Raw genomic sequence first — 57,444 nt, 5'->3', positions numbered from 1 at the left:
CTTGCAGCTTCGAACCCGTGGCTCCCAGCCCCGAGATATGCGCGGTTCATATAGATCGTCATGATCTCGTCTTTGGTGTATTTGATCTCCATCGCCAGCGACATGGGAACTTCCTTGATCTTGCGCTCGATCGAGTTCATGTCCGAGAAGAATACCCGTTTGGCCACCTGCTGCGTAATTGTAGATCCGCCATGTCCTTTCAAAGGATGCCGGCCTTCGCGCATATTGGTGCGGATCGCCCCCAGAATACCCCGCGGCGATAATCCGAAATGGCGATAGAACCGTTTGTCCTCTGTTGCGATGACAGCATTGCGCAACTGTGGCGCGACAGATTTCGCATGTACCAGCCCGCCGAACTGATCCCCGCGCCATGCGAACACTTGTCCGGTGTCATCCTCCAGGGTCACCGATCCTTTTTGCCGGTCGTCCATCAGCGCGGTCGCATCAGGCAGTTTGGCATAGTAGTACATCGTGGTCGTGCCGATGATAATCCCGAGCACAACGGCCACGCGGAAGGTAATCCACCAGATTATCCGCAGAATCCCGCCAACGACCCACTTGATGGCCCGAACGAATATATTCCCCGTCGGCTTTTTGCGCGGAGCCTTGGCTTTGGGTTTCGATTTCCGGAAGGACGGCAGCAAACCTTTCAGCATTCCGGTCTTTGAACCGGATGCTTTTGCAGACTTAGCCTTTGCAGGTTTCGCCTTCGCAGCTTTGTAGTCCCTTTTGGGCGCCACCAAGGGGCCCCGTTTACCATTATCCGCCATAACCGCCCGTGCCTGTTTTAGGTCATTCCCTGCAAGATAGTGCGGTTGGTCCTGTTTGTGGAGGGCTTAGAGCCCTGCCAGTCCAGATTCTTTTTCGCCTATATTTAGGTCAGACGCTAGTGCGTGATTAAATTTTAGGCATTTATCATTTTTTCTGCGCTGCAGAAATTGCCTAAACTTGTATCAACCCGCCGGAAACGGCTTGTCTGAGCCAACGGCCGGGCGATCCGGTTGATTAAACCTACGAGGGACAGATGAAGCTTATTATAGCGACAATTAAACCTTTCAAACTGGAAGAAGTCCGCACAGCGCTGACGGACATCGGCGTGAAAGGGATGATGGTCACGGAGATCAAAGGCTACGGCGTTCAATCCGGCCACACCGAAATCTATCGCGGGGCAGAATACGCAATTAACTACGTGCCCAAGATGAAACTGGAAATCGTTGTCACGGCCGACATGGCCGAGCAAGCCGTAAGCGCGATCGAAGAAAGCGCCAAAACCGGCAAGATCGGTGACGGCAAGATTTTTGTACTGGATGTGGAGCAAGCAGTCCGCGTTCGCACCGGCGAAATCGGCGACGACGCGATCTAAACGCTGCAAAATGATGATGAACGAGGATAAAGTCATGACCTATTCCCTGAAAACCCCGCTTCTGGCGCTGGCGGCTACCGCCCTGCCGGTCGTCGCGATGGCACAGGATGCCACGCCGACCGCCGTACCAACCGAAGTCAATTTCATTCTGACCACGCTGCTGTTTCTGGTCGGCGGCTTTCTGGTGTTCTTTATGGCCGCCGGTTTTGCCATGCTGGAAGCCGGTTTGGTCCGCTCCAAGAACGTAACCATGCAGCTGACCAAAAACATGGCGCTGTTTGGTCTGGCCTGTATCTTTTACTACCTGATCGGCTTTAACCTGATGTACCCGGGCGACGCCTGGATCGTGCCGAACGTTATTGGCGCCCTGAGCCCGACAAGCCTTGAGCCGGTTGGCCTTGCTGCAGCAGACGCCGATCTGTCCTATGCTTCTGTTGGTTCGGATTTCTTCTTCCAGCTGATGTTCTGTGCCGCAACAGCATCCATCGTGTCCGGTGCTCTGGCCGAACGGATCAAACTCTGGCCGTTCCTGATCTTTGTCGTTGTCCTGACAGCGGTTATCTACCCGATCCAGGCATCCTGGAAATGGGGCGCAGGCTTCCTTGATCAAGCCGGTTTCCTTGACTTCGCAGGTTCCACAGTTGTGCACTCTGTAGGCGGCTGGGCTGCTCTGACAGGCGCGATCATTCTTGGGCCACGGATCGGTAAATACCGTGAAGGCCGCGTCACACCTATGCTGGGTTCCAACCTGACACTGGCCACTTTGGGTACATTCATCCTGTGGCTCGGCTGGTTCGGCTTCAACGGCGGTTCGCAGCTGGCAATGGGTACTGTAGGCGATATTGCTGATGTTTCCCGTATCTTCGTAAACACCAATGCTGCCGCTGCCGGTGGTGTGGTTGCCGCGCTGGTCCTGACACAGATGCTCTACAAAAAGCCTGACCTGACCATGATCCTGAACGGTGCGCTTGCCGGTCTCGTCTCTATCACAGCCGAGCCGCTGACACCTTCCATCGGTGCAGCAACCCTGATCGGTGCCGTTGGTGGTGTGATCGTTGTCTTCTCTGTTCCGCTTCTGGACAAGTTCCGCATCGACGACGTGGTTGGCGCCATTCCGGTACACCTTATTGCAGGTATCTGGGGCACAATCGCCGTGATCTTCACCAACAGCGACGCATCCCTTGGCGCACAGCTCTACGGTATCATCACAGTAGCAGTCTTTGTGATCGTCACCTCCGCTGTTGTCTGGTTCATCCTGAAAGCGATCATGGGCATCCGTGTACCGCAAGAAGCCGAAGTAACCGGCCTCGACATGAGCGAGCTGGGCATGGAAGCCTACCCTGAATTCGCGCAAAACTAAAAACCGCGCAATTCCGTAAAGACAGAAAGCCGGGCCTTCGGGTCCGGCTTTTTCTTTGCGCTTGGGGCTGGTCAGCGACGAATTTTACCGTCACCTTGCAGCCAAACCGATGAAAGGATCAGACATGAACGCCCCACAGCCGAACGCAACCAACATGGATCACTGGGACGCCCGCGTGGATCTCGCCGCAGCTTTTCGCTGGACCGAAAGGCTGAACTTCCACGAGGCCGTAGCCAATCATTTTTCCTATGCCGTGAATGACGACGGAACCCAGTTCCTGATGAACCCCAATCAGATGCATTTCGCGCGAATCAAGGCGAGCGACCTTCTGCTGCTGGATGCCAATGATCCCGATGTCCTGTCCCGCCCCGGCGCACCGGACCCGACAGCATGGGGTCTGCACGGTGCGCTGCACCGCCACTGCCCTCACGCCCGCTGCGCCATGCACGTCCATTCGGTCCATGCAACGGTTCTGGCCAGCCTGAAAGACAGCCGCCTGTTGCCGATTGACCAGAACACCGCCACATTCTTCAACCGCTATGTGATTGACGACAATTACGGCGGACTGGCCTTTGAAGAGGAAGGCGAACGTTGCGCCCAACTGTTCAGCGATCCCAAAGTCAAGGTAATGATCATGGGCAACCATGGCGTAATGATTATTGGCGACACCGTCGCTGATACGTTCAACCGGCTCTATTACTTCGAACGCTCCGCCGAAACCTACATCCGCGCGTTGCAAACCGGACAGGAACTGCGGGTGCTTTCCGACGAAATCGCTGAAAAGACGGCGCGGGAACTGGAAGACTATCCCGAACAGGCAGATCGCCATCTGGCCGAACTGAAACTGATCCTCGACGAAGAAGGCTCCACCTACGCGAGCTAGGCCGTCGCGCCCCGCGCCTCTGCCCCGCGCATCGCACGGGGCGAGGTCGCGAATTCGGCGCGAAAGGCCCGCGTCATCGCCGTGGCATCACGATACCCGCAACGCACCGCGATCTCGGCAATGCCAAGCTCCGTGTCATGCACAAGATTGCGTGCCACCACCATACGCTGGCGCCGGTAAACCTGTCGTGGTGTCGCGCCAAGCGCGGCTTTCACACGCGCCTCCAGCGTTTTTTGCGACACGCCCAGACGCCGCGCCAGTTCCTTCACGGACAGCGGGCTTTCCACATGAGCCTGCATCAGGTCAAGCGCCCGCCCCACCAGACGATCCCGCGCCCGACCAAATCCCCCATCCACCCGCGCATCCGACATAAAGAGTGTGGCCACATCCTGTCGCAACGCCTCTCCGTGCTGGGAGGCAATCAGGTGCATCGCCAGATCAAACGCCGCAATGGCCCCCGTGCAGGTGATCCGGTTCCCGTCAATGACATAGCGTTCCCGCAGCACCTCTACTTCGGGGAAGGTTTCGGCAAATGCATCCAGTTCCTCCCAATGGATTGTAGCCCGCCGTCCCCGCAACAGCCCCGCCACGGCCATCAGCCAAGCGCCTGTATCAAACCCCGCGATGATGCCAAAGCGCTTGGCCGCCGCCCGCAGGCCGAGCTGGGTCGGTGCGCCTGTGTGGCTGTGATGGGCATAACTCGGCATGACGAAGAGCATTTCGCCCGACATCCCGTCAAGCCGCCCGTCCGGCGTGATTTCCAACCCACTGGAACTGGTTACGCTGTTTCCATCGAGCGACAGGAAGTGCCAGTCGAACAGATCGACTCCCGCCAGATCATTGGCAGCCCGCAGCGGCTCAATAGCATTGGCCAGGCAGTGGTTCGAAAAGTGATCGAACAACAAAACCCCGACTCGTAACTCGCCCGAAGATGATTTTTTCCAGATCGGCATGATCAAGGGATACTTGTGCAAGGTTGTCCTTTGCAAGAGGCATAGGCTCGGGGCAACATCAAAAGGATTCCGACATGCAATACGGCCTGACCGAAGAACAGGAAATGATCGCCTCTACTGTGCGGTCCTTTGTTGAGAAAGAAATCTATCCTCACGAGGAACTGGTCGAACGGACGGGTGAAGTGCCCAAGGAAATCGCGGACGAAATCAAACGCAAGACACTCGAGCTGGGGTTTTACGGCTGCAACTTTCCGGAAGAAGTGGGCGGGGCCGGCCTGAACCACCGCGAATTTGCGCTGGTGGAACGAGAACTGGGACGTGGTTCTATGGCACTGAACCATTTCTTTGGCCGCCCTCAGAATATCCTGATGGCCTGTAACGCCGAACAGCGCGAGCGCTATCTGATGCCAGCCATGCGCGGCGAGCGGATGGACGCATTGGCAATGACAGAACCGGGGGCCGGTTCGGATGTGCGCGGCATGAAGTGCTCCGCCGTGCGCGATGGTGGAGACTGGGTGGTAAACGGCACCAAGCACTTTATTTCCGGTGCGGATCATGCAGATTTCATCATCGTCTTTATCGCCACAGGCGAAGACGATACGCCCAAAGGCCCGAAGAAGCGGATCACCACATTTCTGGTGGATCGTGGCACACCGGGCTTTACCATCCGCGACGGTTACAAATCCGTATCCCACCGCGGCTACAAGAATATGATCCTTGAATTCGACGACTGTCGCCTGCCAGACGCACAGGTTCTGGGAGAGGTAGACGGCGGCTTTGCGGTGATGAACGAATGGCTCTACGCCACGCGGATTACCGTCGCGACCATGTCTGTGGGCCGTGCGCGCCGCGTATTCGACTACGCACTGTCCTACGCCGCCGAGCGGGAACAGTTCGGCCAGCCCATCGGCAAGTTTCAGGGTGTCAGCTTTCAGATCGCTGACATGATTACCGAAATCGACGCGGCAGACCTGCTGACCCTTGCGGCAGCGGACCGGCTGGACAAGGGCCTGCCCGCAAACCGCGAAATTGCCAGTGCAAAGCTCTACGCCTCTGAGATGCTTTCCCGCGTCACAGATGCGGCCATCCAGATCCACGGTGGCATGGGCCTGATGGACGATTATCCGCTGGAACGCTTCTGGCGCGATGCGCGCGTGGAACGGATCTGGGACGGTACATCTGAAATTCAGCGTCACATCATCAGCCGCGAGCTTTTGCGCGCGTTGGGCGCGTAAGCCATGCGCTCCGCGCGGGGATATTTAAGGCCAGAAGAAAGGCGCGGCGGGGTGGAAACAGCCCTCTGCGCTTTGAACAGCGGCAGAGGGCCTTCTCCTGGCGCGGCCATCGGCTTCCCAGCCTGTACCGCACATCGGTTAAACCTGATTCCTGTTAACAAATCCTTGCTTCTTCTGGCAGAAAATATCCCCGCCGGAGGCTGGAAACCTTTTTCCCTTGGGACCTGACGCCATGACCTTGCAGAGACTCTTTTCCCCGAAGTCCATTGCCATAATCGGTGGCGGCGCCTGGTGCGAAGCGGTGGCTGAACAGGCTCAACGGGCCGGTTTTAAGGGACCGATCTTTCCGGTACACCCCAAGGGAAAGCCCCTTGGAAACCTGCCCGCTTATACCAGCCTTGGTGATCTGCCCGAACCGCCGGACGCCTGCTTCATCGGGGTAAACCGGCATGCAACGCTGGACATTGTGGCGGAACTTTCTGCCATGGGGGCCGGCGGTGCCATCTGCTTTGCCTCGGGGTTTTCCGAAGCCGATCATGAAGACGCGGCCGGTTCTGATTTGCAGGCGCAACTGGTTGCGGCGGCGGGCCAAATGCCGGTTTTGGGGCCGAACTGCTATGGCATGATCAATTACCTTGATTCCGCAATCCTGTGGCCCGACCAGCATGGCGGCACACCGGTGCAAAGCGGGGTGGCGATTGTCATGCAATCCTCCAACATGGCTGTGAACATCACCATGCAGCAACGGGGCCTGCCAGTCGCGGCCGTGGCCTGTGCGGGAAATCAGGCGCAGACCGGCATGGCGGAAATCGGCGCCCATTTTCTGGAAGATCCGCGCATTACCGCTCTTGGCCTGCATATTGAAGGGTTTAACGACATCCGCGCCTATGAGGCGCTGGCGCAAAAAGCAGCTGAACTGGGCAAGCCGATTGTGGCCCTGAAAGTGGGGAAATCGGATCAGGCGAAGGCCGCTACCATTTCGCACACGGCATCTGTCGCGGGGGGAGACGCGGGGGCGACGGCCTTGTTGCGGCGTCTTAACATTGCGCGGGTGAACAGCCTGCCGACCTTTCTTGAAACCTTGAAACTGCTGCATTTTGCAGGCCCGCTGCCCTCTGGCGAGATTGCGTCGATCAGTTGTTCGGGCGGCGAGGCGAGCCTTGCAGCGGATACCGCACATGGCACATCTGTCACCTTTCCGCCGTTGACCGAGAGCCAGAGCCGCAACCTGCGCGACGCGCTGGGCCCAATGGTGGCATTGGCAAATCCGCTGGATTATCACACGTATATCTGGCGCAACACGGAAGCGATGGCCACGGCATGGGCCGCGATGATGGAACCCCATCTGGCGCTGACCCTACTGGTGGTTGATTTTCCCCGCGCCGACAAATGCTCGGATGCGGATTGGGATTGCGCCATTGATGCCGCCGGACTGGCCAAAGCGCGAACCGGTGCGGCGGTCGCAATGGTTGCAACCCTACCGGAAAACCTGTCTGAAGCCATCGCAGCACGTTTGATTGCAAAAGGCGTGATCCCGATGCTCGGTCTGCGCGAAACGGTTGAGGCTGTCGCCGCAGCCGCACGATGCTCCGCGCCTTCAAACCAACCGGTACTGTTACCAACAGAGAGCGGAGCTGCAGAAACAGTGAGCGAAGCCAAAGCCAAAACCGCGCTTTATGCCCACGGATTGCGTATACCCAAATCTGCTCAGGCCACCTCCCCGGCGCAGGCAGCGCAAGTGGCGGGGGAAATCGGTTTTCCTGTCGTGCTCAAAGGGGTGGGCATCGCCCATAAATCAGAGGCCGGAGCGGTGGCGCTGAACCTGCAACAGCCGGAGGCCGTGGAAGCTGCCGCAGCAACGATGCCGTGTGTGCAGTTTCTGGTTGAAGAGATGATCACAGGCACCGTGGCTGAAATGCTGGTCGGTGTGGTCAAGGATCCGGCCCACGGCTTCGTTCTGACCTTGGGTGCTGGCGGGGTGCTGACCGAACTGCTGGAGGACAGCGCGTCCCTGTTGATCCCCTCCACCCGCGCAGAAATCGCAGCCGCGCTTGGCACTCTTAAAATTAGCAAAATGCTGAACGGGTTCCGCAATGCCTCTGCTGCCCATATGCCTGCCGTTCTGGATGCCATAGAAGCGGTTCAGAACTATGTCCTTGCCAATGCTCACGGCTTGGAAGAAGTTGAAATCAATCCGTTGATCTGCACCCCCACCGATGCCATTGCAGCAGACGCCCTGCTGCGCCGGCAGACCGGTGCGCGTGCGACCAACACGTCACAGACACAAACGCACGAGAAGGCCCTGACATGACAGACCCGATAAAAACCCGCCGCGAGGGCGGCATTCTGGAAGTGACACTGGACCGCCCCAAGGCCAACGCCATTGATCTGGCCACCAGCCGCATCATGGGTAAGGTCTTTGCAGATTTCCGCGACGATCCGGAATTGCGGGTGGCTATTGTCACCGGCGGCGGCGAGAAATTCTTCTGCCCCGGCTGGGACCTGAAAGCCGCCGCTGACGGGGATGCGGTTGACGGGGATTACGGCGTCGGCGGTTTCGGCGGCTTGCAGGAATTGCGCGGGCTGAACAAACCTGTGATCGCGGCTGTGAACGGCATCTGTTGTGGCGGCGGGCTGGAACTGGCGCTGTCGGCGGATATTATTCTGGCGGCGGATCATGCCTCTTTCGCCCTGCCGGAAATCCGTTCCGGCACGGTTGCGGATGCGGCGAGCATCAAGTTGCCCAAGCGCATTCCCTATCACATCGCGATGGAAATGCTGCTGACGGGCCGCTGGCTTGATGCGGAAGAAGCACACCGCTGGGGCTTTGTGAACCAGATCCATCCCGGCGCCGACCTGCTGGAAAAGGCCTGGGACATGGCGCGGATGCTCGAAAGCGGGCCGCCACTGGTTTATGCGGCGATCAAGGAAGTCGTGCGCGATGCCGAGGACAGCAAGTTTCAGGATGCCATGAACCGGATCACCCAGCGCCAGCTTGAATCCGTGGACCGGCTCTATTCCTCCGAAGACCAGCTGGAAGGCGCCCGCGCCTTTGCCGAAGGCCGCGATCCGGTCTGGAAGGGCCGTTAGCCGCCTTATCGTTTTCACATCAGGACAGGACAGACCAACCGGAATTCATTTCAGAGATCAAAGGAAACACCATGCTTACCGATAAAGGCCAGAACGATGCAGAAGCCCATTTGCGCGCACTGGATCAGCGCCATACTCTTCACCCGTGGACCCATTTCGACAGTTTCGAAAAAGAAGGTGCCATGGTCGTGGAGAGCGGTGAAGGCTGCTATCTGAAAGACGCCAACGGCAAGTCCTATCTGGATGCCGTGGGTGGCATGTGGTGCACCAATATCGGGCTGGGGCGCAAGGAAATGGCGCAAGCCATTGCCGAGCAGGTTGAAAAGCTGGCCTATTCCTCGACCTTTGTGGATATGACCAACGGGCCGAGTGCGTTGCTGGCGCAAAAGCTGGCCAGCCTGACTCCGGGTGACCTGAACAGGATGCATTTCACCACTGGCGGTTCCACGGCAGTGGACTCGGCCTATCGTCTGGTGGGGTTCTACAACTACTGTCGTGGCAAGCCGGAAAAGACCCATATCATCGCGCGGGATCAGGCCTATCACGGGTCCACTTTCGTCACCATGTCCATAGGCAACAAGGCGGCCGACAAAGTGACAGAGTTCCAGTACCTGCGGGATGGCATCCACCATATCTCCGCGCCTCATTTCTATCGCGCTGAAGGCAACCCTACCGAAGACGAATTTACCGACCAGTTGATCGCCGAGTTTGAAGCCAAGATCGCAGAGATCGGCGCAGATAAGGTCGCCGCCTTTTTTGCAGAGCCTATTCAGGCGTCTGGCGGGGTGCTTGTACCCCCGAAAGGCTATCTGAAACGGATGTGGGAGGTTTGCCAGAAGCACGACATCCTGTTCCTTGCCGATGAGGTCGTGACCGCTTTCGGACGGTTGGGCCATTTCTTTGCGATTGAGGATGAATTCGGCGTTGTGCCGGACATCATCACCACGGCCAAGGGGCTGTCTTCGGGGTATCTGCCGATGGGCGCGATGATCTATTCGGATCGCATCCACGAAGTGATTTCCCAAGGCGATGAAAACCGCTGGTTCACCAGTGGTTACACCTATAGCGGGCATCCCGTCTGCTGTGCTGCCGCGCTGAAGAATATCGAGATCATGGAGCGCGAAAACCTGATGCAGAACGCGGCCGAGGTAGGCAGCTATTTTGAAGAGCAGCTTCACACGCTGAACGACCTTGAAATCGTTGGCAACGTGCGCGGTCGCAAGCTGATGATGTGTGTAGAGAACGTGAAGGACAAGGCCAGTAAAGAACTGTTCCCCGACGAGGTGGATATTGGCAAACGGATCGCAACCACCGCAGAAAGCATGGGATTGCTGGTGCGTCCGATCGGCCATCTGAACGTGATGTCTCCGCCTCTGACCCTGACCCGCAAGGATGTGGACTTTTTGGTAAAAACTTTGCGGGCCTCTATCGTAGAAGTCACAAAAGAACTGCGTAAAGAAGGGCATTTGTAACGTTTTCGCTTGCTCTGAAACGATTTCCGAAGTTCCAATGGAAGGAAGTCAAAGACACAAAATGCGAAGTGATTACAAACTGATGATCCTAGGCTCTATCGTATGAGCGGGTTTACCAAATGGCGCCGCTCGGAAGAAGCTTCGGGCTGGCTGCTGGTCAGCCCTACGCTGGTCTATTCCATTCTGTTGCTGGCAGCACCGCTTGCAATGGTTATCGCGCTCAGCTTCTGGACGCAGGACTACCTCGATCTCGATAAAACCTTCACCTTGAAGAACTATGTCGAAGCCTGGTCCGAACCGATTTACCAGACTCTGATGGGGCGGTCCCTGAAGATTTCCGCGCTCGTGACGGCGCTGACGATCCTGCTGGCTTTTCCGGTCGCCTATTACGTCAGCTTTTACGTCCCGCAAAAGCGCAAACCACTGTGGATTTTCCTGATCACCATTCCGTTCTGGACCAGTTACCTGATGCGGATTTTCCTGTGGAAAGTGATCCTTGGGTACAACGGGGTTGTGAACGGCTCGTTGCTGGGGCTCGGTGTGATCGAACAGCCGCTGTCCTTTATTCTTTATAACCAGAATGCCGTGGTAGTGACGCTAGCCCATGCTTGGGTGCCTTTCGCCATTCTGCCGATCTTCGTCGCGCTGGAAAAAATCGACCGTTCCCTGCTGGAAGCCGCAGAGGATCTGGGCGACGGTCCCCTGCGCCGGTTCATCCGTGTCACCCTGCCACTGGCGATGCCGGGCGTGGTGGCGGCGACCGTTATCGTCTTTATCCCGACCATCGGGGATTACGTCACACCGCGGCTGGTGGGTGGGCCGAACGGATTGATGATCTCCAACATGATCGAACTGCAGTTCAAAAAGGCCAATAACGCCCCCCTTGGCGCGGCGCTGGCGCTGTCGGCCATGTTCCTTGTGTCGGTGATTTCCCTGGTCTTCGTCTGGTTGAACCGCAAATATCTGGTGGGGCAGAAATGAAGTCCGGCAAACTTTTCAAACTATATATCGCAGTGTTTCTGGTGTTTCTTTACGCCCCTGCCCTGCTGTTGCCGGTCTTTGCCTTTAACGACAGTTCGATTGTCTCCTTTCCGCTAAAAGGCTTCACGCTGAACTGGTTCAATGTGCTTTGGGAAACCGAAGCCCTGCACACCGCCACAAAAAACAGCCTGCTAATCGCTGTCAGTACCGCGATTATCTCTACGAGCCTTGGTATTCTGGCGGCGCGGGCCTCTTCCCGCTATAAGTTTCGCGGACAAAAGGCGGTGATGGGATTCATCATGATCCCGCTGGTCCTGCCCGAGATTATCGTCGGTGTGTCCCTGCTGGTTGTGATCCTGCAAATGGGGTTTGACCTGTCGCTCTGGACCATTGTGCTGGGGCATGTGCTGATCTGCACGCCGTTTTGCGTGGCGATCCTGTCTTCGGCGTTTCTGAACCTTGATCAAAGCCTTGAAGAAGCCTCTTTCGATCTGGGGCAAACCAAACTGGCAACCTTCTGGCTGGTTACGATGCCGCTGGTGCTGCCCGGTGTGGTGTCTTCGATGCTGATCTCTTTTACCATATCACTGGATGAATTTATCATCGCCTTCTTTCTGGCCGGAACCGAACCCACACTGCCGGTCTATATCTGGGGGCAGCTGCGGTTCCCGCAAAAACTGCCCAGCCTGATGGCCCTTGGCACGATCCTGTTGATCCTGTCCCTGACCCTGCTGGCCACAGCCGAATATTTCCGCCGCCGTAGCGCAAGAAAAACAGGCATTGAAGATGCCGGAGGATTCCTATGACCGACCCGATCATCCGCCTAAGCGGCATCGATAAATTCTACGGCGACTTTCAGGCGCTTTACGATGTGAATGCGGAGATCCGCACGGGCGAATTCTTCTCCCTGCTCGGGCCGTCGGGCTGTGGCAAGACAACCCTGCTGCGCACTATCGCGGGATTTGAAGATGTCTCTGCCGGTAAGGTGGAAATTGCCGGACAGTCGATGGAAAATGTTCCCGCCAACCGCCGCCCCACCAATATGGTATTCCAGAGCTATGCCATCTTTCCCCATATGACAGTGGCTGAAAACGTCGCCTACGGGTTGAAGGCGCGCAAGATGCCCAAGGACAAAATCGCAACCGAGGTGGCCACTGCGCTGAAACAGGTCGGTCTGGAGGGATACGGCGACCGTGCCTCTCATGCCATGTCCGGCGGGCAGAGACAGCGCGTGGCGCTTGCCCGTGCGCTGGTGCTGAAACCCAAGGTGCTGCTGCTGGACGAACCGCTTTCCGCGCTCGACAAGAAGATGCGCGAACAGATGCAATCCGAACTGCGCCACCTTCAACGGGCGGTCGGGATCACGTTTATTCTGGTGACACATGATCAGGAAGAAGCGCTGACCATGTCCGACCGGATCGCGGTGATGTTCGAAGGGCGGATCGGGCAGCTTGCCTCACCGCAGGATCTCTACCGCCGCCCTGTAAACCGCAAGGTGGCTGAATTTATCGGCGTGATGAACTTCCTTGATGTTTCGCTTAGCGCAGGCACAGCCGGTACTTTTGAGTGCGAGATCGCAGGGCTTGGCAAAGCTATCATCCCGGCCGAACAAGCGCCCGGTGGCGTTGATGCCAGCGTGACAGCAGGGGTGCGCCCTGAAATGCTGACAATACTATCCGGCGAAAACGCCCGCTCCGAACGAGAGGCATCAGGGATTGTCGAAGATGTCTACTACTACGGCGATATGACTTACTACGACGTGAAGCTGGACGGCGTAGACCACCCCGTCACAATATCCATGCGCAACACCGCCGGACGTGCCGTCCTGTCCCGCCAGGACCGTGCCCGCGTCGGCTGGGGCGCGGAAAGCGTTCTGTTGCTGAAGTAGGCGCGGTATCAATCAGGACGCGCCTAATCCTCGGGATAGCTGAGTATGACTTCAAAGGTCTTGTACTTCATGCGCGCGGCATGTCGCATTGCCTGTGCAGCTGCCTGTCCGGCGACAGGGCCTGTCACACAAGATACCGCATGGTTTTAAACGTTCTGAACAGACGATCCTCAACATCAGCGACAGCTTCCGGCCAATATGCTTGGCCTGCAGAACTCCCCAAGACCAATGCTTGCGGGCGGGCTGATCTGGGCGTTCCATCTATGCTTTTCAACGCAGAAATCCGCGATTGCCGTACATTCATCTCAATTTGTTTGCAGTCCATGATCTTTCCTTCAGAGCTTGTTAACTGAAACAAATATACGGGGTTTATTTTCGAAAACCCGTTGGGAAGGGAATAGGACGCCTACTATCTTGGGCGTAGATCCTATCCGTTAGCATAGGAAAATATCAGAATTGCCGCCTCTTCCGCTCCGCCAGACACAAACCGGCAGTGTCTTCTTAGAAAAATTGGAAAACAGGTCGAATCGTCAGCACTTGCACCGCTGCCGAAGGGCAGGCTTGTCCTTGAAAAGCTGATTAGGAAGGGGCTGACCAAGCGACCTCCTTATGTTTGCAGCCGCACAAATAAAAAAGGGCGCCCGAACGAGCGCCCTTTTCCAAGACTGCTTTACCGATTTAGAAACCGGCTTTGATCTTTTCGAATTCTGCGATCATCTTCTCACGCAGTTGCTGGTCCATAGGGATTTGCGCCAGAATTGGCACGTTAATCTCGCCCAGACCGGCCCCTTCAAGCGCTTCTGTCCCAAGGGAAGCCATTTGCGCTTCGTTGCCGCTGCCATAGCCCCATTCGTTCACAATGTATTGCGTGGTTTCAGGTGACAGCCATGTGTTGAAGAAATCATAGACCAACGCTTCGTCGTTCGGACCGTCCTTCAGGTTCACATACCCGCAGAACCATGTTGAAGAACCTTCCTTTGTCTCGCGGTTGGCTTCTACGGGAATATCTTCCCCTGCAAGTGTTGTCGGGGTCTCGTTCCAAGCCCAGGCTACAATCACTTCACCGCTGGTCATCAACTGGGCCAGCTCCGCGCCATCGGCCCAATAGGCCCGCACCATCGGGTGAACCGCGCGCAGCCATTCGTTGGCTTTGGCGAAATCCTCGTCCGTTGCTTTTGACCAGTCTTGAGTACCCGTCGCCAGATAGGCCAGTGCATAAACATCGTCCACATTGTCCGGCAGCGCGATGCGGCCCGCGTATTTGGGATCCTTGAACACTTCAAGGGTGTCCATTGCGGCCGGATCAACCAGATCGCTGCGATAGGTCAGGGCTGTTGTGCCCCAGTCGGACGGGATCAGGTAATATTCGCCGTCGAACTTGAAAGCTTCCTTCATTCCGGCGTTCACTTCGTCCCAGCGTTCGATTTTGGCAGGGTCGATGGGTTCGATCAGTCCCGCATCCAGCCACTTGGAAACGGACTGGCTGCAAGGGTGCGACACATCTGCCTTGAACCCCGAACGCAACTTTTGAAAGGCTTCTTCCTCTTCGCCGAAAAACGAATAGGTTGGCGGACCGCCATGCTTGGCAATGTAACTTTGCAAAAAGCCTTCGTCTTCATAGCCCGACCAATCCAGAACGACCAGTTCTTGCGCGGTTACAGCAGAGGCGGCGAGGAATCCGGACAGGATGGTCCCTGTCATAAGCATGTTGAGCTTCATATTATCTCCCGATTGGTTAATGCGCTTTGAATCGTTGTCCAAGCGCTGTGTTGGTTCCCGAATCCTAGTGCAGCTAAATAGCATGGTCCACAGATTCCACTGTGTCAGCGACCGGTATTTCATGAAAATGAACGGGCCTGTTGTTTGCTTTCCTGTTCGCCAAAACTCGCTTTCTGCTCAGTTTGTGAAAGCTGGATTACCCCTAGGGTTGCATACCTCAACCAGATGCCGAGGAACAATTCGTATCCTGAAACAACATAGTGTGTGACACAACCGAACCTCTCAATATCCTGTAGTTGAAAGCGGCAGATGTGGATTCTCGCGCATTGCGCGCGCGGAAGTTTTACAAAATTGACGTAAAAATTTTACAAAACTTTACAAACGGAGGTTTCGTTTTTGGCAATAACTCGGTGCTTTGCCTCTGATTTTGCAAATAAAGACGCAGAAATCCCGATTCTTTCTAAAAGTGAATATTTAATTGCGAAAACCAAGCCACCGGCAATTCCGGGCGCTCCGTGATAAGTTTGCATCGTTTTTCACGCTTTTTTCTCAAGTTTTCCCTGACTCTGTACGAGTGTTAACAACAATGCGTCACAAACCCGCCACATTATTTGAGAATACTACCACAAGATGTAACCGATCCCTGACGCTTGGTAGAAACCTAGGAGCGCGTCTTGAGACCAAGAAAGACATGGTGGGGCAAATGAAAATTCTCGCGGTTGATGATGACGAAATCATCCTGGAGCTGCTGAAAGAGGTCGTAGGGGCTGCTGGCTTCCCTGACATCACTCTGGTGACGTCCGGTGCCGAGGCCTTGCATACAATCAAAAACAGCCCGACCCGCTTTGACTGTTTTCTTCTCGACATCCAGATGCCGGAAATGGATGGGATCGAATTGTGCCATCACATTCGCAAGTTCCCCGCCTACCGCTCTGCACCGATCCTTATGATCACCGCCATGGCCGACCGCCAGTACATCGACCGCGCCTTTACAGCGGGTGCGTCGGATTATGTTACAAAACCCTTCGACGTGCTGGAACTGGGCACCCGTGTAAACCTTGCCGCCCGTCTGGTACAGGAACACGCCGCAGCAGAAGACAAAAGCTTCGCTCTTGAAGCGCTGCGGGATCAAATCGAAACCAAGAACCCTGTCGCCCTTTCCGAAGAAATCCGGATCGACGGTGTGGCCGGAGTGATCGGCAAGCTCGCCTTTGAAAACTACCTTTTGCAACTGACACGCGGAGGGCTGTTCGGTTCCTGCATTGTTGCATTTCAGGTGGCGAATATTTCGACAATTCACGCGCACAGCTCGGGTAGCGACTTCTCAAATACAATCATCGATATTGCCGAAGCGATTTCCGACAACTTGCGCCGGAGTGAATTTTTCCTCAGCTATCGGGGCAACGGCCAGTTTGTAGCCATCTGCCACAAGGTTGTAATGGATACGTTCAATGACCTGCCCGGTGAGATCTCAATGTCGATCCGGGATATGGAACTTGTCTATGACAATGGCGCCAAAATGGATGTGCAGCTGGTCATGGGGCAACCTGTCAAATGTGGCTTCTTCAGCAGTAAGAACACGCTTGAGCCGCTGTATAAGGCCGTAGATTCTGCCGAAACCGCTGCGCAATCCTTGCGCCGTCTTCCAAAGAACAACGGCTGGTCCAGCAAGATAGACACCATTCGGAACCGCCTGAAACATCCGTCAGCCAAAAACGTCACCAAGATGGAAATGGGCTTCTGATGAACCCGGCACTGTCTGACAAGCTTCTGGAAATTCGGGGAAAATTCGTGAGCAGCCTGCCCGAGCGGGAAGAACGTCTTTCAGCGCTTCACGCAAAGCTGACCGAAGGTACCTGCACAGCCAATGACATGGACGAGTTGCGCTTTATCGTGCACAAGATCCACGGGCTGGCTGGTACTTTGGGCTTTAATGCACTGGGTAGCTTTGCTGCCAATCTGGAAACAGACGTTAATGCAGCTATTGAAAAAGGCGGCTACAGCAGTGCTTTGTGTGACGGTGTCACAAGCCTTATCGGCCACGTACAGGATGCGATAAATACCTGATCTATAGTTGGCTTTCCAGAAGGGGCACCTTGCCCCCTCAGGCAGGCTGTCAGGCCTCCTGCCCGTCCCAGATCGCGCGGATCTCATCCGCCAGAGTGGTCGGATCAAACGGCTTCACGATCACAGCTTTCGCCCCCTGATCCAGCAAAGCCTGCTTTTCCTTTTGATGGGCTTTAGCCGTCATGAATACGGCAGGCACCCCATCTAGCGCTGATATCTTGCGCAGCTCCCGCAGTGTATCCTCCCCCCCGATCACCGGCATCATTACATCCAGCAAAATAAGGTCCGGTGCATACTCTTCGGCCACAGCAATAGCGTCATGGCCGGAGGCACATTGGTGCACGTCAAAGCCGCCAATCATCTCCAGCGCGATTTTAGCTATTTCCCGGATATCAGCGTCATCTTCGACGTGGAGGATTTTTTCAAGTGCGGCCATAATAATGTATTCTCTATGATAGTGTGAGCCTGTTTTTCACGGTATCCATGATCTCTGCAAGGATTTTTTCGTTTGTTACGCGGGATTTCAACAGCACCGACGAGATATTTTCATCACGCAAATCTGCACTTTCGTCGCCAGAAAATACAATCACCGGCATTTTGTTGAAATTTCGTTGCTTGAGCGTCTTAATAAGCTCCAACCCGTAACCATCCGGCAGATTCAAGTCCAGCAGCATCAGATCGTAGCTATTTGCCTCCATCATCTCTCTGGCGGCTTCGATCGTCGGGGCGGCATCCACATCGGCCAGCTCGGCCATGATGTTCTTCACAACCTCGCGGGTGCCTGCGTCGTCCTCCACATGAAGGATCCGTGGCCGGGTTGTTTCCGCGTCCTCTGTCACGGTTTGCAGCAGTGTGATCAGTTCGTGGCTGTTAGGCGGCTTACGGAACAGGCCCTTGAGGTTCTCCGGCACAGGCTCCCCTATATCGAGCTGGCTGCCAGTTATAATAATAACGGGAAGATCGCTGTGTTTGTCCGTATGGCGCAATTCGTGCAGCAGGTCGATTCCATTCCCGTCTGGCAGTTGCAGGTCGAGTGTCAGGGCGTCAAACTTCATGTGATCCAGCCGGTCGCGCGCACTGGCAACATCAAGCGAGATGGTGACGTTGAACCCTTCGAACTCAAGAACATTTTTCAGGGTCAAAGCGACATCTCGGTCATCTTCACACACAAGTACATGGGGCAAGGCAGGGGCCAGTGTGCTCGCCGGCGCCAGCTTTACCGCTTCCAGAAGGTCCAGATCGAACCAGAAGTCAGTGCCTACGTCAGGCACGCTTCGGAAGTACAATTCGCCTCCGTGATGCTCCACGATCATTCTGGAAATGCTCAATCCCAGACCGGTGCCGCCTTTCTTGCGCACATCCGAAGAATCCGCCTGCGTGAACTTGTCGAAGATTGTTGGCTGGGCCTCCAGAGGGATACCGGAGCCTTGGTCAGACACCGTCACCCGCATCTTGTCCCCGACGGCTTCAAGCTTGATATCCACAGTGCTGCCGCTATCGGAGAATTTCGCCGCGTTGGACATCAGGTTGGCCATGACCTGCAACAAACGACCCGCGTCGCCGTGAGTGTATACAGGGGTGTCAGGCGCGATCACGTTGAAACTGATGCCCAGTTCCTCGCCATAGGATTTGTTGGATTCCAGCGCATCCTGAAGCAGTTGGGTCATTTCCAGCCGTTCCATCTGGAAGTCCATCTTGCCGGCTTCGATTTTCTCGATATCCAGAATGTCATTGATAAGACGGACCAGTCGTTCACAATTGTTGTAAGCGATTTCGATCATCGCTTTGGGTTTGTCAGGCAAAGCGCCCATCGCGCCGGTGCGTACCAGCCCGAGCGACCCCTTGATGGACGTCAACGGCGTGCGCAGTTCATGGCTCACGGTGGCCACAAACTCGGACTTTGCCTTGTCGGCTGCTTTGGACGTGGTCAGATCGCGGATAATCGCGAGGAAATACGGGCGGTGGTACTTCGGTTCAATGTACTGAAGATTCACTTCTACCGGCATAACCGAACCATCGGAAAGCAGGTGTTCTGTCTCGTAAACCTCGGAAGAAACCTCGCCGCGAATTAACCGGTCCAGCCTTTTCTGCAAAGCTTCCCGTGTCAGCGTCGTATTGGTATCAAGCGGCCCGTGATTGAGGAATTGCTCGAATGTGTTTCCCGAACGGCGCAAGGCTTCTTCGTTGCCGTAGAAATAGCGCAGGGTTTCCGGCCAGAACATGTGGACCGCATCGGTACTCAGATCGAGGGCAGTCTTGAAGCGGCGGATTTCCCGTTCAGCGGTTGCCCGTTCCGTGATGTCCCGCACAATCGCGACGAACTGGTCGCCCTTGTCGTTCATCCGCAGTTTCTGGATCGTCACCTCCGTAGGACGGCGGTGCAGCGAGCGGCGCTCGAATGTGACGGCATTTTTCTTACCCTCCCGCAGGGGGGCGACACGCCGCTCGAAACTCTCGCGGTCGAATTGTTCGTCATCATCGGCCGGCGACTTGCCGCGATATGTGTTGTCAGCCCAGCCCACTGTGCGCAAAGCCGCCTTGTTCAGGTAGGTATACTCCAGCGTCTGCGCATCCATGATGTAAACTTCGTATTCCGCCAGATCGAGAACGGTACGCATGTTTGCGACTTCCCGTTTTGAGCGGGCTGCCTCTGTCACGTCGCGGATAATCGCCACATAACGGGGATTTTCATTCTGCGGTGTCACATACTGGATCGTAATCTCGATCACGCGCTTGCCTGCCGGCATTTCAAAGCTGGCCTGTCCGGTGCGCGTATGCTTCAGGGTTTCCAGCAGTTTTTCGAAAGGCGCGCGCTCGATCGGGATATACACATCAAAAACAGTCTTTGTGCGATAGTCCTGTTCCGTCCAGCCGTTCTGTTCCCGTGCAGCCTTGTTCATGTAGACAAGCTGGAGAGAGTCCGGCCAGAACATCGCCACTTCGTCCTTCAGAAGGTCAAGTGACGAGGTAAGCTGCCGTTTTGCTTCGGCCATTTTATTCGCGGTCACATCGGTGCGGATAGAGGTGGTGTTAACGTAATTTCCATTCGAATCGAAGAATGGCACCATCGTTGCCTGCGCCCAAAAGAAGTTTCCGTTCTTCTTTTTGGTCGGGATTTCACCTGACCAAGGCTCCCTGCGATCCAATGCACGCAGCAGATCCTTCATGGTTTCGTCAAGCTTGCGCTCTGCCCAAAGAACCTTGACTTCCTTACCGATAATTTCCTCTTCGGTGTAGCCGGTCACCTTCTTGAAGTTGTCATTCACATAGGTGATGATCCCTTCGCTGTCCGCAATGCTGACGATAGCATGGTGATCCATAGCCTGTTTCTGGAATTCCAGTTCAGCGCCCTGCGCAATGATCTTGTGGCGTCTGTGGCGCAACAGGTGGATGTTGCGAATGGTTACCGCGACCAGTGCCAGCAGCAGCGACATAAACAGCATCGAGCCGGACATAACGAACCAGTAATACTCGGCAATGAACCGCGCCAGCAGGCTGCTTTCCGGGCCTGCGACGGTTTGCGCCAGAACGGTCTCGGGAAACACAGAAAGACAAAGAGCAGCATAAGCCGCGGTCTTACGGGCAGGCACGCCGCGCACAGCAATTGAGAATGGATTTTGGACCATGTGTTAGCCTGTCTGCTTCATGTTCGGCCACCTTGAGCCATTCGTCTTGGGGTTGAAGGGCAAGGCAACGCATTTTTTTTCGACAAACTAACATACTCCAGACTCTGCCCAAACAGGTATATACGCAAATGCGGTTTATATTTGGCAAAGCTGTGTAAATTTAGCAATTTTGCAACGATCCGGCAGATAAATTGCCCCGTTGCCGCCGCACAGAGGCTTCCCGTTCCAATCGGCAAAAGCTACGGCAGTCCGGTGCCCGGAGAGGCACCGGACTTCACAATTGTCATTTCAAATGCGTACCAGATGATTATCCCAATGCAACTTGGGATAGTCATTCGGGCTTAAGGAAAGGCCACCAATCACCTGTCCTCTGCCCGTTGTCACCATGCGCCCCCACGGCCCGTAAGCGACGCCGCAGACATCCGCATGGGTATCTATTGCAGTTTTGGGTGCAGGCCCGCCCAGTTCTGCGGTCAACACCAGCCCGCCACGGGGCGAGGTCGCGGCCACGGTCTGCCCCGCGCTATCGATGGCAATACTTCCCACATAGCCGTCCATCCGGCGATAAAGCGCTGTGCCAACGTCAAGGATAACAGCCGCTTCGCCCTGTTTATGGGTGAAGACCAGCGGCACCACCTGTCCAGCGTCACCCTGCCATTGCATACCAGCCGCAACCAGACCATCGCGGGAAACATCCAAATGCCGGATAGAGTTCTTGTGAAGCGAGTGATCAAGCTTGACCGTCTCGAGAACCTCTCCGTCCGTTGACAGATAGCAGAGGTTTGGCTCCATAGTCGGGATGTTCAACTTGGCACGCCCCGCGTCGGGATGGGTCTCGATTCCGCCATTGGCCACGACCAGATCACCGGATGGAAGGGTCTTTATCTCATGCGGGCCGACCCCGCCGGAATAATATTCTCCCACACGACGATAATCCTGCGCACTGTCCCAGATGCCGATCACACCCAGTCCGGCCTCGTAATCATTTTCTGTTGTGAACAGATACCGCCCGTCGAGACTGAAACTGCCATGCCCGTAGAAATGGCGGCCTGCCGGTGCGTCGAGTGTTGCCAGCACTGCACCGCTCACGCAGTTCAGGATAATCGCGAAACGCCCCGGCCGGCGGGCGAAAGCAACAGCTTCCGCGCGGTGCGGGTGGGCTGCCGCAGCGTGACCGCGATCCGGCAACGGTATGTCAAACAAGACCTCGCCCGCACCGGAAAGCCCGCAGAGCACATAGGCTCCTGTATCCGTCCGCGCCGCTGCCAGAAGGGCCGGCGCCCCTGCACTGGCCCATGTGGTGCGCGGCACCAGACCTGCGGCAGCCAACCCTGCCAGAAATCCCCGACGGCTTGTCATAATCAATCTCCGTCCAGTGCGTTAAACCCTTCGGCCACCCCGAGATACGGCCCGAGTCCATTCAGTGTAAACTCCAGAAGCCGGTCCACAGCCTGTTGAACAACTTCAATTTTCACACGGCTTTGCGGGTCGGATACTCCAGCGAACACAGGGCTTTCCAGCTTGGCTGTTGCCGTAGTGAAGTAATGTTCCAATTCGTCATACCGGCTCTGGATAACCTCGTCGCCCTCTCCCAACTGTCGGGCCAGATCAAGCGCCGCTTCTGTTGCAAGGACGGCATTGCGCAAAGACCGCCCCGAACGGCGGGCCTCTGCCCGTTTCGGACGCGGGTTATCAAAGCTGCCAAGGGGACGGCCGATGCGGGTGTCTTTGGTAAACTGAAATCCGGTCAGGGACGCTTTGAACAGCTCTTGTACTGCCTCTTTCTCGGTCTGATAGCGATCGTTCTGTCCCGCAGCCAACATCAGCGCAGCGTAATCCGGCTGCCAGTCGTCAAGTATAGCCTGACTAAGCGCAGCAGTATCCTGCGTCATGGCCTGAAACAGCGCGCATTGGTATTCAGGGTGGCCAAGCGCCTGAGTGGGTTCGTCAAACAGGATATACTCCATCGCATAAAACCCGCGCACCGCAATAGAGGCTTCGGCGTAGTTTTCCGGCAGCTGGATCACCGGATCTTCTTCGGTGATCATTGCACGCAGGGCTTTTGGAGTCTTGCTACGCGGGTCCGGCCAGAAGGCCAGCGCGAAGGCACGGTCTTCGATTTCGGTCGGACCGAACCGCAAATGGCTGACACCAATCCAAGCATCAAAGGCCGCATGGTAATCGGAAACCACCTGCCCGTTCGACAGATCACAGGTCTGGGCTGCGGTTTCTGCAAGCTGCGCCGTGGTTTGCGCCAGTGTCTGGAAGCGGGGAATGACGTGGTTGCTGATGACACGATCCACCAAAGCCCGATCCGCGCTGGCAGAGACAGGCAACATCAGGGCGATGAAAAAGGTGCAGAGTTTCTTCATAGGTTACAGACTTTCAAGAAAGCGGATCAGGGCAGCCCGATCGGCAGGAGGCATTTTGATAACAGTGTCACGGGATGCTTGCGCTTCGCCGCCGTGCCAAAGCACAGCTTCCAGCAGGGAGCGGGCACGACCGTCGTGCAGAAACTGGGTATGGCCGCTGACATCTTTGGTCAGCCCGATCCCCCACAGAGGCGGCGTGCGCCACTCGGTGCCGCTGGCGCGGGCTTCCGGCGCATGATCGGCCAGACCTTCCCCCATGTCGTGCAACAACATATCTGTATAGGGCCAGATCAACTGAAAGCTTTGTTCCGGCTGATCCTGCAACCGGTTGGTCACAAAGCTTGGCGTGTGACAGGCGGTGCATCCGGTTTCGTAGAACACCTGTTTGCCGCGCAAGACCTGCGGATCGTCTACATCCCGGCGTTTGGGCACCCCCAGATTACGGCTATAGAATGTGACCAGATCAAGGGTTTCGTCGTCCACTTCGAACACCCGCGCATCCTGATCCCCGTGTACAGCCGCAACACAAACATCCTGCGTCCGCGTACAGTCGCCGTACGGGGCATCGTGAAGGGAGGAAGATATACCGATATCCCCCAGAAACGCAGCAGCGGTTTGCTCCCGAACGCTCGCCTGTCCGGCTTTCAACCCGAAGCGGCCCAGCATCGGGCGCTGCAATTCAGCCGACCAAACTATATTGGCGCGGCCCGAAATACCGTCCCAGTCGGCATCATCAGGGTCTTCACCAGCAAGGATATCCGCCGCAGGGATTGCTTCAAGCAGGCCAAGACCGATCATCTGCGGTGCGACACGCGGGCTTAGAACGGCCCCTTCGGCCAGCGGGCCGTATCCCAGATCCTTCAGCGTGAATTCCGGCTTGCGCAGAGAGACAGTCTCGCCGCCCGAAAGGGCTATCTCGGACTCGGTGTAGCGCACATCAATCCGCGCTTCGGCTGTGTGACCGGCGAGACCCTCATCCTGAATCTGCCCACCGTAAACCGGATCGGGGCGGGTGCTGAGGTAACTTTCCAGATCGGATGTGACACGCTCTGGCGTTGGCACGGAAATCCGCATCAGGAAAGACACCGCATTATCGCCACCCGCTTCGGGAGGGTGGCCGCGCCCGTCCTTCAAGTGGCAGCGCTGGCAGGACCGCGCATTAAACAGCGGGCCAAGCCCGTCAGACGCCAGCGTAGAACTGGGCGAGGATACCCAAAGCTTGCGGAAGAACCCGTTGCCGACCTTGAAATCCAACTCTCGGGCGAAGGGCATATTTCCGGACATATCCGAAAATGCATCCCGCGTGTCGCGCACCCGCACACTGGCCGCACCGGCGCTGTTTTCTTCAAATTTCTGGGGCTTGCTGAAGTCGGTCGGCGGGGCTGTGACGGCTTTGATCCGCTCTATTTCCGCTTCTGTTCTTGGCACCACCTTCAGGTGGCTGTCATCCGGTTGCAATGTTTGGGCGAAGCCTGCCACTGGCAGGAGCGCGATCACAGCGGAACAGGACAGGCTGCGGAAGGTTTTGTTTATGTCCATATACTTACTCTCTGGCGAAAGGCTGGAGAACCGGTACCAGAACTATGGCGCATACCCGCCCCAGCCTGAATTCCGATGCCGCCTTGCAACCTAAGGGCACAGCCCGACGGCGGGGTGATACCAGTTTGAAAATTTTAGTCCAGCCCGCTTCGGACCGGACGGGGGCAAGGCTTTGCCGATTGCACCGGCCTCGGGCGGGATAACCGGTGGCAGACACTGGGCCTGCCACCAGCCGGGCGTTTATTCGAAAACGGCATCCGGATTGTCGAGACTGTCAGAGCCTTCGAACGCGATGCTGTTCAGGCCCAGTTCTGTAACGATCCGCTCGATCGTGCGCGTCTGGTCGATCAGACCGTTCACACCACCCATCACCAGAGCTTCGCCTGCTGCATTGCCTTGCTCCAGCATCTGGTCATAGGCAAATCCGGCCTCGGCGGCGGTCTTGATCCGGCCAAGTGCCAGCATGGTGTTCGACAGTTTGCCTTTCATCTGCGCATCCAGAGCTGTGTCTTTGGCTGCGACCAGATCCGCCAGCGAAGGACCGCTGACAACTGTACCATCGATGCGGACATATTCGCCAAGATACACGTTCTGCACCCCGAGCCCGTCATAGTAGTGGCTGTTATGGGTATTATCAGAGAAGCAGTCGTGCTCTTCCTCGGGATCGTTCAGCATAAGGCCAAGACGCATCCGCTCACCGGCCTGTTCACCGTAAGACAGCGACCCCATACCGGTCAGCATTGCGGACAGACCTGCGATTTCATCTCCGCTGACGGCTTCGCGTGCTTCACCATCGTCAGCCCACTGTGCTGTCATCCACTCAAGATCACTGACCAGCAGATCGGTTGCCGCCTGCAAGTATGCGCCGCGGCGGTCACAGTTGTCGTTTGTGCAATCTTCACCCTTTGCATAATCGGTCCACGGACGGTTGCCGCTGCCTGCCTCGTGTCCGTTCAGATCCTGCCCCCAAAGCAGGAATTCTATAGCGTGATAGCCTGTGGCCACGTTTGCCTCTACGCCATCTGCTTCCTGCAAGGTTTCTTCCAGCAGTGCGGGTGTGATGGTTGTCGCATCCACATCCGTACCGCCCAGCTTGAAGGTCGGGTTGGCTACAACGTTCAGCGCGGCTGCCGCGTTTTCATCCGTCGCACCGCCATAAGAGGCATCCACATAGTCGATCAGACCCTCGTCCAGCGGCCAAGCGTTCACCTTGCCTTCCCAATCATCCACAATCGGGTTGCCAAACCGGAAGACTTCGCTTTGCTGATAGGGAACGCGCGCCGCCAGCCATGCGGATTTGGCGGCCTCCAGGGCTTCGGCAGAAGGATCTGCCACCAGCTTTGCAACAGCCGCTTGCAAAGCCTTGGCAGCTTGCAGGCTGTCGCCGTAGGTCGCTTCTGCGATATCCGCGTATGTCGAAATTACAGCTGCCTTTTCCGGCGCTGTTTCTGCGAAGGCAGGTGCCGTCAGTGCCGTGGTTGCGGCCAACAGGCCTGCCAGTTGCGTAAGGGTCTTCATGTTAGGGTCTTTCTACTTAGTGAAGAGTGTTTGATCGGGGTTCGGGCGGTACACAAGCTGCATCGCCCATCATTCTGAGGCCTAGTCCGAAGTCTCTGGCCGTGGTGACGAGGTTCAATGCGATGTCGGGGCGGACGATGTTGGAGGCGAAAAGAAAGGCATCTTCCCGCTCGCCCTCGGTTGCGGCGGCGATGAAGTTCGCAAAACAGCTTTCGTCCCCGCCAAGACAGGTGCAATCCACGTGATGACGCATGAGCGGGCGGCGACCGTGGATAGAGCAGGCCTGACATATCTGGGCCAGAGCGGCCGCCACACGACTGCCGTTGTCCGGCCCGAGCATGGCTTCAAAGTCACTAACAGCGCGGGCTTGTGTCTGCGCACTGCTGCACCACAGACGCAGATAGATCACTGCGGCAGCTTCCAGTGGTCCAAGTTCCGATAGGAACCCCACTGGGGCGCCACCGCGCCCCGATTTCGGGCTGGAATCCTGCGGCATCATTTTGTCAGGATCAATTTGTTCGCGCGGGTGATACGCAAGGTGTAAACCTGATCGAGGTGACGGATATAGGCGGTCGGGCCTTCGCCTGTCAGCTCGGCGGCCGAATGCACCGGTGTCTGGTTGGCGGATGTGGAAAATGCGTTGGAAGCGACCTGCCCGCCCGCAGCCTGAATATCTTTATGTACTATACCCATGAGGCAATCCCTCCGCCGTTTGTGGTGAACTCTGCAATCCGGTTGTTTTGAACCGTTATCGTCCGTGCGCCAGCCGGCACGGTGTTTTCCGTGCGCGCTGTAAAGCACCGGTCATTCAGGGTGGTCGGGTCAGCCATGATCAGCCCCTCTTCTGTTTCGGTTTCACGTTCTGGCTGTCCGATGATTCCGGCATCGGGTGGCTGTGTTTTATTACCTGACAAAATAAGTCAGGGAAGTCAACACAGGCATTTCTCTCTTTTTCGTGAGCGGTGCACGACACGTGTCCGCTGCGAGGTATCCTCTCCCCGACAGTTCGAGAAAGCGAAAAAAAATGCGTGTTCACAAAACCTTCAAGAAACTGACAACCTTGTGAATCATAACCCGCCTATTCCCCGCCCTGACAGAACATCGGGTGACACATGCTACTTCAGCTTTCAGGGCTAACCAAAAAATTCGCGAATTCCACAGCAGTCGATCAGGTCGATCTTGCGGTAGAGCGCAGCCAGTTCATCGGCATCATCGGTGCATCGGGGGCGGGTAAATCTACCATGCTGCGAATGCTGAACCGGCTGAATGATCCCACCAGCGGCAAGATCCTGTTTCAGGGCCGCGAGATTTCCTCTCTCAAAGGTGCCGACAAACGGGCATGGCAATCCCAATGCGCCATGATCTTCCAGCAGTTCAATCTGGTGCCCCGTATGGATGTTGTCTCCAACGTGCTGCACGGCACTTTGAACCGGCGCAACACACTGGCCACGATGTTCAACATCTATCCCGAAAGTGACATCCATCATGCGATTGATATTCTTGAACGTCTGGGCATTTCTGAGCACGCCGCCAAACGGGCACAAGCGCTCTCGGGCGGACAGCAACAGCGTGTGGCCATTGCTCGGGCCCTGATGCAAGACCCCGAGATTGTGCTGGCGGACGAGCCGATTGCCTCGCTTGATCCGATGAACGCCCAGATCGTCATGGATAGCCTTCGGGCCATTCACGACGAGGACGGCAAGCTGGTCATCTGCAATCTGCATACACTTGATACCGCGCGGCGCTATTGCGACCGGATCATCGGGATGCGTGCCGGACGCGTGGTGTTTGATGGCACTGGCGACGAACTGACCCTGAGCGCGGCCCGCGAAATCTATGGCGCGGACAGCACCTTTAGCGAAGCAGCTACATCCACCAGCGTGGACGTGCTGACTGATCACAAGATGCCCGAACTGGCCATCGCCTGACATTTCAACCTATTCCCGCCAATACCGGCGGGTTTTTCGACTGGAGAAAGACCAATGAGAAAACTGATCGCAGCAATCCTTGCGACCTCCGCCTTTTGCGGTGCTGCACAGGCCCAAGAGATCACCGAATTCCGCATCGGCATTCTGGGTGGCGAAAACGCACAAGACCGTATGAACAGCTACCAGTGTCTGGCTGACAAAACCACCGAACTGCTGGGCGTGGAAACCAAGCTGTTCGCACCTGCCGATTACAACGGCGTTATTCAGGGCCTGCTGGGCGGCACCATCGACATGGCATGGCTTGGCGCTTCCGGCTATGCCAAGACTTACCTGTCCGATCCCGAAGCGGTTGAACCGGTACTGGTAAAATACAACGAAGACGGCGGTTACGGCTACTACTCCATTGGTTTTGCCCGAAAGGACAGCGGCATCACTTCGCTGGAAGACATGAAAGACAAAGTTTTTGGTTTCGGTGATCCGAACTCCACTTCCGGCTTCCTGATCCCGTCCATCGAAATCCCTGAAGCCACTGGCGCTTCCATGGAATCCGGCGACTACTTCGGCGAGGTGAAATTCACTGGCGGCCACGAACAAACCATCGTTGCGGTTGCCAACGGCGACATCGACGCCGGTGTGACCTGGGCCGACGGTCTGGGCAACTGGGAAGACGGCTACAACTCCGGTGCGCTGCGCAAGGCCGTTGATGCCGGTCTCGTCGACATGAACGAGATGGTTCAGATCTGGAAATCCAAAACCATCCCCGAAGGCCCGATCGTTCTGCGCAAGACCCTGCCTGCCGACGTAAAGATCAAGATGACCGGTCTGGTTGGCTCTCTGCACGCAATGGACCCGGACTGTGCCTATGGCGTGGCCAATGGTGAAGCCAAAGCCTTCGCTCCGATCACCCATGAAGCCTATGAAGTCATCATTAAAGCCCGCGAACTGAAATCCAATTAAAGAGATTTTCAAACCGCATCTGGCCGAGCTGAACGCCCCCCGTTCTGCTCGGTCAATTTTTTCGAACTCCCCAGGAAAATAATATGTCTCCGAGCGCACTGGATACCCGCGCCAGCTATCTGGCCCAAACCCACCGAAAAAGACTCTATAGCGGCATAATGCTGGTCCTTCTGGTGGCCATGCTTTGCGGCGGTTTTATAACCGCAGACGAGCGGAACGCCGGTGGGTTTTGGGACGGATTGCCCCATGTACTGGACTTCCCTGCTGAAGTTCTGGGAGAGGCCGCGCAGAAAATTACCCTGCTGCCGGCCCATCTGGTTGCCTTTTTCCCGAGCCTTGTGGAAACCATCAATATTGCGGCCGCTGCCACGCTGGCCGGTGCGATTGCAGCAGTCTTTCTGGCCCTATTGTCCACCCGCGGTCTGGCCCGCTGGCCCCGTATGATTCCGGTGTTCCGCCGCATGTCCGACATTATGCGGGCCATTCCTGAAATCGTCATCGCCCTTGTGCTGATCTTTATCCTTGGCGGCGGCCCTGTCCCTGCCATGATCGCCATTGCCTTCCACACGGTCGGCGCCCTTGGCAAACTGTTTTCCGAAGTCACCGAAAACGCCGACCTGAAACCGGTTGAAGGTCTTGGCTCTGTTGGCGCGAGCTGGATGCAGCGGATGTGGCTGGGCGTGATCCCGCAGGTTTCCCCGAACTTTATCAGCTACGCCCTGCTGCGTTTTGAAATCAACATCCGCGCTTCGGCCATCTTGGGCTTTGTCGGCGCCGGTGGCATTGGGTACGACCTGCGCAACGCGATTAGCTGGGGGCAGGGTAAATACGACGAAGCCGCCGCAATCTTCATACTGTTGTTCCTTGCCATTGTCGCAGTGGACCAACTGTCCAGCCTTCTGCGCAACAAACTGGTGGGAGACACCAAATGACCACTGCAACTTTGAAAGCCGGCGCAGTCCGTCAGGTAAACGGCAAGAAGACCCTGTCCTTTGCCCTTCTCGGTGCGGTACTGGCCTATTTTGTTTATATCTTCTTTACCTTTGACATCGCGAGCCTTGGCCAGCGGGCCAGCCTTGAAAATGCGCGAACTCTGGTGGCAGACAGCTATTCCTACAAAACGCACATCACCAAATCAAACCGTGGAGCAGGCACCCTTACAGCCTCAATTGAAGGCGAAAAGAAAGGCCGGTATCCTGAAGGCAGCTATCCCGACTGGGTCGAAATCGACGGCACAGACGCCTTCGTCACACTGGCCGATAACAGCGTGGTCGAACTTGCCGGAAAGGTTGTCTACTACGACGTTCCTGATTACGGCGCGATCAAAGTCACAACCCGTAACAGCGGCATCGACCTTGAACTGCCTACAGCCGAAGCACCTGAATTCATTTCTGCCTCGCGCAACCGCGTTGCGATCACTGTGCCGGGCGGGCGGATTAATGTGACCAAGGCCAAAACTGAAATCTTCCGTTATTTCACAGGATGGGAGATGTTCTTCTTCACGCTCGACAGTCCGTTTTACGGCAAGAGCCCTGCCCAACTGGCCTATCTTGCCAGCTCTGCCCCGCGGATCGACCCGAACACCAGCAACCTTGCGCTGATGTGGGACGGCTTCTGGAACAACGCCATGTGGCGACACTCCGATGTGGCGTGGGCGATTGTCGAAACGATCCTGATGGCCTTTCTCGGTACGATTGGCGCGGCGCTGATCGCCCTGCCGCTTGCCTTCCTCTCTGCGCAGAACTTCACAAGAAATATGGTCGCGCGGTTCTCTATGCGGCGGATCTTTGACTTCCTGCGCGGCGTGGACGGTCTGATCTGGACCATTATTCTGTCCCGTGCATTCGGACCGGGGCCACTTACCGGCGCACTGGCAATCCTGCTGACCGATACCGGCACCTTTGGCAAGATGTTCTCGGAGACGCTGGAAAATGTGGATGACAAACAGATCGAGGGCATCCGCTCCACCGGAGCAAAACCGATCCAGCGTTATCGCTTTGGTGTCATCCCGCAGATCACCCCCGTGTTCATCAGTCAGGTGCTCTATAATCTGGAATCCAATACCCGCAGTGCCACCATCATCGGCGCGATTGTCGGCGGCGGTATCGGGTTGTTGCTGACACAGGCAATCATTACCGGCAAGGACTGGGAAGAGGTTTCTTATTACATCGTCCTGATCGTTCTGATGGTAATGATGATGGACTCCCTTTCAGGCTGGTTGCGCAGCAAGCTGATCGGCAACAAAGACTCTTGAAGTCAATAAAACAAGGTCGAAAGAGTCTATAATGCCAAGACTGGATCAGAGCGAAGCTTTCGTTCACCCCGAGTGTGAAGTGTCTCACTCGACACTCGGGGCCTTTACCGAACTGGGCCGCGGCACCCGTATGCTGAACACCAGTTTCGGGGATTATTCCTATACGGACCGCTATGCGGATGTTGCCAATGCTACGGTCGGGAAGTTTGCGAATATTGCCGCCTTTGCGCGGATCGGGCCGACTGCCCATCCGATGGAACTGGCATCAATGCATCACATGCTTTACCGCTCCGACGATTACTGGAACGAGACATCCCGCTGGGATGACTTCTTTGAAAAACGTGCGTCACGGCGGGTACATCTGGGTCATGACACATGGATCGGCGCGCAGGCGATTGTCATGCCCGAAGTGACCATCGGCACCGGCGCTGTCGTGGCGGCGGGGGCCGTCGTGACCAAGGATGTTGCGCCTTACATGATCGTGGCTGGCGTGCCGGCAACCCCCTTGCGAGAGCGGTTCTGTGAACCTGTGGCCGAACGAATGATGGCGCTGGCGTGGTGGGACTGGGACCACGAGACTCTCAGAGACGCACTGGAAGACTTCCGCGCCCTGCCTGCCGAAGCATTTCTGGAGAAATACGAAGCCGCCTAACCGTCGATGGTCAACTCTATATGGTTGCCCGAGAACCACGTGCGCCCGTATTCCACGGGCTGCCCGTCCATATCCACATCCACGTTGGTGCTGCGCAACAGGGCAGCACCCGCCTGAAGGTTCAACAACGTGGCCGAGGTCGCATTGGCATTCACGGCCGCCAGCCGCGTTGCCTGACGGATGTAATCCTGCACACCAGAAGCGGCAAAGGCTGCAGTGATGGAATTTGACGTCTTCAAGTGCGCAAGCAGGTCAGGAAACCGTGCTGCGGGAAATACGGAAATGAAATGGGCCACCGGCGTTTCATCCACCCGCGCCAGCCCCTCAACCACATGAACCTGAATGCCCTTGCGCTTCCCGAGCGCGCGCGCCTCTTCTGCATCTGCTGGGCGCGTTGTCATGGACAGAAACTCTTTGGATCCCTGATGCCCCGCCTCTGCCACAGACTGGTGAAAGCGCACCCGCTTGCCTACGGAATAGCGCACCGGATCAGAGGCGACGAAGGCTCCGGCACCGCGCCGCGTGTAAATCAGCCCCTCCTCGACAAGTGCGGAAATGGCGTGTCGCACCGTGTGCCGGTTCACCCCGAAACGCGCGGCATAGGCAGCTTCCGTCGGCAGCTTTTCTCCTGCCTTATGATGCCCCTTGGCAATATCGCGGGTGATCCTCTCGGCGATTTCCTTCCAGACCGGCTGTTTTTTCATGTCACGAAACCTTCACAAAATTCATCTGGCAAGCGCGCCAGAATCGCGCTACCACTTGTCTAGTTGTATAGTGTAATAGACACATCAGGAACTTGTCTAGATGGATGACCAAACGAAACGCAAAAACTGGATGGGGTTGCTGGCAAAATCAGCCCCCCAGGCCGTGAAAAGGCTCTGTGAAACCCTATGCGAGACCTACACCTTCGAATGGCTGCGCCAGCCCGAAACAGGCGGTGTCATGGTACGCGGCCGCACAGGTGGCACCGGTTCTGCCTTTAACATGGGAGAGGTCACAGTGACCCGTTGTTCGCTCCGGCTGGACGAAGGAACCGTCGGTCACGGCTATGTGCAGGGGCGCGACAAAACCCACGCCACACAGGCCGCGCTGGTGGACGCGCTGATGCAAACACCCGCAGCAGACCAGATCGAAACAGAAATCCTGCAACCCCTGCGCGAGACCCGCGCAAGGCAGCAGGTCGCCATTCAGGCCCGCGCAAATGCCACCAAAGTAGATTTCTTCACCATGGTCAGAGGAGACGACTGATGGAGCTTTCAGCCCTGTCCGGCGGATTTGACAACGCCGCCCACCAATCCGCCACCGCCTTTCGCGCGATCATGAACGTGATGGCCCGTCCCGGCGTGATCGAAACCGTCACTGGCGCGGTGCCGCCGAAGGGTCTGTCCGTTGCGGCGAGCAGTCTGTTGCTGACCCTGTGCGATCCGGAAACCAAGCTGCATCTGGCAGGGGATTTAGACACGAAAACCATCCGCGACTGGCTGACCTTTCACACAGGTGCGCCGATTGTGCCCGCCGCGCAGGCTGATTTTGCCATAGGCGCATGGGATGACCTGATGCCCCTGACGCAATATGCCATTGGCACCGATCAATACCCAGACCGATCCGCCACGCTGATTGTCGAAATGCCGGAACTGGCGCAATCGGGTACAACCCTGACAGGTCCCGGCATCAAAGACAGCGTGCAATTATCCCTGCCCGCGCTGGAACCGTTTCAGTTGAACGCAGCGCTTTTCCCGCTCGGCTGTGATTTCTTCTTTACCGCCGGTGATCAGATCGCCGCCCTGCCGCGCACCACAAAACCGGAGTCCACCCCATGTATGTAGCAGTAAAAGGCGGCGAAAAAGCCATTGATGCCGCCCATGACTGGCTGGCCGACGTGCGTCGCGGCGACCCTGCGGTGGCTGAACTGTCGCTAGCGCAAATCCGCGAACAGATGTCTTTGGCGGTGGATCGGGTGATGTCCGAAGGGTCTTTGTTCGATCTTGATCTGGCGGCACTTGCGATCAAACAGTCCCGTGGTGATCTGATAGAGGCGATTTTTCTGATCCGCGCCTATCGCACCACGCTGCCCCGTTTCGGCGCCTCCCATCCGGTTGAAACCGACTCCATGCAATGCCAGCGCCGGATATCAGCCACGTTCAAGGATGTGCCGGGGGGGCAGATCCTCGGGCCGACCTTTGATTACACCCATCGCCTGCTGGATTTCAAACTGGCGGCCGAAGGGCTCACGCCTGCGGATACGCCAACTCAGGACACCCCTGATCTGGCCGCAGAGCGCAAACCCCACGTGATGGATTTTCTGAACAAGGACGGTTTGATTGAAACCGCCGAAGCAACAAATGACACCCCGCCGGACCTGACGCGCGAACCCTTGGAACTGCCCGCGAACCGCGCCCTGCGCCTGCAAAACCTGACCCGCGCGGATGAGGGTTTCCTGCTAGGTCTCGCCTATTCCACCCAGCGCGGATATGCGCGCAACCACGCCTTTGTGGGCGAATTGCGCATCGGGAAAGTGGCGATTGAGATGGATATCCCCGAGTTGGGATTTTCCATTGAAATCGGCGAAATGACGGTGACGGAATGTGAAACCGTGAACCAGTTCAAAGGCTCTAAAAGCGAGCCGCCGCAGTTTACACGGGGCTACGGGCTGGTGTTCGGGCAATGCGAACGCAAGGCGATTTCCATGGCGCTGGTAGACCGCGCCCTGCGCTGGAAGGAACTGGGCGAGGATTTCGCCGGTGCCCCCGCGCAGGACGAGGAATTCGTGCTTAGCCATTCCGACAATATTCAGGCCACCGGATTTCTGGAGCATATCAAACTGCCCCATTACGTGGATTTCCAGTCCGAACTGGAACTGATCCGATCCATCCGCACCGCGGCTACAGCGGCGCTGGCTGAAACCAAAATTGCGGCGGAATAACCATGAGCAGCCAAGACACAAGGACCAGTGACATGAGCGATTACAATTTCGCCTATCTGGATGAACAAACCAAACGCATGATCCGCCGCGCGATCCTGAAAGGGTTGGCGATACCGGGTTATCAGGTGCCTTTTGCCAGCCGTGAAATGCCGATGCCCTATGGCTGGGGCACTGGCGGCGTGCAGGTAACCGCCGCCTGTCTGACTCCGGATGACACGCTGAAGGTTATCGACCAAGGCGCGGATGACACCACCAACGCGGTGTCGATCCGCCGCTTCTTTGAAAAAACCGCCGCGATCAATGTGACCCAAGCCACCTCTGACGCAACTGTGATCCAGACCCGTCACCGCATTCCCGAAGAACCCCTGAACGAGGATCAGATCCTTGTCTATCAAGTACCGATCCCCGAACCGCTGCGCTTTCTCGAACCCCGCGAAACCGAAACCCGCAAGATGCACGCACTGGAAGAATACGGCTTGATGCACGTGAAACTGTTCGAGGATATTTCCCAACACGGGCAAATCGCCACCGCCTATGCCTATCCGGTCAAGGTAGAGGGGCGCTATGTGATGGACCCTTCCCCGATCCCGCGCTTTGACAACCCCAAGATGGAAATGGCCGCGATCCAACTGTTTGGCGCAGGGCGCGAACAACGGATTTATGCGATCCCGCCCTATACACAGGTGGTCAGCCTCGATTTCGACGACTACCCGTTTGAGGCCAGCAAGGCCGAAGGTGCCTGCGCCCTGTGCGCAGCGGATCATACCTATCTGGATGAAGTCATTGTGGACGACGACGGCGGGCGGATGTTTGTCTGTTCCGACACGGATTACTGCGAAAGCCGCCGGCAGGCGGGTCACATCGGGGAACAAGGCACCCCTTACGGAAAGGATGCGGCATGACCCCTTTACTGGACGTACAAAACCTGTCGAAAAACTATGGCCAACGGATCGGCTGCAAGGATGTGTCTTTCGATCTCTATCCCGGTGAAGTCATGGGCATCGTCGGGGAAAGCGGGTCGGGCAAATCCACCCTGCTGAACTGCCTTGCAGGTCATCTGGAACCGGATCACGGCAAGGTGCTGTTCGACACCAAGACGGACGGGCTGAAAGACACGGTCACCATGTCCGAACCTGAACGCCGGATGCTGGGGCGCACCGACTGGGCCTTTGTCCACCAGCACGCCCGCGACGGGCTGCGTATGGGGGTGAGTGCAGGTGGAAACGTGGGTGAACGGCTGATGGCTGTGGGCGCACGGCACTACGGTAACATTCGCGCACAGGCCGCAGACTGGCTGGGCCGCGTTGAAATCCGCGAAGACCGCATCGACGACCGCCCGACCGCTTTTTCGGGGGGGATGCAGCAACGCCTGCAAATCGCCCGCAATCTGGTGACAGGACCACGGCTGGTGTTCATGGACGAACCGACCGGCGGTCTGGATGTGTCGGTGCAGGCCCGCCTGCTGGACATGATCCGCGAACTGGTTCGCGATCTGGAACTGTCTGCGATTATCGTCACCCATGACCTCGCCGTGGTGCGTCTGCTGGCGGACCGGCTGATGGTCATGAAAGACGGGCATGTGGTGGAAACCGGCCTGACGGATCAGGTGCTGGATGATCCACAGCACAGCTACAGCCAGCTTCTCGTTTCCTCGGTTCTACAGGTGTGACCATGATTACAGTTAAAAACGCGACCAAATCCTTTGTGCTGCACAATCAGGGCGGCGCGGTAATCCCCGTCATGGCCAATGGCAACCTGACCGTAAATCCGGGCGAATGTGTCGGGCTGACAGGGGCATCGGGTGCAGGAAAATCCACCCTTATGCGGATGATCTATGGCAACTACCTGACCCAAAGCGGTGAAATCCGCGTTGGCGATCTGAACGTGGCACAGGCCGAACCGCGCGAGATTTTGCAGATGCGCAAGCATACGCTTGGCTATGTCAGCCAGTTCCTGCGGGTGGTGCCACGGGTGCCGACCCTGAACGTGGTAGCCGAGCCGCTGCTGCAACTGGGCACCCCGCGCGATGCCGCCATGGAACGGGCCAGCGAACTGCTGTCCCTGCTGCGCATTCCCGAACGGCTGTGGGATCTGTCGCCTTTGACCTTTTCGGGGGGCGAGCAACAGCGGGTAAACATTGCGCGGGGCTTTGCCTATGACTATCCCGCGCTGTTGCTGGATGAACCCACAGCGAGCCTTGACGGGCGCAATCGCGAAACGGTTCTGGGTCTGATCGAAACCGCGAAGGCACGGGGCACGGCAATCGTGGGCATCTTCCACGACGAAGCAGCCCGCAAACAGGTGTGCACCCGCGAAATCGACGTGATCGAATTCGCCCCGAAGGCCGCAGCCTGATGGCGGGGCGACTGTTCACTGTGGTCGGCCCTTCGGGGGCCGGCAAGGACACGGTTTTAAACGCCGCCCTGCAGCGCTGCCCGCGGGTTCTGCGCATGCGCCGTGTGATCACGCGGGCCAGCGATGCCGGTGGTGAAACCATCGACGGAGTCAGCGCAGCAGAGTTTCAGACCATGCTGGAGCAGGGCGAATTTGCCCTTTGGTGGGAGGCCCACAACACCCGCTACGGCATCCCAGTCGCAATAGATCAGGCGCTGGCAGAGGGGCAGGACGTCGTTTTTAACGGCTCCCGTGCGGCCATGCCCGAAATCCTGCGTCGTTACCCGCAGGTGCGGGTCTTGTCACTAAGCGTAACACCCGAAGTCCTGCGGCAGCGCTTGATTGAACGGGGCCGCGAAACCCCGGCGGAAATAGAGGCACGTCTGACACGGGCCGGACTGGCGCTCGAAACACCGGCCCACGTGATCGAGATCGACAACTCCGGCACGCTGGACCATGCGGTAGAACGCATGGTCGCGGCCTTTACCCCCGCAGCGGAACCCGTTCGATGAGCTTGAAACAACCGTTTTCCAACTGCCCGCAGAGACAGAGTTCGTTCAGCATGAAGGGTCTTTTCAGGTGCGGTTCCAGCGCCATTTCCAGCACCTCCCGCGTCTGCGCCTGCTGGTTATCGCTCAGACTTCCGGTGAGCGTCACATGAAAACGAAACTCGTCCAAGACATAGGGATAGCCCCAAAGGCGCAACAACTCGTCCTGTCGCGGCGACAGGTTCGCGCTCCTGCGGCGTTGCAGTTCTTGTGGGCCCATCGGCGCGCGGAACCGGTCCAGCGCCATTACGATATCCCCAACCAACGCTCCGAACGCCGGATCGGGATCAGCAGGACGCAGCGCGATAAACTGCTTGATACTATCAAGTTCCAGCAAGCCGATCTCTACCGGCTCCTGCTGCTTCGCATAGCCGCGCACGGTTTCGACCAGCTCCGTCGCAGAGAAATCAGGGTTCAACACGAATGGCGCTTTCAAGGTGCCGTGCAATCCGTACCGACGCGGAGTGGCCGTAATCTCTTCCACCGGCAGTGGCAGACCGTCAAGCCGCGGATGCCGAACGGGTTCCCCCGCCACAATATCCCAGCCGAGCCAACCTGCGCCGAAGGCGGCAAGGGAATGATCGCTCGGCGGTGTGAAATAGACGGCATAACGCTGGTACATGGTCACTCGGGCTCCTTTTGCTCTGGGCCGGATATAAGACATCAAGATGTTACACCCTCATGACATTACACCCTGAAATCGCAACTAAAACTGGTAGTAGAACTATGAAAGACACTGATCGCGCGGCGGAGGCCCACAACGGTGTGTCGCTGACGCTCACCAACGCGCGCATCGTATTGAAAGACGATGTGATCAACGGAACGCTTCGCGTGGAAGACGGGATCATCACCGCAATCGATACCGGAAGCAGCGCAATCAACGGGGCGGTTGATCTGGGGGGCGATTTCCTAAGTCCCGGTCTGGTCGAATTGCACACCGACAATCTGGAGCGGCATATGCAGCCCCGTCCCGGTGTGAAATGGCCGACAAAAGCAGCGGCAATCGCCCATGATGCGGAACTGGCTTCAGTTGGGATCACCACAGTGTTTGACGCCCTGCGGGTCGGCTCCTCGGTTACAGAGACCGGATCAAATTATCGTAAATATGCCCGTGAACTGGCCAATGACATTCTGGATTTGCAGAACAGTGGCGCCATGCGGATTAACCACTTCCTGCACCTGCGGGCCGAAATCTGTTCGGAAACCCTGATCGAGGAAATGGAAGAGTTCAGCCGCGCGGACCGGATTGGTATTGTCAGTCTTATGGATCACACCCCCGGCCAGCGGCAGTTCCGCGACCTGAGCAAGATGGACGAATACCTGCGGGGCAAATACGGCATGACTCCGTCCGAAATTTCCGCCCATTACGAGACCCTTTACGCTACCCGCGAAAAATACGGTGCCCTGCATGAAGAAGGCGCCGCACGGATCGGGCGAGACCTTGGCGCGGTACTGGCCAGCCACGACGATACAACGGAATCGGATGTGGAAACATCTGTGGGCAAGGGCGTGCGCGTTGCCGAGTTCCCAACGACGCTGGAGGCCGCCAGAGCCTGCCGCAATGCCGATATCCGCGTGATGATGGGCGCCCCGAACCTTTTGCGCGGTGGCAGCCACTCGGGCAATGTTGCAGCGCAGGAACTTGTACAGGACGGGGTACTGGATGTGCTCAGTTCCGACTATGCACCCTCTTCCCTGCTGATGGGCGCGGTGCGTTTGGGGCTGGAACAGGGGAATATGGCTACCGGTCTGCGGACCGTCACCCATCAACCGGCCAAGGCGGTTGCCCTGCCGGATCGCGGAGAGATCGCCGTCGGGAAACGGGCGGACCTGCTGGCATTTTCCCTGTCATACCACCTGCCCTGCATCAAAGGGGTGTGGCGTGACGGGCAGCGGATAGGCTAGGCCGGTCCGGTTTTCAGATCAGGGCAGCAGGCAATAATCAGATTGCCTGCGCCTCTTGCAACTCGGTCTTCAAACGGGCCTCTTGCGCAGCTTTAGGGGTCGAGAACCGCGCCAGCAGAAGGTAGGCGACCGGTGTCAGGAACAGGGTTGATACCGTGGCAAGCCCCAGCCCGCCGACAATCACCCAGCCCAGCGCCTCGCGGGCTTCGGCTCCGGCACCGGCTGACAGGATCAGCGGCACGCCCCCGATAACGGTTGATGTCATCGTCATCATCACAGGTCGCAGCCGCACTGTAGAGGCCTCGAGAATAGCGCTGTGAACGTCCTGCCCGCGATCCCGCAACTGATTTGCGAATTCCACGATCAAAATACCGTTCTTCGCCATGATCCCGATCAACATCACCAGACCGATCTGGCTGTAGACATTCAGGCTCAGCCCCGTCAGCACCAGCGCAAAGACTGCACAGGCCAGCCCGATAGGCACCGTGGACATGACCACCACAGCAGAAACAAAGCTTTCGAATTGGGCTGAAAGCACCAGAAACACCACCAGAATGGCAAAACCGAAGGTTACGAAAAGGCCGGAATTTGTCTGATCCAGTGTCGCAGCTTCGGCCAGCGGGACGATGAAGTTTTCCTCTGAAAGAACCTCTTCGCCTAATTGTTCCACCGCAGCCAGTGCATCTCCGAGTGACAGTTCCGGTGACAGGCCCGCAGTAATCTCGACCGAACGTTTTTGTCCTTCACGATCCAGTTCCGGCGCAACGGCCCGTTCCTCTAGCGTGACAAAGCTCGACATCGGCACCATCTGCCCGTCCCCCGCCTGTACAAAGATATTTTCCAGATCGCCCGGATCATTCACCGGATCGGTGGTAGAGAGCATCTGCACGTCGTAGCTGGTGTCATCAATGAAAACAGATCCCACCTTGCGCCCGTCCAGAACCGCCTGCAAGGCTTCGCCCAAACCGGTGATGTCGATACCCAGATCAGACGCCCGCGTGCGATCGATCTGGACGAAAAGCTGTGGCTGGGTGGTTTCATATTCCAGCTGCACCTTACCCATGCCCGGAACTTCATTCATCCGGTCGACGAGAGTCTCTGCCACGTTGGCAAGCTGCTCGTAATTATCGCCAGTGATTGCAAAAGCCAGCCCACGGCCCGCTCCGCGAATTCCCAGTGAGTTCGGCTGGATCGCAAAGGCACGCACGCCAACGATATCCCGAAGGCTCCGGTTGATTTGGGCCACGATTTCCTGTTGTGCCCTGTCCCGCTCGTCCCATTTCGCAAGGGTGAAAACCATAAACCCGCGATTGTCCGCGCCAAAGCCTGAAATTGAAAACACATTGGTGATCTCACCATTTTGGCGCAAAGGCTCTACCGCGTCCTCGATCTGCTGCATCTTGCTTTGGGTGTAAGCCAGAGACACCCCTTGGGACGCCGTCACGCGAAGCAGGGCAACGGCGCGGTCCTCACGCGGGGTTAATTCCTGCCGGATTCCCCCTGCCATGAACGCCGCAGTCGCCGTGAACAGCACAGCTACAAGTACAACCACCATAGGAACGGCCAGTACCCCGCGCAAAAGCGCGGCATAACTGTTTGCAAGCCAGTCGCCGAGCCAGACCATAGGGCCGCGGCTGCCTTCCGTCTTCGGTTTGCGTGTCAGCAGGCGGCTGGCCAGAACCGGACAGAACGTCAGCGCCACAACCGAGGACAGCATCACCGCTATTGCCAGCGTGAATCCGAACTCGCGGAACAGGCCACCCACCTGACCCGGCAGGAAAGACAATGGGACAAACACAGCCGCCAGTGTGGCGGTCGTCGTGACCACCGCAAAAAACACCTGCTGCGTGCCAAGCACAGCCGCAGCCCTTGGCCCCATACCCTGACCGCGCAGACGAACGATGTTTTCCAGAACGACGATGGCATCGTCCACAACCATCCCTGTCGCCAGTACCAGCGCCAGCAGCGTCAGGATATTGATCGAGAACCCGACCAGATAGATCGCCGCCAGCGATCCGATAAGCGCAACCGGAAGGGTCAGCGCGGGAATAAGCGTAGCGCGAAAGTCCCATAAGAAGATGAAAATCACGATCACCACAATTGTCACTGCCAGCAGAAGGGTCTTTACAACTTCAGTGATCGAGCCATCGATAAATACCGCATCATCAGAGGTTACGAAAATACTGACATCTTCGGGTAATGTCGCATCCAGCTCTGCCACCACCGCGCGCACATTCTTGGAAATCTCAAGCGTATTCGACGTGGCCTGACGGATGATCCCGATGCCAAGCCCCGATTGCCCGTTGGCCCGCAAAACGGTTTCGCCGGGCGCAGGCCCGAGCGTTACTCGGGCCACGTCGCCGAGGATCACATCGTTACGGATTTCAAGCGCCTCGAAGGCTGCTGCCGTGGCAACACTTGCTGTGGTCCGCACATTGATCGACTGGCTGTCTCCGGCAAGATCACCTGAAGGAGAGTCGTAGGCCACATCAGCAAGACTGTTGCGCACATCCGCGAGGGTCAGCCCGCGGCTAGCCAGTTCCAACTGGTCGATGTCCACACGAAAGACCGGATCGCGGTCACCGTAAATCTGCAAATCCGCTACACCGTCCACGGAAATCAGTCGGTCCTCGACCCGGTCCTGCACAATTCGTGTCAGATCCTGCGGAGAGCGGCCCGACGATGTGACCGCAATCCGCATGACAGCATCCGCATTCGCATCCGCTTTGACAATCTGCGGCTGTTCCGCCGTATCGGGCAATTGGTTGACGATCCGCGCCACAGCATCGCGCACGTCGGTTGCCGCAATGTCGATATTCACCTTGTCGTCAAACTCCAGCGTGACACGGCTCCGCCCGAAGCGGGAATTGGAAGAGATCGAGCGCACTCCAGCGACCCGCCCCACGGCCCCCTCGATGCGGCCCGTGACTTCCTGATCTACAGTTTCAGGCGCGGCGCCGGAAAACTCGGTAGTGACAGTGACAACAGGGCGGTCCACATTGGGCAGTTCGCGGATCTCGGCGCCAAAAAACCCCGCTACACCGGCCAGCACAATCAGCGCGTTGAGTACGAAAGCAAGAATAGGCCGGCGCACAAAAACTGCGGTACCAGAGGTGTGTCCGGCTGGTGCCGCTTCCTCCGTTTGCTGTGTCATGTCCGATCTCCGTTACCGTTGCGCAAGGCTGCAGCAGCCTTTTCCGAGAGAACGACCTCGGCCCCTTCGCGCAGGGTCTGAACGCCCTCGGTGACAATTTCATCGCCCGGTTTCAAAACCTTGCTCTCTACGAGTATGCTGTCACTGTTGCGCTGGCGGATTTCCAGTTCGGCACGATGCACCGTGCCGTCCCGAAGCACCCAGACAAACGGCCCGCTACTGGACCATTGCAGCGCCAGTGGTGCGATCGACAGCAGCGTTTCGCCCGGAAACGTCAGACTGACGGAAAAAGCCATGCCGGCACGCAACCTGTCGGCTTCGTTATCAAGTCGCCCCTGAACCCGCATTGTACGGCTGGTACGTTCCACAACAGTGTCGACCGCGCTGATCACTCCTGTCATTTCAACATCACGCAATCCAAGAGGCGTAGCCGTGAACGGCTGTCCGGTTTCTATTTTGCCGATTACACGTTCGGGCACACGGAAATCGATCAGGATTTGCGAACGGTCGGTGATGGTCACCAGAACATCCTGTGCGTTGACACGATCCCCAACGGCAATATCGATGATCCCAGTATAGCCAGAAACCGGCGCTTCGATCTTGCGTTGTTCCAGATTGTATTCGGCCTGCCGCAGTGCCAGTTCGGCATTGCGCAGGGACAGTTGGGTTTCCCGCAGGCGCACCTCGGTTACAGCACCGGTGGTTTCCAGCCGCGCGATACGCTCTGCTGCAGCCTGCGCATCTTCAAGCCGGACACGAGCCTGTTCCACGGCAATGGTTTCGGCTTCATCTTCCAGACGGGCGATGACCTGCCCTTTTTCGATATATCCTCCGGCCAGAATAGGCAGTTCGGTAATCAACCCGACGGCTTTGGCCCTCACCGCAATGGAATGAAGCGCTTTTCCGTCACCAATCGCATTAATCCTGTCTGCAAGGGACTGTTCACTTACCTGTGCTGTAACCACCTGTGCGGGCCCGCCCTGAAACCTTCCCCGTTGTGCAGTGTTATCTTCCGGCTGCGCGACCTCAATTCCAAGCTTCGCCAGATAGGGTGCGGAAGAAGGCACATAAGTAGCCCAGATGTAAACTGCCGCTGCAAGTGCCACCGCACAGAGGATTATCTGGCGCAAGACATTCATGGGTTCTGTCCTTGTCGGTTTCGTCTGGTTAATCCAGCCTGTTCAGTTGTGCGGAGTATTGCACAGTCTGGCGTCCGCAGGGCATGGATGACAGATGATTTCAATAAAGTTTACGTTACCCGACAAAAAAGACAAAAGCCAAGCGATTACAGGAAAGTCTCTTTCAAAGTGCGTTTCAAAACCTTCCCGTTGGCGTTACGCGGCAAAGGCGTTTCCGAGATCGAATAACTTTCGGGGACTTTGTAATCGCTCAGGTTCGCGGCACAAAGTGCGCTTAGCGCGGCCTCATCAACCTGACCGCTTTTCGGGCAGATCACCGCATGTACCCTCTCGCCCAGAACCGGACAGGGTTTGGCGATAATCGCTGCCTCTGCCACGTCCGGATGGGTCATCAGGATGCTCTCCACCTCGGAACTGAACACCTTGTAGCCGCCGCGGTTAACCACATCCTTGATCCGGTCGAATATCCGGACATAGCCGTTTTCGTCCATCGCGCCCATATCGCCGGAACGCCAGAACCCGCCCACAAACTCGGACGCTGTGGCATCGGGACGGTTCCAGTAGCCCGCCACAACCATCGGGCCACGTATCCAGATTTCACCGACAGTCCCGACCGGGCATTCGCGCATATCTTCATCCATGATCAGGATTTCCCCGCAGGCCACCGGCTTGCCGATCGTATCAAAGGCACTGCGATCCGCATCCAGCGGCATGATGGTCGAAGGGGAAGTTGTCTCGGTCGCGCCGTAGGCGTTTACCAAAGTCAGGTCCGGCACCAGTTCGGCCAGTTTTTCAATCGTTGGCACCGGCATGGGGGCACCGCCATAGGCACCGATCCGTAGAGAACTCAGATCAAACTGTGTCAGATCCTCGCGCAGCAACATCAGGTTGTACATCGCCGGAACCATGACCGAATAGCTGATCTTCTCGGCCTGTGTTACCTCCAGAACCGAACGGGTGTTGAAGGCTTCTTGCATCACCAGTTTGGCCCCGACCCCCAGACTGGTCATCACCAGAGCAATCAGCCCTGTTACATGGGTTGCAGGCACGACCAGAAGGGCGGCGTCCTCTTGGGTGAGTTCAAGATGATGGGCAAAATGCATCATGGAATGGATAATCCCGAGATGGGTCAGCATTGCACCTTTGGGCTTCCCTGTTGTCCCGGAGGTGTAAAGGATACAGGCCAGATCATCTTCATCCATCGCAGGAATGACCGGATCAAATCCGGCAGGGGCGCTTTGTTCGATGCCATCGATTTCCAGCCGCCACTTCATGTCGGGCACATCGTTCTGTAGCGGAATTGCAGTATCGTGAGCCGGATCATAGATCAGCCCCGCAGCACCACAATCATTCAGGATAAAGGCGGTTTCCGGCGCAGCCTCCCGCACGTTCATCGGAACCGGAACCGCCCCCAGCCGCCAGATCGCAAGAAGCGAAACGACAAATTCCGCACGGTTGGACAGCAGCAGACCGACCCTGTCTCCGCCAGACAGACCGAGTTTTTGTAGTTGCGCCGCGCATCCGTTTACGCGGTCAGACAACGCAGCATAACTTAACCGCACCTGTTCATCTACAAGGGCGGTGCGTTCAGGATAGCGGGCGATGATCCCGTCGATCTGCTCCATCACCAATGCTGCGCGGGGCTCGAAACAGGCTACAACACGATCACTAAAGTGCACTTCATTACGAACGGTAGGCATCTTGGTCATATCGGAACTTTCTTGAAGGGGCGTTCGGGTCGCATCGGCGGTTTGACGAAGGCTAGATGCGCGCCAAACGCGGTTCAACAACGACGTTGCTGCGCGATTACCCTACAGCCTGCTGCGCTTTGTCAGAAGAGAGCAGAGATTCGGCCAGTAATGCAAACTGGGGGGCCATTGCACCAACGGCAACCGCATCATCGTGGGCCGCCTGTCCCGCCTTGGCCCGCGCGGTGATACCGGCAAGAATGACCGACATGCGGTACAAGGCGAAGGCACGGTGGAACCGGGTCAGCGGCGCTTCACACCCGCCACTGGCGCGATAATGGTCCAGAAAGGCCACTCCGTCCGGAATCCCGAGCGTTGCGAGGTCCAGCCCTGCCAGTCCCCCCATCTGATCCGGTGAAAGCGCGTAAAACATCATCCAGTGCGCCAAATCCGAAAGTGGATCGCCCAGCGTAGAAAGTTCCCAGTCAAGCACAGCGACGATACCTGCCGGATCGGTGCCGTACATCAGATTCCCAATCCGGTAATCGCCATGCACCAGCGTTGTCGGGCTTTCGACTGGTATATTGTCTGCAAACCACCCTGCCAGTGCATCAATCCGGTCGCAAAACGTCTTTTCCATGCCCGCCGCCTTCGCAGTGTCCCACTGACGTGCCCAGCGGCGAACCTGACGGGGGTAGTAATCACTCGCTTTGCCGTAATCGGAAAGTCCCGCACGCTGCCAGTCGACCTTGTGTACCTCTGCCAAAACACGCGCCGCATCCTGAAATACCGCCCCCCTGTCGGCAGGGTCTAGCGCGGGCAGGTCACTGACTTCTGACACATGACCGTAGAGTCTTTCCATCAGATAGAAAGGCGTTCCGATCACCGTCGGATCCGCTTCGAACATTACCATCGCAGGGACCGGCACTTCGCTGTCAGCCAGAGCCGACATGACGCGATGCTCGCGGTCAACCGCGTGGGCGCTTGACGCTGTTGCACCTGCAGGTTTCTTCCGCAGAACCAATTCCCGAGTGGCAGTGCTGAGGAACCATGTCGGATTGGACTGCCCGCTTGTGACCGGAGCAAGCTTCACAGGCTCTCCCAGAACACTCTCCAGTTCGCGGGGATCAAAGTCGGGTTGAATGGCCATGTGTCTTCAGTCTCGCAGTTGCGGTTTCAGAAAAATTAGTGTATGACATTAGGACATAAATAGCGGACTTCGCGCGGTCAACGGTTTTTGCTAAATCGCAAAATAACCTTACGGCGCAATGGCGAGAACGGGCTGGGCACGCTGGTCAGCTTAAACTAGCATCCGCTTCTGTCAGCGCCGGTCCCACCCTCCGTAGCGTCAAACGACAATAATATTGACAGGGACGGCGATTCTAATCAGTGTACTACTGTCAGACACTAATTGAGATTTCTCGGTATGCGCCCAACGGCCTGTTTCCAATGTTGCAGAACTCCCGCCTACCCCTTGCAAGCGCGCGTTGCAGGAGGCAGGGAATGAGCTTTGACACCATTCTGACCGATGTTGCCGACAACATCATGACATTGACCTTGAACCGGCCCGAAAAGCTGAACGCGTTCAACAACACCATGATGGAAGAAATGATTGCGGCACTCGACATGGCCGATGCGGACGACGACGTGCGCGCCATTGTGGTGACAGGTGCAGGGCGCGGATTTTGTGCCGGTGCCGATCTTGATGACTTGAACGCGTTTTCCTCGGCAGATCTTGACCCGAAATCCACGGATCCCACCGCATGGAACAACCCCCAGAACCGTGATTCCGGCGGGATGCTGGCATTGCGCCTGTTTCGATGTCTCAAGCCGGTAATCGCTGCAGTGAACGGCCCGTCCGTCGGGATCGGCAGCACCATGCAGCTGCCGATGGATATTCGCATCGCCTCGGACAATGCCAAGTTCGGCTTTGTTTTTGCCCGTCGCGGCATCGTGCCTGAAGCGGCGTCAAGCTGGTTCCTGTCCCGCGCTGTCGGCCTGTCCACCGCGCTGGAGTGGTGTTATTCGGGCCGCGTTTTTGGCGCCGAAGAAGCGCTGGAAGCCGGATTGATACGTTCTGTTCACGCACCCGACGACCTGTTGCCCGCAGCTTACGAAATCGCACGCGATATTGCGGATAACGCAGCACCTGTGTCTGTGGCAATGACCCGCCAGATGCTATGGCAGATGTCCGGCGCACCCCATCCGATGATGGCGCACCAGATCGACAGCCGCGCTGTGGCTGCCCGCAGCGTACAGGCCGATTCTGCCGAAGGCGTCGCCAGTTTCTTTGAAAAACGACCAGCGGAATTTCCTGATCGTGTCAGCACGGACATGCCCGGATTTTTCCCCTGGTGGAACGAGCCCCCCTGGGCCTGATCCATTAATGTGTTGGGAGGACACGCAATGACAGACAAGATTTTGGTAGAGCGCAAGGACGGGGTCACGACCCTGCGTCTGAACGATCCCAAAGCCATGAACGCCATGACAGCGGATATGGCCAGCGCCTTGCGTGACCTGCTTTTGAGCGAGGCGAAAACCGCGCGGGCCATCGTCCTTGCGGGCAGCGAGCGGGCATTTTCTGCCGGGGCCAACCTGAACGCTGCGATGCCCGATGACACCACCGGTTTTGACGTCGGGGAGACACTGGAAAAAGAATACAACCCGCTGATGCTGACCATCCGCGATCTGGAAGTACCGGTCATCAGCGCCGTGCGTGGTGCAGCAGCGGGTGTCGGTGCGTCTATTGCGCTGGCTTGTGACATCATCGTGGCTGGCAAAAACGCCTATTTTCTGGAGGCATTCGCCCGCATCGGCCTGATCCCCGATGGCGGTGCGACGTGGCTGCTGACCAAAGCGGTCGGGCGGGTCCGCGCCATGGAAATGATGCTGCTGGCCGAAAAACTTCCGGCCGAACTGGCACTGGACTGGGGATTGATCACCCGGGTTGCAGAAGACGATGCGGTTGAAACTGCTGCATTCGAAATCGCAGCGCGGCTGGCGCAGGGTCCGTCCCAAAGCTACAGCCTTATCCGCAAAGCCGCGTGGGCCGCTGCGGATAGCGATTTTGCCACGACTCTGGCAACCGAACGCAAGTTGCAAAAAGAAGCCGGCGAAACCAGCGATTTCGCCGAAGGGCTGGCGGCATTCAAGGAAAAACGCGCGCCACGGTTCCAAGCGTAACCGCGCGACAAGAACACCCCCGGAGGTGAACGACTTCCGGTGCGGAGATCCCCTCCAAAGGATCACAAGACATTCCACCCCGAGAGGAACGGGGCAGGAGACTTTCGTTCAAAACGACCGTTCCGGCATCCGGAATACAAACAGGAGGAAGATAATAAATGAAACGTATGATTAAATCAGTACTCGCAGGGGCTTCCCTGCTGGCGCTTGCTCCGGCTGTCCAAGCCGACCAGCTCAGCTTTGCAGGCGGCTGGCCGCCAAATTCCAAACCTACAGCGGTTCTGGAATCCTATGCAGAAGCGATCGAGGAAAACTCCGGTGGCGAACTGACCATGCGGGTGTTCCCGCTGTCCCTGCTGTCTTTTGCAGAAGGCAACGCCGGTGTACGCGATGGTCTGGCGGACTCCGCTGCGATCCTGACACCTTACTTTCCGGCTGAATTTCCAAACCTGAATATGATCTCGGAATTCTCCCAACTGGTAGAACTCGAAGAATTCTCCGGCGAAATCAGTTCCGCTGCCTTTGCCGGTGCGCTGACAGAATATGTCATGCTGAACTGCCCCGACTGCCTGAGCGAAACTGCAAAGCAAAATCAGGTGTATCTGGGTGCTGGCATGACCACATCCTATGCGCTTCAATGTGTTGTGCCGCTGAACTCGCCGGAAGACCTGAAGGGTAAACGTATCCGGACTGCAGGTGCATACTGGTCCCGTTGGGCCGAAACCGTTGGCGCTGTTCCGGTGTCCATGTCTGTGAACGAAACCTTCGAAGCGCTTAATCAGGGCGTTCTGGATTGCACAGCCTCCAACACTGCAGATTATGTGAACTTCAGCTTCATCGAGGTGGTGAAATACCTCTACACAGGGCTGCCAGGTGGCCAGTTCACCGTTCCGACAATGATGAACAAAGACCGTTGGAACGGCCTGTCCGAAAACGGCAAATCCGCTGTGATGAAAGCCAGCGCCAAGCTCGCCTCTGAAATGACATGGGTGTATCTGGACGAAGCCGCCGCCGGTAAGGCCAAATCGCCTGAGCTGGGGATCGAGTACGGTCCGGCTTCTGAGAGCCTTGTTGCAATGAACCGCGAATTCATCGCCAATGACGTAAAGAACGTTGCGACTGTTTATAAAGACCGTTTCGGTCTGGAAAACGGCACGGAAGCAGCCGACAAACTGCGCGAGCTTCTGGGCCGCTGGACAGAGCTGACAGCAGGCGTTGAAACCGCTGATGCACTGACCGAGCTTTACTGGAACGAGATCTACTCCAAGATCGACGTCAGCAGCTACGGCAAATAATCAAACGCAGGTGCCAGCGCAAACCGCTGGCACCTGACACGGATTTTAGGGGAGGAATCGGATGATTCATGTGGGGAAAGCCCTGTCAGGACTGACAAAGATCGGATCGTTACTCGGGACGATATGCATCGTTTTGATGATGCTGCATGTGACAGCAGACGTGGTGGGCAGATATCTGTTCAATGCCCCGCTGACGGGTACGATTGTGATCGTTGGCCATTACTACATGATTATCGTCGTGTTCATTGCCCTTGGTGTCGCCGAAGAAAAAAACTCCCATATCTCGGTCGAGTTTATAACTGATATGTTGCCCCGCACGATACAGGGCTGGCTGTCCGCTTTCTCTGGCCTGTTCACCCTCTTCGTATTCGGACTGCTGGCCATCAGCGGCTATACCGAAGCCATGAAGAAAACCAATGCCGGCGCCTCGATGGAGCAAGGCTCCAGTCTGATTGCGATCTGGCCAAGCTATTGGGCGATCCCGTTTGGCGCCGCGCTGATCTGTCTGATCGCCGCCTACAAAGTACTGGTGCGGGTTTTCAAGACCCGCAACGGACTTAACGAAACACTCGAAGATGATGAGATAGTTCATGACTGATGTAGCAATTGGCCTGACCGGCCTTGGTTCCCTGATGGCACTTATCGCCCTGAGGGTACCGATTGGCGTGTCCCTCATCGGTGTGTCCTTCATCGGATTGTGGTCGCTTATGGGGTCCCGCGTCGCCTGGGGTGCGCTTGGGGTTATCCCTTACCAGTTCACTGCGAACTGGGTGCTCAGCTCTATTCCGATGTTCCTGTTTCTGGGGTTCATCAGCTATCACACGCAGCTGACCAAAGGCATGTTCAATGCCGCACGGATCTGGCTTTCTGCTATTCCGGGCGGGCTGGCAATTGCCGCGATTTTCGGCTCTGCCGGTTTTGCAGCTGTATCCGGTTCTTCCATTGCCTGTTCCGCTGCAATGGGCCGGATCGCAATCCCCGAGATGATGAAGCACAAATATCACCCGGAACTGGCCACAGGCACGGTAGCGGTGGCCGGCACCATTGGCGCGCTGATCCCGCCTTCGATTATCCTGATCCTTTACGGCGTGATCGCACAGGTCTCTATTGCCAAACTGTTTCTGGGCGGCATCAGCGCAGGTATCCTGACGACCGTAGGCTATATCATTGTTGTGCTGGTACGGGTCAAACTGAACCCTGATCTGGCACCGGAACGGGATGAAAAGGTCAGCCTGTCCGAACGGATCATTGCGCTTAAAGACACCTGGCCGATCTTCCTGATCATGATCGGTATCTTTGGTGGTCTGTTTGGCGGTATCTTTACCCCTACAGAAGCCGGAGCCGTAGGTGCATTTCTGGCTTGTATCGTTGCGCTGATCAGCGGCGAACTGACGCTCGAACGCTTTCTCAAGGCGGCGCGCGAAACCACGATGACCACAGCTTCCCTGTTGATCATTGCGATCGGGGCCAGCCTGCTGACACGGTTTCTCGCGCTTTCGGGTGCCGGAGACTATCTGTCGTCAGGCATTATGTCCGTAGCTTCCAACCCTGCTCTGCTGATGCTTGGGATCGTGCTGGTTTACCTGCTCATGGGCATGTTTCTGGAACCCATCGGGGCCATGTTGCTGACCCTGCCGATCATCCTCCCTGTAGTAGATAATTCGGGATGGAGCCTGCTTTGGTTTGGCATCGTGCTGACCAAACTGCTGGAAATCGGAATGATCACACCGCCGATCGGGATGAATGTTTTTGTCATCAAAAGCGTCGTGGGCGATCTGATAAAAACCTCTGCGATCTTCCGTGGCGTGATGTGGTTCATCGTGATGGACCTTGCCATCGTGGCCCTGCTCTCGGCTTTCCCTGCGCTGGTTCTGTTCCTGCCCGAGTTCCTGAACTGATCCCAATACGACAAATCGGCCGGACCGGTCCGGCACTATCAAATTAGGAGTTATGGAAATGACATCCCAAAACACGACGCTGGTCCGGCGTGCCCGCAGCCAGCAACTTGGCGATCTGCTGCACCGATCTGCCGCGCGCACACCGCAAAAGGCTGCACTGAAGTTCCGCGGAGTTTCCGAAACCTTTGCCGAACTGAACCGTGCAGTGAACCGTGCGGCCAACGGGCTGAAAGCAAAAGGTATCCGAAAGGGCGACCGTGTTGCCCTTCTCAGCCATAACAACCGCGCCTTTGTGGTGCTGCGCTTTGCGCTGGCGCGGATCGGCGCGGTGACAACGCCTGTGAATTTCATGCTGAACGCTGAAGATGTGGCCTATATCATCGACCATTCCGGTACCGGTGCCATCGTTGCAGAGGATGCGCTTTGCGCAACCGCCGATGCGGCGCTGGCGGCGCTCGGTAAGGCGGACATGCAACGTTTTGTGATCCCCCACGCCGATGTTACCGCACCTGACCAATGGGAACCGGTCGCCACTCTGCTGGATCATTCGGATGACAGTGACGTCTGGGTCGATGTGGACCCGGACGATCCGATCCAGATGATGTACACCAGCGGTACGGAATCCCGCCCCAAAGGGGCGCTGCTGACCTCCAGCGCGCTTTATGCGCAATACATCAGCTGCATCGTAGACGGCAAGATGACTGGCGAAGCGGTCTCGCTGCACTGTCTGCCACTGTTCCACTGCGCACAGCTTGACTGTTTCCTGTCGCCCGACCTTTATCTCGGCGCTACCAGCATTCTGCATGACAAGGCAGATCCAGCCGAAATGCTGGCAGCCATTGAAGCTGAAGGCGTGACCAAACTGTTCTGCCCGCCCACCGTCTGGATCGCCCTGCTGCGCCACCCCGATTTTGACAAACGGGACCTGAGCAGCCTTGAAGCGGGGTATTACGGCGCCTCCATCATGCCCACCGCGATTATCGAGGAACTGATGCAGCGTCTGCCAAACATGAAGTTGTGGAACTTCTACGGACAGACGGAAATGGCCCCCATCGCCACCATCCTGCAACCGGAGGACCAGTTGACCAAACTGGGTTCTGCGGGGCGTCCGGCGCTGAACGTGGAAACCCGTGTCGTGGATGACAATGACCAGCCCGTAGCTGTGGGAGAAGTCGGCGAAATCGTCCACCGCAGTCCGCATCTGATCCTTGAATACTACAAAGACACAGAAAAAACGGCCGAAGCTTTCGCCAACGGCTGGTTCCACAGCGGCGATCTCGGCCGGTTTGACGAGGACGGCTACCTCTATGTTGTGGACCGCAAGAAGGACATGATCAAAACCGGCGGCGAAAACGTGGCCAGCCGCGAAGTAGAAGAAGCCATCTTCCGCCACCCGGATGTGGCCGAAGTCGCCGTGTTCGGCATTCCCCACCCCACATGGATCGAAGCCGTGACGGCCATCGTTGTGGCCAAGGACGGATCATCGGTGACACGAGAGCAACTCATGGACTACTGCCGCGAAAATCTGGCAGGGTTCAAATCCCCCAAACACATCGAGATCGTGACCCAACTGCCCAAAAACGCGAGCGGCAAGATCCTGAAAAAAGACCTGCGGGTGGAATATCAGGGCGTGTTCGACGGGGGGTAAATTCGGGTCGAGTATTCTTAGCAAACGGCAGTGGGGGACCTGCTGCCGTTTTTTTTGGGGGAATTGTTGCTAGAAGCGCGAACGCCACTGTCGATGCAGTTCCGGCCAATAGCGAGTTTATTCCCTATGACGGCAATCGGTGGAGCCAATCAGTCGACGTGTGAAACGGCTTACTATTGCCCCATCAAAGCGGCATCGAATGGGTATTTGGTAAGGTTCTCGTACCCGTCTTCGGTGATAAGCACTTGATCTTCGAGCTTAATCGTAAAGCTCCCGCCAACCTCACCGACTGCCGCTTCAACACAAAGCACCATTCCAGCCTCAAGGGGATAGTCAAAAGCCCCCGGCACCGCTTTATCCGGATAGGCAACGAGAGGCCACTCGTCACACAAGCCCACACCATGCATGAGGCAGCCATATTTCTGCGCCTGAAATTTTTCGTCCAGCCGATGGGCGTTGGCGGTGAGTTCCGGGATCATCACACCCGGCTTTAGCATTTCCATGTTGGTCATGATGTGTTCGTGGGCGTGCCGCATGGCGTAGATCATATCCGCAGGGGGTTTTTGATCCCCGATCCACCAACTGCGCGAGATATCCACGCAGATTCCATACGGCCCGATCAGGTCGGTATCAAAGCTGATGATTTCGTTTGGTTGGGTGATCCGGGGCCCACACTCCTGAAACCACGGATTTGTGCGCTGCCCGGACGATAGCAATCTGGTTTCAATCCACTCCCCGCCTCTATTGATGTTTTCTGCATGAAGAACCGCCCAAATCTGATCCTCCGATGTTTGACCATTGCCAACATTCTCACGGGCAAATTCTTCCATCGCTTTGACACTGGTTTCGCATGCATGAGAGGCGCAGCGCATCGCCAGAATTTCGTCCGGCCCTTTAACTGATCTTGATTTCTCGGTGACTTCTTCACCGTTCCGGATCTCGAAGCCTTGCGCTTGAAGCGCCGTTAACCCGTGCAGCATGATCTTGTCTACGGCGAGCATTTTCTGGTTCGGGGCGTGATCCTGCAACAACACGCGCACCTCGTTGGCGAAAGCACCAGCAGCCACGTCAATTTTGTCGCCACGATCAAAATAAAACAGATCCGCCCCCGAACGTTGCTCGGCCACAAGCGGATTGAACCTGCTGAGAAAGGGAGAGTTTTTGTAATCCCAGATAACCATGTAACCGTCAGCGCATAACAACACCGCGCGAAACGGGTTATGGGTATTCCATAACTGCATGTTTGTGGAATCCGTTGCATAGCGGATATTGAGCGGGTCGAACATCAAAAGGCCAGCGTACCCACGTTCGACGATATGACGGGTAAGGCGCGCGTGCCTGAAACTGCGCATGTTTGCCAGATTGGGAAAGGTCAAACTTGCGGCTTCCCACTCACGCATGGCGAGCTGCGTTGGGCCAATCTCAATCCGGTCCTGATCGTTAGGCGTTCCGTCGCCCAGCGTAGCACCACGGGTCGGGTCAATTTTACGGATGTCTCGGTGATGCGGAACCATTGAGCTTTCTCCAACTGGGAGGAAGCTTTGCGCAATTTTTTCAGACGGAATCGCCTGTTTGCGACAAATGATAACGTCTTTCAGATTGCTGGTTCCAATGTATGGCGTTTGAAAGAGAAGAGACGTGGTCGCAGGTTCAGCGAAGAATCAAACGTTGGCTGGCAGATTTGTGGCGAGAGCAATGTTTGAGGTCGTAAAGTTGCCCCCTCACTTCATCCGGTTCTCTTTCGATATCGACGGCTCGTCCTGCAATCCTGCAATCTGGATACCACGCCAGAAGTCCTGAATGTGGCGGTGGGCCCAGTCTCGGGCGCGTTCGGGGTCTTTTGCCTCGATCGCGTCTACAATCTGGCTGTGGGCGACAATCTGGCGTTCGATAGCTTGGGGAACGGACGGCGGGATCTGGATAAACCCCTGATACAGCAGCAAAGTCAGCGGTTCCCGCACTAGGCAGAGCACGCGGTTCTCGCTCATCTCGGCAACTTGGGTGTGGAACAGAGTATCAAGCCGCGTGGTCTCTGCGACGTCGTCCTTGGCGGCGACCAGACGGGCGTGGGTGTCCTTCAACTCGGCCAATGCCTCTGGGCTGCCCTGCCGTGCCGCCAGTTCCGCGGCCAGCGGTTCGGTTTCCAGCGCCACCTGCCACAACTCCCGAAAGGTCACATTCATCAGTACCATTGCGCGGCTGGAGCGGCTGGCCAGCTTGTCGCTCTGGGGCAAGGCCACCTCCAGACGGCGGGGCGTGGGGCGGTGCACCAGCCCTTCGCTTTCCAACTGGCGCAACCCTTCGCGCACGGTCGAACGGGTGACGCCAAACAATTGCGCCAGCTCCACTTCGCCGGGCAGCCGCTCTCCGGGTTTCAGGGTACCCTGCATGATCTGCGCTTCGATTTCATCGGCGAACTGGCGATAAGCGTAATTCACCTTCAAATGCTGGCTACGCAAACTCATGTCTTTTACTCCAATGCTTGCAGCTGGCCGGTGGTTCGGACCCCTGCCGCTGCGCCGATTAAACTACAAGCCGCCCCGTTTGTGAACAAAAAGGCGGCCTGCCCGTGGTTCAGTTACCTTGCGTCAGGACAGCGCCTCGAGAATGGTCACATTCGCGGTGCCGCCGCCTTCGCACATGGTCTGCAACCCGTAGCGTTTGCCCGAGGCCCGCAGCCCGTGAATGAGGGTAGACATCAGCCGCGTCCCGCTCGCCCCCAGAGGATGGCCAAGCGCAATGGCCCCGCCCTGCGCATTGGTGCGCGCCGGATCAGCGTCCAGTTCCTTGATCCACGCCAGCGGAACAGGCGCAAAGGCTTCGTTCACTTCGTAAAGGTCGATCTGATCCAGCGTCATGCCGGATTTTGCCAATGCTTGACGGGTGGCCTCGATCGGTTCTTCCAGCATAACCACCGGATCACCTGCGGTGACAGTCATATCCACGATCCGCGCGATCGGGGTGAGCCCGTGGATCTTGAGCGCCCGTTCGGACACGATCATCAATCCTGAAGCACCGTCACAAATCTGGCTGGCGTTTGCCGCACTCAGCACGCCACCTTCGGTCAGCGTATCCACGCTGCCGATGCTTTGCGCCGATGCATCATAGCGGATGCCTTCGTCCCGTGTGTGTTCGCCCGCTGCCGTTGTCAGTGGCAGGATTTCCCGCTGGAACGCGCCCGTTTCCGTGGCAGCGGCAGCCCGTTTGTGGCTTTCCAATGCATAGGCGTCCAGATCATCACGGGAGAACCCGTTCTTCTGTGCAATCATTTCAGCCCCTGTGAACTGGCTGAAGCCTGTCACGCCAAACCGCTCTGCAATGCGCGGGCTGACCGGATCCGCCCCGATACCGGCTTTGGCAAAACTGCTCATATCCGCGAACATGGGCACCCGTGTCATGCTTTCGACGCCAGAAGCAATCACCACGTCCTGAACACCGGACATCACCATAGCCGCGCCAAAATGCACCGCCTGCTGGGAACTGCCGCACTGGCGGTCAACGGTGGTGGAAGGAACAGTCTGGGGCAGCTTGGAAGCCAGCACCGCGTTGCGCCCGACGTTAAACGCCTGCTCGCCGCCTTTGGTGACACAGCCCATGATCACATCATCAATAGCCGCCGGATCAATCCCTGTGCGCTCCACCAGCGCATTCAGAATTTCCGCCCCCATATCGGCGGGATGCCAGTCTGCCAGCGCCCCTTTGCGGCGCCCCCCTGCGGTGCGCAGCGACTCTACGATATATGCATCGGCCATGATCCGTTCCTCCTTCTGACCCTGCGTCCCAAGCGGGGGGAGCGTGTTTCGTCTTCCCAT

General features: G+C 57.1%; 52 protein-coding genes (1 of these 52 only partly in view). 31 read left to right on the top strand and 21 right to left on the bottom strand.

Annotation, left to right across the window (positions count from 1 at the left end; all coding sequences use genetic code 11):
• A protein-coding gene (locus C0U40_RS02375) for a transglycosylase domain-containing protein (protein ID WP_101654142.1) crosses the window boundary here: on the bottom strand, window positions 1–770 show its start. Its footprint begins 1,456 nt before the window's first position; the window shows 770 of its 2,226 coding nt (coding positions 1–770); it begins with the start codon at window positions 768–770; its stop codon lies beyond the left edge, outside the window.
• Between the two features lie 254 nt (window positions 771–1,024).
• Here C0U40_RS02375 and C0U40_RS02370 point away from each other — a divergent pair, with 254 nt between their 5' ends.
• From C0U40_RS02370 to C0U40_RS02360, 3 genes are all read left to right on the top strand, one after another.
• Window positions 1,025–1,363, top strand: coding sequence for a P-II family nitrogen regulator (locus C0U40_RS02370; protein WP_101654141.1), 339 nt, complete (start codon window positions 1,025–1,027; stop codon window positions 1,361–1,363).
• A gap of 34 nt (window positions 1,364–1,397) precedes the next feature.
• On the top strand, window positions 1,398–2,723 hold the full coding sequence (locus C0U40_RS02365; RefSeq protein WP_101654781.1) for an ammonium transporter: 1,326 nt from the start codon (window positions 1,398–1,400) through the stop codon (window positions 2,721–2,723).
• Between the two features lie 124 nt (window positions 2,724–2,847).
• Window positions 2,848–3,606 carry a class II aldolase and adducin N-terminal domain-containing protein gene (locus tag C0U40_RS02360; RefSeq protein WP_286134738.1) on the top strand — a complete coding sequence of 253 codons (759 nt, stop codon included), beginning with the start codon at window positions 2,848–2,850 and terminating at the stop codon, window positions 3,604–3,606.
• On the opposite strand, the gene C0U40_RS02355 is transcribed toward C0U40_RS02360, so the two are convergent.
• Complete coding sequence (locus tag C0U40_RS02355) at window positions 3,603–4,559, bottom strand: GlxA family transcriptional regulator (protein ID WP_101654140.1); 957 nt, start codon at window positions 4,557–4,559, stop codon at window positions 3,603–3,605. The genes C0U40_RS02360 and C0U40_RS02355 overlap by 4 nt on opposite strands.
• A 74-nt stretch (window positions 4,560–4,633) precedes the next feature.
• Between C0U40_RS02355 and C0U40_RS02350 the strand changes: the two genes are divergently transcribed.
• From C0U40_RS02350 to C0U40_RS02320, 7 genes are all read left to right on the top strand, one after another.
• Window positions 4,634–5,794, top strand: coding sequence for an acyl-CoA dehydrogenase family protein (locus C0U40_RS02350; RefSeq protein WP_101654139.1), 1,161 nt, complete (start codon window positions 4,634–4,636; stop codon window positions 5,792–5,794).
• A gap of 232 nt (window positions 5,795–6,026) precedes the next feature.
• Window positions 6,027–8,105, top strand: coding sequence for an acetate--CoA ligase family protein (locus C0U40_RS02345; RefSeq protein ID WP_101654138.1), 2,079 nt, complete (start codon window positions 6,027–6,029; stop codon window positions 8,103–8,105).
• Entirely contained in the window at window positions 8,102–8,884 is a 783-nt protein-coding gene (locus tag C0U40_RS02340; protein WP_101654137.1) for a carnitinyl-CoA dehydratase, read from the top strand. Before C0U40_RS02345 ends, C0U40_RS02340 begins: the two co-directional genes overlap by 4 nt.
• Before the next feature lie 71 nt (window positions 8,885–8,955).
• On the top strand, window positions 8,956–10,356 hold the full coding sequence (locus tag C0U40_RS02335) for an aminotransferase (RefSeq protein WP_101654136.1): 1,401 nt from the start codon (window positions 8,956–8,958) through the stop codon (window positions 10,354–10,356).
• 102 nt (window positions 10,357–10,458) lie between these two features.
• Window positions 10,459–11,337: an ABC transporter permease gene (locus C0U40_RS02330; protein WP_101654135.1), complete on the top strand. Its 879-nt coding sequence runs from the start codon at window positions 10,459–10,461 to the stop codon at window positions 11,335–11,337.
• Window positions 11,334–12,143 (top strand): ABC transporter permease, encoded by an 810-nt coding sequence (locus tag C0U40_RS02325; protein ID WP_101654134.1) that lies wholly within the window; start codon window positions 11,334–11,336, stop codon window positions 12,141–12,143. Before C0U40_RS02330 ends, C0U40_RS02325 begins: the two co-directional genes overlap by 4 nt.
• Window positions 12,140–13,225, top strand: coding sequence for an ABC transporter ATP-binding protein (locus C0U40_RS02320; RefSeq protein ID WP_101654133.1), 1,086 nt, complete (start codon window positions 12,140–12,142; stop codon window positions 13,223–13,225). Before C0U40_RS02325 ends, C0U40_RS02320 begins: the two co-directional genes overlap by 4 nt.
• Before the next feature lie 678 nt (window positions 13,226–13,903).
• On the opposite strand, the gene C0U40_RS02310 is transcribed toward C0U40_RS02320, so the two are convergent.
• The gene (locus C0U40_RS02310; RefSeq protein ID WP_101654131.1) at window positions 13,904–14,944 is read right to left on the bottom strand and encodes an extracellular solute-binding protein; all 1,041 of its coding nucleotides are present in this window, start codon (window positions 14,942–14,944) and stop codon (window positions 13,904–13,906) included.
• Window positions 14,945–15,647: 703 nt separating this feature from the next.
• On the opposite strand from C0U40_RS02310, the gene C0U40_RS02305 reads away from it, so the two are divergent.
• Both C0U40_RS02305 and C0U40_RS02300 read left to right on the top strand, forming a co-directional pair.
• Window positions 15,648–16,688 (top strand): response regulator, encoded by a 1,041-nt coding sequence (locus C0U40_RS02305; protein ID WP_180957596.1) that lies wholly within the window; start codon window positions 15,648–15,650, stop codon window positions 16,686–16,688.
• Entirely contained in the window at window positions 16,688–17,011 is a 324-nt protein-coding gene (locus C0U40_RS02300; protein ID WP_101654129.1) for an Hpt domain-containing protein, read from the top strand. Before C0U40_RS02305 ends, C0U40_RS02300 begins: the two co-directional genes overlap by 1 nt.
• A 49-nt stretch (window positions 17,012–17,060) precedes the next feature.
• On the opposite strand, the gene C0U40_RS02295 is transcribed toward C0U40_RS02300, so the two are convergent.
• The 9 genes from C0U40_RS02295 to C0U40_RS20155 form a co-directional block, all read right to left on the bottom strand.
• On the bottom strand, window positions 17,061–17,447 hold the full coding sequence (locus C0U40_RS02295; protein ID WP_101654128.1) for a response regulator: 387 nt from the start codon (window positions 17,445–17,447) through the stop codon (window positions 17,061–17,063).
• A gap of 13 nt (window positions 17,448–17,460) precedes the next feature.
• Complete coding sequence (locus C0U40_RS02290; protein ID WP_101654127.1) at window positions 17,461–20,637, bottom strand: PAS domain S-box protein; 3,177 nt, start codon at window positions 20,635–20,637, stop codon at window positions 17,461–17,463.
• Between the two features lie 288 nt (window positions 20,638–20,925).
• Window positions 20,926–21,996 carry a DUF1513 domain-containing protein gene (locus tag C0U40_RS02285; RefSeq protein WP_101654126.1) on the bottom strand — a complete coding sequence of 357 codons (1,071 nt, stop codon included), beginning with the start codon at window positions 21,994–21,996 and terminating at the stop codon, window positions 20,926–20,928.
• Window positions 21,997–21,998: 2 nt separating this feature from the next.
• On the bottom strand, window positions 21,999–23,009 hold the full coding sequence (locus C0U40_RS02280) for an imelysin family protein (protein WP_101654125.1): 1,011 nt from the start codon (window positions 23,007–23,009) through the stop codon (window positions 21,999–22,001).
• A gap of 3 nt (window positions 23,010–23,012) precedes the next feature.
• Complete coding sequence (locus tag C0U40_RS02275; RefSeq protein ID WP_101654124.1) at window positions 23,013–24,548, bottom strand: di-heme oxidoredictase family protein; 1,536 nt, start codon at window positions 24,546–24,548, stop codon at window positions 23,013–23,015.
• Between the two features lie 240 nt (window positions 24,549–24,788).
• The gene (locus C0U40_RS02270) at window positions 24,789–26,066 is read right to left on the bottom strand and encodes an imelysin family protein (RefSeq protein WP_101654123.1); all 1,278 of its coding nucleotides are present in this window, start codon (window positions 26,064–26,066) and stop codon (window positions 24,789–24,791) included.
• A gap of 16 nt (window positions 26,067–26,082) precedes the next feature.
• Window positions 26,083–26,565 (bottom strand): hypothetical protein, encoded by a 483-nt coding sequence (locus tag C0U40_RS02265; protein ID WP_286134737.1) that lies wholly within the window; start codon window positions 26,563–26,565, stop codon window positions 26,083–26,085.
• Window positions 26,562–26,759 (bottom strand): hemin uptake protein HemP, encoded by a 198-nt coding sequence (hemP, locus tag C0U40_RS02260; RefSeq protein WP_101654121.1) that lies wholly within the window; start codon window positions 26,757–26,759, stop codon window positions 26,562–26,564. The genes C0U40_RS02265 and hemP overlap by 4 nt, the downstream gene beginning before the upstream one ends.
• Window positions 26,750–26,896, bottom strand: a complete 147-nt coding sequence (locus C0U40_RS20155) for a hypothetical protein (protein ID WP_180957595.1) — start codon at window positions 26,894–26,896, stop codon at window positions 26,750–26,752. Before C0U40_RS20155 ends, hemP begins: the two co-directional genes overlap by 10 nt.
• A 282-nt stretch (window positions 26,897–27,178) precedes the next feature.
• Here C0U40_RS20155 and phnC point away from each other — a divergent pair, with 282 nt between their 5' ends.
• The 5 genes from phnC to C0U40_RS02230 all read left to right on the top strand — a co-directional run bounded on the left by phnC (window position 27,179) and on the right by C0U40_RS02230 (window position 31,857).
• Window positions 27,179–27,994: a phosphonate ABC transporter ATP-binding protein gene (gene phnC, locus C0U40_RS02250; RefSeq protein WP_101654119.1), complete on the top strand. Its 816-nt coding sequence runs from the start codon at window positions 27,179–27,181 to the stop codon at window positions 27,992–27,994.
• Window positions 27,995–28,048: 54 nt separating this feature from the next.
• The gene (gene phnD / locus C0U40_RS02245) at window positions 28,049–28,951 is read left to right on the top strand and encodes a phosphonate ABC transporter substrate-binding protein (protein ID WP_101654118.1); all 903 of its coding nucleotides are present in this window, start codon (window positions 28,049–28,051) and stop codon (window positions 28,949–28,951) included.
• 83 nt (window positions 28,952–29,034) lie between these two features.
• The gene (phnE, locus tag C0U40_RS02240) at window positions 29,035–29,883 is read left to right on the top strand and encodes a phosphonate ABC transporter, permease protein PhnE (protein WP_101654117.1); all 849 of its coding nucleotides are present in this window, start codon (window positions 29,035–29,037) and stop codon (window positions 29,881–29,883) included.
• Entirely contained in the window at window positions 29,880–31,205 is a 1,326-nt protein-coding gene (phnE, locus tag C0U40_RS02235; protein ID WP_101654116.1) for a phosphonate ABC transporter, permease protein PhnE, read from the top strand. The genes phnE (C0U40_RS02240) and phnE (C0U40_RS02235) overlap by 4 nt, the downstream gene beginning before the upstream one ends.
• A 31-nt stretch (window positions 31,206–31,236) precedes the next feature.
• Window positions 31,237–31,857, top strand: a complete 621-nt coding sequence (locus C0U40_RS02230; protein ID WP_101654115.1) for a chloramphenicol acetyltransferase — start codon at window positions 31,237–31,239, stop codon at window positions 31,855–31,857.
• Here the strand turns inward: C0U40_RS02230 and phnF are convergent.
• Window positions 31,854–32,561, bottom strand: a complete 708-nt coding sequence (phnF, locus tag C0U40_RS02225; RefSeq protein WP_101654114.1) for a phosphonate metabolism transcriptional regulator PhnF — start codon at window positions 32,559–32,561, stop codon at window positions 31,854–31,856. The two genes, C0U40_RS02230 and phnF, sit on opposite strands and share 4 nt — an antisense overlap.
• 100 nt (window positions 32,562–32,661) lie before the next feature.
• Here phnF and phnG point away from each other — a divergent pair, with 100 nt between their 5' ends.
• The 7 genes from phnG to phnN are packed head-to-tail and all read left to right on the top strand — an operon-like array spanning window position 32,662 to window position 37,686.
• Window positions 32,662–33,105 (top strand): phosphonate C-P lyase system protein PhnG, encoded by a 444-nt coding sequence (gene phnG, locus C0U40_RS02220; protein ID WP_101654113.1) that lies wholly within the window; start codon window positions 32,662–32,664, stop codon window positions 33,103–33,105.
• Window positions 33,105–33,683: a phosphonate C-P lyase system protein PhnH gene (gene phnH / locus C0U40_RS02215; RefSeq protein WP_101654112.1), complete on the top strand. Its 579-nt coding sequence runs from the start codon at window positions 33,105–33,107 to the stop codon at window positions 33,681–33,683. The genes phnG and phnH overlap by 1 nt, the downstream gene beginning before the upstream one ends.
• A complete protein-coding gene (locus C0U40_RS02210; protein WP_101654111.1) occupies window positions 33,674–34,780 on the top strand; it encodes a carbon-phosphorus lyase complex subunit PhnI in 1,107 nt (368 codons plus the stop codon). Before phnH ends, C0U40_RS02210 begins: the two co-directional genes overlap by 10 nt.
• 32 nt (window positions 34,781–34,812) lie before the next feature.
• The gene (locus C0U40_RS02205) at window positions 34,813–35,682 is read left to right on the top strand and encodes an alpha-D-ribose 1-methylphosphonate 5-phosphate C-P-lyase PhnJ (RefSeq protein ID WP_101654110.1); all 870 of its coding nucleotides are present in this window, start codon (window positions 34,813–34,815) and stop codon (window positions 35,680–35,682) included.
• Window positions 35,679–36,449: a phosphonate C-P lyase system protein PhnK gene (phnK, locus tag C0U40_RS02200; protein WP_101654109.1), complete on the top strand. Its 771-nt coding sequence runs from the start codon at window positions 35,679–35,681 to the stop codon at window positions 36,447–36,449. The genes C0U40_RS02205 and phnK overlap by 4 nt, the downstream gene beginning before the upstream one ends.
• Before the next feature lie 2 nt (window positions 36,450–36,451).
• Window positions 36,452–37,135 (top strand): phosphonate C-P lyase system protein PhnL, encoded by a 684-nt coding sequence (gene phnL / locus C0U40_RS02195; protein ID WP_101654108.1) that lies wholly within the window; start codon window positions 36,452–36,454, stop codon window positions 37,133–37,135.
• A complete protein-coding gene (phnN, locus tag C0U40_RS02190; protein WP_101654107.1) occupies window positions 37,135–37,686 on the top strand; it encodes a phosphonate metabolism protein/1,5-bisphosphokinase (PRPP-forming) PhnN in 552 nt (183 codons plus the stop codon). Before phnL ends, phnN begins: the two co-directional genes overlap by 1 nt.
• Here the strand turns inward: phnN and C0U40_RS02185 are convergent.
• Complete coding sequence (locus C0U40_RS02185) at window positions 37,658–38,344, bottom strand: DUF1045 domain-containing protein (protein ID WP_286134805.1); 687 nt, start codon at window positions 38,342–38,344, stop codon at window positions 37,658–37,660. The genes phnN and C0U40_RS02185 overlap by 29 nt on opposite strands.
• A 104-nt stretch (window positions 38,345–38,448) precedes the next feature.
• On the opposite strand from C0U40_RS02185, the gene C0U40_RS02180 reads away from it, so the two are divergent.
• Window positions 38,449–39,627 carry an alpha-D-ribose 1-methylphosphonate 5-triphosphate diphosphatase gene (locus tag C0U40_RS02180; RefSeq protein WP_101654105.1) on the top strand — a complete coding sequence of 393 codons (1,179 nt, stop codon included), beginning with the start codon at window positions 38,449–38,451 and terminating at the stop codon, window positions 39,625–39,627.
• A 37-nt stretch (window positions 39,628–39,664) separates the two neighbouring features.
• Here C0U40_RS02180 and C0U40_RS02175 read toward each other — a convergent pair whose 3' ends face one another.
• The 4 genes from C0U40_RS02175 to C0U40_RS02160 form a co-directional block, all read right to left on the bottom strand.
• Window positions 39,665–42,781 carry an efflux RND transporter permease subunit gene (locus C0U40_RS02175; RefSeq protein WP_101654104.1) on the bottom strand — a complete coding sequence of 1,039 codons (3,117 nt, stop codon included), beginning with the start codon at window positions 42,779–42,781 and terminating at the stop codon, window positions 39,665–39,667.
• Window positions 42,778–43,920: an efflux RND transporter periplasmic adaptor subunit gene (locus tag C0U40_RS02170; protein WP_101654103.1), complete on the bottom strand. Its 1,143-nt coding sequence runs from the start codon at window positions 43,918–43,920 to the stop codon at window positions 42,778–42,780. The genes C0U40_RS02175 and C0U40_RS02170 overlap by 4 nt, the downstream gene beginning before the upstream one ends.
• A gap of 146 nt (window positions 43,921–44,066) precedes the next feature.
• Window positions 44,067–45,629 carry a class I adenylate-forming enzyme family protein gene (locus C0U40_RS02165; protein ID WP_101654102.1) on the bottom strand — a complete coding sequence of 521 codons (1,563 nt, stop codon included), beginning with the start codon at window positions 45,627–45,629 and terminating at the stop codon, window positions 44,067–44,069.
• A gap of 97 nt (window positions 45,630–45,726) precedes the next feature.
• A complete protein-coding gene (locus C0U40_RS02160; RefSeq protein ID WP_101654101.1) occupies window positions 45,727–46,758 on the bottom strand; it encodes a phosphotransferase family protein in 1,032 nt (343 codons plus the stop codon).
• Between the two features lie 353 nt (window positions 46,759–47,111).
• Here C0U40_RS02160 and C0U40_RS02155 point away from each other — a divergent pair, with 353 nt between their 5' ends.
• The 6 genes from C0U40_RS02155 to C0U40_RS02130 all read left to right on the top strand — a co-directional run bounded on the left by C0U40_RS02155 (window position 47,112) and on the right by C0U40_RS02130 (window position 53,632).
• Window positions 47,112–47,987, top strand: a complete 876-nt coding sequence (locus C0U40_RS02155; RefSeq protein ID WP_101654100.1) for a crotonase/enoyl-CoA hydratase family protein — start codon at window positions 47,112–47,114, stop codon at window positions 47,985–47,987.
• 27 nt (window positions 47,988–48,014) lie between these two features.
• Window positions 48,015–48,791 carry an enoyl-CoA hydratase-related protein gene (locus C0U40_RS02150; RefSeq protein WP_101654099.1) on the top strand — a complete coding sequence of 259 codons (777 nt, stop codon included), beginning with the start codon at window positions 48,015–48,017 and terminating at the stop codon, window positions 48,789–48,791.
• Window positions 48,792–48,949: 158 nt separating this feature from the next.
• Window positions 48,950–50,086, top strand: coding sequence for a C4-dicarboxylate TRAP transporter substrate-binding protein (locus tag C0U40_RS02145; protein WP_101654098.1), 1,137 nt, complete (start codon window positions 48,950–48,952; stop codon window positions 50,084–50,086).
• A gap of 61 nt (window positions 50,087–50,147) precedes the next feature.
• The gene (locus C0U40_RS02140) at window positions 50,148–50,684 is read left to right on the top strand and encodes a TRAP transporter small permease (protein ID WP_101654097.1); all 537 of its coding nucleotides are present in this window, start codon (window positions 50,148–50,150) and stop codon (window positions 50,682–50,684) included.
• Complete coding sequence (locus C0U40_RS02135; RefSeq protein ID WP_101654096.1) at window positions 50,677–51,984, top strand: TRAP transporter large permease; 1,308 nt, start codon at window positions 50,677–50,679, stop codon at window positions 51,982–51,984. The genes C0U40_RS02140 and C0U40_RS02135 overlap by 8 nt, the downstream gene beginning before the upstream one ends.
• Before the next feature lie 58 nt (window positions 51,985–52,042).
• Window positions 52,043–53,632, top strand: coding sequence for a fatty acyl-CoA synthetase (locus C0U40_RS02130; protein ID WP_101654779.1), 1,590 nt, complete (start codon window positions 52,043–52,045; stop codon window positions 53,630–53,632).
• 173 nt (window positions 53,633–53,805) lie between these two features.
• Here C0U40_RS02130 and dddP read toward each other — a convergent pair whose 3' ends face one another.
• From dddP to C0U40_RS02115, 3 genes are all read right to left on the bottom strand, one after another.
• Window positions 53,806–55,146: a dimethylsulfonioproprionate lyase DddP gene (gene dddP / locus C0U40_RS02125; RefSeq protein WP_101654095.1), complete on the bottom strand. Its 1,341-nt coding sequence runs from the start codon at window positions 55,144–55,146 to the stop codon at window positions 53,806–53,808.
• Window positions 55,147–55,353: 207 nt separating this feature from the next.
• Window positions 55,354–56,097, bottom strand: a complete 744-nt coding sequence (locus tag C0U40_RS02120; RefSeq protein WP_101654094.1) for a FadR/GntR family transcriptional regulator — start codon at window positions 56,095–56,097, stop codon at window positions 55,354–55,356.
• 123 nt (window positions 56,098–56,220) lie between these two features.
• Window positions 56,221–57,384, bottom strand: a complete 1,164-nt coding sequence (locus C0U40_RS02115) for an acetyl-CoA C-acetyltransferase (protein WP_101654093.1) — start codon at window positions 57,382–57,384, stop codon at window positions 56,221–56,223.
• Between the last annotated feature and the right edge of the window lie 60 nt (window positions 57,385–57,444).

Origin of the sequence: Neptunicoccus cionae, assembly GCF_002860325.1 — a bacterium.
GTDB classification, from domain to species: Bacteria; Pseudomonadota; Alphaproteobacteria; order Rhodobacterales; family Rhodobacteraceae; genus Amylibacter; species Amylibacter lutimaris.
Note: the sequence above shows the minus strand (reverse complement) of the source record. Positions and strands in the feature narration are given on the sequence as shown.

Bases quoted from the DNA above. Each gene is read 5' to 3' on its own strand.
- C0U40_RS02360 (WP_286134738.1), top strand. From the start codon at position 2,848: ATGAACGCCCCACAGCCGAACGCAACCAACATGGATCACTGGGACGCC.
- dddP (WP_101654095.1), bottom strand. From the start codon at position 55,146: ATGGTTCCGCATCACCGAGACATCCGTAAAATTGACCCGACCCGTGGT.
- C0U40_RS02165 (WP_101654102.1), bottom strand. From the start codon at position 45,629: ATGACCAAGATGCCTACCGTTCGTAATGAAGTGCACTTTAGTGATCGT.
- C0U40_RS02350 (WP_101654139.1), top strand. From the start codon at position 4,634: ATGCAATACGGCCTGACCGAAGAACAGGAAATGATCGCCTCTACTGTG.
- C0U40_RS02345 (WP_101654138.1), top strand. From the start codon at position 6,027: ATGACCTTGCAGAGACTCTTTTCCCCGAAGTCCATTGCCATAATCGGT.
- C0U40_RS02285 (WP_101654126.1), bottom strand. From the start codon at position 21,996: ATGACAAGCCGTCGGGGATTTCTGGCAGGGTTGGCTGCCGCAGGTCTG.
- C0U40_RS02310 (WP_101654131.1), bottom strand. From the start codon at position 14,944: ATGAAGCTCAACATGCTTATGACAGGGACCATCCTGTCCGGATTCCTC.
- C0U40_RS02305 (WP_180957596.1), top strand. From the start codon at position 15,648: ATGAAAATTCTCGCGGTTGATGATGACGAAATCATCCTGGAGCTGCTG.
- C0U40_RS02130 (WP_101654779.1), top strand. From the start codon at position 52,043: ATGACATCCCAAAACACGACGCTGGTCCGGCGTGCCCGCAGCCAGCAA.
- C0U40_RS02300 (WP_101654129.1), top strand. From the start codon at position 16,688: ATGAACCCGGCACTGTCTGACAAGCTTCTGGAAATTCGGGGAAAATTC.
- phnC (WP_101654119.1), top strand. From the start codon at position 27,179: ATGCTACTTCAGCTTTCAGGGCTAACCAAAAAATTCGCGAATTCCACA.
- C0U40_RS02185 (WP_286134805.1), bottom strand. From the start codon at position 38,344: ATGTACCAGCGTTATGCCGTCTATTTCACACCGCCGAGCGATCATTCC.
- C0U40_RS02325 (WP_101654134.1), top strand. From the start codon at position 11,334: ATGAAGTCCGGCAAACTTTTCAAACTATATATCGCAGTGTTTCTGGTG.
- C0U40_RS02150 (WP_101654099.1), top strand. From the start codon at position 48,015: ATGACAGACAAGATTTTGGTAGAGCGCAAGGACGGGGTCACGACCCTG.
- C0U40_RS02120 (WP_101654094.1), bottom strand. From the start codon at position 56,097: ATGAGTTTGCGTAGCCAGCATTTGAAGGTGAATTACGCTTATCGCCAG.
- C0U40_RS02370 (WP_101654141.1), top strand. From the start codon at position 1,025: ATGAAGCTTATTATAGCGACAATTAAACCTTTCAAACTGGAAGAAGTC.
- C0U40_RS02320 (WP_101654133.1), top strand. From the start codon at position 12,140: ATGACCGACCCGATCATCCGCCTAAGCGGCATCGATAAATTCTACGGC.
- C0U40_RS02295 (WP_101654128.1), bottom strand. From the start codon at position 17,447: ATGGCCGCACTTGAAAAAATCCTCCACGTCGAAGATGACGCTGATATC.
- phnE (WP_101654116.1), top strand. From the start codon at position 29,880: ATGACCACTGCAACTTTGAAAGCCGGCGCAGTCCGTCAGGTAAACGGC.
- C0U40_RS20155 (WP_180957595.1), bottom strand. From the start codon at position 26,896: ATGGCTGACCCGACCACCCTGAATGACCGGTGCTTTACAGCGCGCACG.
- phnE (WP_101654117.1), top strand. From the start codon at position 29,035: ATGTCTCCGAGCGCACTGGATACCCGCGCCAGCTATCTGGCCCAAACC.
- phnH (WP_101654112.1), top strand. From the start codon at position 33,105: ATGGAGCTTTCAGCCCTGTCCGGCGGATTTGACAACGCCGCCCACCAA.
- phnG (WP_101654113.1), top strand. From the start codon at position 32,662: ATGGATGACCAAACGAAACGCAAAAACTGGATGGGGTTGCTGGCAAAA.
- C0U40_RS02275 (WP_101654124.1), bottom strand. From the start codon at position 24,548: ATGGACATAAACAAAACCTTCCGCAGCCTGTCCTGTTCCGCTGTGATC.
- phnD (WP_101654118.1), top strand. From the start codon at position 28,049: ATGAGAAAACTGATCGCAGCAATCCTTGCGACCTCCGCCTTTTGCGGT.
- phnL (WP_101654108.1), top strand. From the start codon at position 36,452: ATGATTACAGTTAAAAACGCGACCAAATCCTTTGTGCTGCACAATCAG.
- C0U40_RS02140 (WP_101654097.1), top strand. From the start codon at position 50,148: ATGATTCATGTGGGGAAAGCCCTGTCAGGACTGACAAAGATCGGATCG.
- hemP (WP_101654121.1), bottom strand. From the start codon at position 26,759: ATGGGTATAGTACATAAAGATATTCAGGCTGCGGGCGGGCAGGTCGCT.
- C0U40_RS02290 (WP_101654127.1), bottom strand. From the start codon at position 20,637: ATGGTCCAAAATCCATTCTCAATTGCTGTGCGCGGCGTGCCTGCCCGT.
- C0U40_RS02265 (WP_286134737.1), bottom strand. From the start codon at position 26,565: ATGATGCCGCAGGATTCCAGCCCGAAATCGGGGCGCGGTGGCGCCCCA.
- phnK (WP_101654109.1), top strand. From the start codon at position 35,679: ATGACCCCTTTACTGGACGTACAAAACCTGTCGAAAAACTATGGCCAA.
- C0U40_RS02330 (WP_101654135.1), top strand. From the start codon at position 10,459: ATGAGCGGGTTTACCAAATGGCGCCGCTCGGAAGAAGCTTCGGGCTGG.
- C0U40_RS02145 (WP_101654098.1), top strand. From the start codon at position 48,950: ATGAAACGTATGATTAAATCAGTACTCGCAGGGGCTTCCCTGCTGGCG.
- C0U40_RS02180 (WP_101654105.1), top strand. From the start codon at position 38,449: ATGAAAGACACTGATCGCGCGGCGGAGGCCCACAACGGTGTGTCGCTG.
- C0U40_RS02170 (WP_101654103.1), bottom strand. From the start codon at position 43,920: ATGAATGTCTTGCGCCAGATAATCCTCTGTGCGGTGGCACTTGCAGCG.
- C0U40_RS02280 (WP_101654125.1), bottom strand. From the start codon at position 23,009: ATGAAGAAACTCTGCACCTTTTTCATCGCCCTGATGTTGCCTGTCTCT.
- C0U40_RS02270 (WP_101654123.1), bottom strand. From the start codon at position 26,066: ATGAAGACCCTTACGCAACTGGCAGGCCTGTTGGCCGCAACCACGGCA.
- C0U40_RS02230 (WP_101654115.1), top strand. From the start codon at position 31,237: ATGCCAAGACTGGATCAGAGCGAAGCTTTCGTTCACCCCGAGTGTGAA.
- C0U40_RS02160 (WP_101654101.1), bottom strand. From the start codon at position 46,758: ATGGCCATTCAACCCGACTTTGATCCCCGCGAACTGGAGAGTGTTCTG.
- phnN (WP_101654107.1), top strand. From the start codon at position 37,135: ATGGCGGGGCGACTGTTCACTGTGGTCGGCCCTTCGGGGGCCGGCAAG.
- C0U40_RS02340 (WP_101654137.1), top strand. From the start codon at position 8,102: ATGACAGACCCGATAAAAACCCGCCGCGAGGGCGGCATTCTGGAAGTG.
- C0U40_RS02365 (WP_101654781.1), top strand. From the start codon at position 1,398: ATGACCTATTCCCTGAAAACCCCGCTTCTGGCGCTGGCGGCTACCGCC.
- C0U40_RS02155 (WP_101654100.1), top strand. From the start codon at position 47,112: ATGAGCTTTGACACCATTCTGACCGATGTTGCCGACAACATCATGACA.
- phnF (WP_101654114.1), bottom strand. From the start codon at position 32,561: ATGAAAAAACAGCCGGTCTGGAAGGAAATCGCCGAGAGGATCACCCGC.
- C0U40_RS02175 (WP_101654104.1), bottom strand. From the start codon at position 42,781: ATGACACAGCAAACGGAGGAAGCGGCACCAGCCGGACACACCTCTGGT.
- C0U40_RS02335 (WP_101654136.1), top strand. From the start codon at position 8,956: ATGCTTACCGATAAAGGCCAGAACGATGCAGAAGCCCATTTGCGCGCA.
- C0U40_RS02355 (WP_101654140.1), bottom strand. From the start codon at position 4,559: ATGCCGATCTGGAAAAAATCATCTTCGGGCGAGTTACGAGTCGGGGTT.
- C0U40_RS02115 (WP_101654093.1), bottom strand. From the start codon at position 57,384: ATGGCCGATGCATATATCGTAGAGTCGCTGCGCACCGCAGGGGGGCGC.
- C0U40_RS02210 (WP_101654111.1), top strand. From the start codon at position 33,674: ATGTATGTAGCAGTAAAAGGCGGCGAAAAAGCCATTGATGCCGCCCAT.
- C0U40_RS02135 (WP_101654096.1), top strand. From the start codon at position 50,677: ATGACTGATGTAGCAATTGGCCTGACCGGCCTTGGTTCCCTGATGGCA.
- C0U40_RS02205 (WP_101654110.1), top strand. From the start codon at position 34,813: ATGAGCGATTACAATTTCGCCTATCTGGATGAACAAACCAAACGCATG.